46 protein-coding genes and 8 pseudogenes are annotated in these 47,120 nt (G+C 58.4%); 32 read left to right on the top strand and 22 right to left on the bottom strand.

The features are described from left to right. Positions 1 to 212 (top strand): hypothetical protein (locus A6U86_RS35775; protein WP_206744089.1); only part of this gene is annotated, 212 nt, incomplete at its 5' end. A gap of 164 nt (positions 213 to 376) precedes the next feature. On the opposite strand, the gene A6U86_RS21450 is transcribed toward A6U86_RS35775, so the two are convergent. After that, a complete protein-coding gene (locus tag A6U86_RS21450; RefSeq protein ID WP_068395037.1) occupies positions 377 to 1,429 on the bottom strand; it encodes a fatty acid desaturase in 1,053 nt (350 codons plus the stop codon). After that, on the bottom strand, positions 1,426 to 1,626 hold the full coding sequence (locus A6U86_RS35480) for a DUF4167 domain-containing protein (RefSeq protein WP_158008772.1): 201 nt from the start codon (positions 1,624 to 1,626) through the stop codon (positions 1,426 to 1,428). The genes A6U86_RS21450 and A6U86_RS35480 overlap by 4 nt, the downstream gene beginning before the upstream one ends. Positions 1,627 to 2,427: 801 nt before the next feature. Between A6U86_RS35480 and A6U86_RS21460 the strand changes: the two genes are divergently transcribed. The 3 genes from A6U86_RS21460 to A6U86_RS21475 all read left to right on the top strand — a co-directional run bounded on the left by A6U86_RS21460 (position 2,428) and on the right by A6U86_RS21475 (position 5,650). Beyond that, positions 2,428 to 2,859, top strand: coding sequence for a hypothetical protein (locus tag A6U86_RS21460; RefSeq protein WP_068395040.1), 432 nt, complete (start codon positions 2,428 to 2,430; stop codon positions 2,857 to 2,859). A gap of 147 nt (positions 2,860 to 3,006) precedes the next feature. After that, positions 3,007 to 3,612, top strand: a complete 606-nt coding sequence (locus A6U86_RS35270; RefSeq protein ID WP_141683780.1) for a hypothetical protein — start codon at positions 3,007 to 3,009, stop codon at positions 3,610 to 3,612. Positions 3,613 to 4,672: 1,060 nt separating this feature from the next. Next, complete coding sequence (locus A6U86_RS21475) at positions 4,673 to 5,650, top strand: 3'-5' exonuclease (protein ID WP_068395046.1); 978 nt, start codon at positions 4,673 to 4,675, stop codon at positions 5,648 to 5,650. Between the two features lie 314 nt (positions 5,651 to 5,964). Here the strand turns inward: A6U86_RS21475 and A6U86_RS21480 are convergent, their stop codons facing one another. Further along, complete coding sequence (locus A6U86_RS21480; protein WP_068395047.1) at positions 5,965 to 6,165, bottom strand: hypothetical protein; 201 nt, start codon at positions 6,163 to 6,165, stop codon at positions 5,965 to 5,967. Between the two features lie 1,347 nt (positions 6,166 to 7,512). On the opposite strand from A6U86_RS21480, the gene A6U86_RS21495 reads away from it, so the two are divergent. Beyond that, the gene (locus A6U86_RS21495; RefSeq protein ID WP_068395119.1) at positions 7,513 to 7,818 is read left to right on the top strand and encodes a putative quinol monooxygenase; all 306 of its coding nucleotides are present in this window, start codon (positions 7,513 to 7,515) and stop codon (positions 7,816 to 7,818) included. Between the two features lie 42 nt (positions 7,819 to 7,860). Here A6U86_RS21495 and A6U86_RS21500 read toward each other — a convergent pair whose 3' ends face one another. Together A6U86_RS21500 and A6U86_RS21505 are read right to left on the bottom strand one after the other, a co-directional pair. Then, positions 7,861 to 8,133 carry a hypothetical protein gene (locus A6U86_RS21500; RefSeq protein WP_068395051.1) on the bottom strand — a complete coding sequence of 91 codons (273 nt, stop codon included), beginning with the start codon at positions 8,131 to 8,133 and terminating at the stop codon, positions 7,861 to 7,863. Beyond that, positions 8,130 to 8,270, bottom strand: a pseudogene (locus A6U86_RS21505) (Ku protein); the annotation flags it as partial. The pseudogene A6U86_RS21505 and the gene A6U86_RS21500, both read right to left, overlap by 4 nt. A gap of 51 nt (positions 8,271 to 8,321) precedes the next feature. On the opposite strand from A6U86_RS21505, the pseudogene A6U86_RS21510 reads away from it, so the two are divergent. Next, positions 8,322 to 9,036, top strand: a pseudogene (locus A6U86_RS21510) (IS6 family transposase). Between the two features lie 40 nt (positions 9,037 to 9,076). Next, positions 9,077 to 9,331: pseudogene (locus A6U86_RS34835) on the top strand (transposase); the annotation flags it as partial. A gap of 66 nt (positions 9,332 to 9,397) precedes the next feature. Here A6U86_RS34835 and A6U86_RS21520 read toward each other — a convergent pair. After that, entirely contained in the window at positions 9,398 to 10,741 is a 1,344-nt protein-coding gene (locus A6U86_RS21520) for a PLP-dependent aminotransferase family protein (RefSeq protein WP_068395056.1), read from the bottom strand. A 185-nt stretch (positions 10,742 to 10,926) separates the two neighbouring features. Here A6U86_RS21520 and A6U86_RS21525 point away from each other — a divergent pair, with 185 nt between their 5' ends. The 3 genes from A6U86_RS21525 to A6U86_RS21530 all read left to right on the top strand — a co-directional run bounded on the left by A6U86_RS21525 (position 10,927) and on the right by A6U86_RS21530 (position 13,302). Beyond that, on the top strand, positions 10,927 to 12,216 hold the full coding sequence (locus A6U86_RS21525; protein ID WP_068395121.1) for an epoxide hydrolase family protein: 1,290 nt from the start codon (positions 10,927 to 10,929) through the stop codon (positions 12,214 to 12,216). 97 nt (positions 12,217 to 12,313) lie between these two features. Then, positions 12,314 to 12,526, top strand: a complete 213-nt coding sequence (locus A6U86_RS34840) for a DUF1127 domain-containing protein (RefSeq protein ID WP_244510048.1) — start codon at positions 12,314 to 12,316, stop codon at positions 12,524 to 12,526. Beyond that, positions 12,523 to 13,302, top strand: coding sequence for a sulfite exporter TauE/SafE family protein (locus A6U86_RS21530; RefSeq protein WP_068395123.1), 780 nt, complete (start codon positions 12,523 to 12,525; stop codon positions 13,300 to 13,302). The genes A6U86_RS34840 and A6U86_RS21530 overlap by 4 nt, the downstream gene beginning before the upstream one ends. Before the next feature lie 84 nt (positions 13,303 to 13,386). On the opposite strand, the pseudogene dnaE2 reads toward A6U86_RS21530, so the two are convergent. Beyond that, a pseudogene (gene dnaE2, locus A6U86_RS21535) lies at positions 13,387 to 13,748 on the bottom strand (error-prone DNA polymerase); the annotation flags it as partial. A 27-nt stretch (positions 13,749 to 13,775) separates the two neighbouring features. Between dnaE2 and A6U86_RS21540 the strand changes: the two are divergent. Then, a complete protein-coding gene (locus A6U86_RS21540; protein WP_244510050.1) occupies positions 13,776 to 14,228 on the top strand; it encodes an amidase family protein in 453 nt (150 codons plus the stop codon). Between the two features lie 63 nt (positions 14,229 to 14,291). On the opposite strand, the gene A6U86_RS21545 is transcribed toward A6U86_RS21540, so the two are convergent. The 5 genes from A6U86_RS21545 to A6U86_RS21565 all read right to left on the bottom strand — a co-directional run bounded on the left by A6U86_RS21545 (position 14,292) and on the right by A6U86_RS21565 (position 16,251). After that, on the bottom strand, positions 14,292 to 14,567 hold the full coding sequence (locus tag A6U86_RS21545) for a hypothetical protein (RefSeq protein WP_068395059.1): 276 nt from the start codon (positions 14,565 to 14,567) through the stop codon (positions 14,292 to 14,294). Positions 14,568 to 14,576: 9 nt separating this feature from the next. Next, positions 14,577 to 14,876, bottom strand: coding sequence for a DUF982 domain-containing protein (locus A6U86_RS21550; protein ID WP_068395061.1), 300 nt, complete (start codon positions 14,874 to 14,876; stop codon positions 14,577 to 14,579). Between the two features lie 78 nt (positions 14,877 to 14,954). After that, complete coding sequence (locus A6U86_RS21555) at positions 14,955 to 15,428, bottom strand: Hsp20 family protein (RefSeq protein WP_068395063.1); 474 nt, start codon at positions 15,426 to 15,428, stop codon at positions 14,955 to 14,957. A gap of 166 nt (positions 15,429 to 15,594) precedes the next feature. Further along, positions 15,595 to 15,885 (bottom strand): hypothetical protein, encoded by a 291-nt coding sequence (locus tag A6U86_RS21560; protein WP_068395065.1) that lies wholly within the window; start codon positions 15,883 to 15,885, stop codon positions 15,595 to 15,597. A 93-nt stretch (positions 15,886 to 15,978) separates the two neighbouring features. Then, a complete protein-coding gene (locus A6U86_RS21565; protein ID WP_068395068.1) occupies positions 15,979 to 16,251 on the bottom strand; it encodes an usg protein in 273 nt (90 codons plus the stop codon). Positions 16,252 to 16,525: 274 nt separating this feature from the next. Here A6U86_RS21565 and groES point away from each other — a divergent pair, with 274 nt between their 5' ends. The 3 genes from groES to A6U86_RS21580 are packed head-to-tail and all read left to right on the top strand — an operon-like array spanning position 16,526 to position 18,772. Next, positions 16,526 to 16,840, top strand: a complete 315-nt coding sequence (gene groES, locus A6U86_RS21570) for a co-chaperone GroES (RefSeq protein ID WP_068395124.1) — start codon at positions 16,526 to 16,528, stop codon at positions 16,838 to 16,840. A gap of 52 nt (positions 16,841 to 16,892) precedes the next feature. Continuing rightward, complete coding sequence (groL, locus tag A6U86_RS21575; protein ID WP_068395070.1) at positions 16,893 to 18,521, top strand: chaperonin GroEL; 1,629 nt, start codon at positions 16,893 to 16,895, stop codon at positions 18,519 to 18,521. 53 nt (positions 18,522 to 18,574) lie between these two features. After that, on the top strand, positions 18,575 to 18,772 hold the full coding sequence (locus A6U86_RS21580) for a hypothetical protein (RefSeq protein WP_068395072.1): 198 nt from the start codon (positions 18,575 to 18,577) through the stop codon (positions 18,770 to 18,772). 279 nt (positions 18,773 to 19,051) lie between these two features. Here A6U86_RS21580 and A6U86_RS35280 read toward each other — a convergent pair. Continuing rightward, positions 19,052 to 19,171, bottom strand: a pseudogene (locus tag A6U86_RS35280) (IS3 family transposase); the annotation flags it as partial. Between the two features lie 38 nt (positions 19,172 to 19,209). Between A6U86_RS35280 and A6U86_RS21585 the strand changes: the two are divergent. Then, a complete protein-coding gene (locus A6U86_RS21585; protein WP_068395074.1) occupies positions 19,210 to 19,923 on the top strand; it encodes an IS6 family transposase in 714 nt (237 codons plus the stop codon). Between the two features lie 432 nt (positions 19,924 to 20,355). On the opposite strand, the pseudogene A6U86_RS36080 reads toward A6U86_RS21585, so the two are convergent. From A6U86_RS36080 to A6U86_RS21615, 5 genes and pseudogenes are all read right to left on the bottom strand, one after another. Continuing rightward, a pseudogene (locus tag A6U86_RS36080) lies at positions 20,356 to 20,985 on the bottom strand (methyltransferase). A gap of 106 nt (positions 20,986 to 21,091) precedes the next feature. Beyond that, complete coding sequence (locus A6U86_RS21600; protein WP_068395078.1) at positions 21,092 to 21,505, bottom strand: nuclear transport factor 2 family protein; 414 nt, start codon at positions 21,503 to 21,505, stop codon at positions 21,092 to 21,094. A gap of 33 nt (positions 21,506 to 21,538) precedes the next feature. Continuing rightward, positions 21,539 to 22,192: an NADPH-dependent F420 reductase gene (locus A6U86_RS21605; protein WP_083196934.1), complete on the bottom strand. Its 654-nt coding sequence runs from the start codon at positions 22,190 to 22,192 to the stop codon at positions 21,539 to 21,541. Beyond that, positions 22,170 to 22,922, bottom strand: a complete 753-nt coding sequence (locus A6U86_RS21610; RefSeq protein WP_068395082.1) for an SDR family NAD(P)-dependent oxidoreductase — start codon at positions 22,920 to 22,922, stop codon at positions 22,170 to 22,172. The genes A6U86_RS21605 and A6U86_RS21610 overlap by 23 nt, the downstream gene beginning before the upstream one ends. Before the next feature lie 50 nt (positions 22,923 to 22,972). Beyond that, on the bottom strand, positions 22,973 to 23,707 hold the full coding sequence (locus tag A6U86_RS21615; RefSeq protein ID WP_068395126.1) for an SDR family NAD(P)-dependent oxidoreductase: 735 nt from the start codon (positions 23,705 to 23,707) through the stop codon (positions 22,973 to 22,975). A 226-nt stretch (positions 23,708 to 23,933) separates the two neighbouring features. Between A6U86_RS21615 and A6U86_RS21620 the strand changes: the two genes are divergently transcribed. Then, positions 23,934 to 24,830, top strand: a complete 897-nt coding sequence (locus A6U86_RS21620) for a LysR family transcriptional regulator (protein ID WP_068395084.1) — start codon at positions 23,934 to 23,936, stop codon at positions 24,828 to 24,830. A gap of 373 nt (positions 24,831 to 25,203) precedes the next feature. Here A6U86_RS21620 and A6U86_RS21625 read toward each other — a convergent pair whose 3' ends face one another. Next, on the bottom strand, positions 25,204 to 25,749 hold the full coding sequence (locus A6U86_RS21625; RefSeq protein WP_234906488.1) for a DeoR/GlpR family DNA-binding transcription regulator: 546 nt from the start codon (positions 25,747 to 25,749) through the stop codon (positions 25,204 to 25,206). Between the two features lie 54 nt (positions 25,750 to 25,803). Further along, positions 25,804 to 25,974: pseudogene (locus A6U86_RS35910) on the bottom strand (DeoR family transcriptional regulator); the annotation flags it as partial. A gap of 261 nt (positions 25,975 to 26,235) precedes the next feature. Between A6U86_RS35910 and A6U86_RS21630 the strand changes: the two are divergent. From A6U86_RS21630 to A6U86_RS21700, 15 genes are all read left to right on the top strand, one after another. Then, positions 26,236 to 27,645 carry an NAD(P)/FAD-dependent oxidoreductase gene (locus A6U86_RS21630; RefSeq protein WP_083196935.1) on the top strand — a complete coding sequence of 470 codons (1,410 nt, stop codon included), beginning with the start codon at positions 26,236 to 26,238 and terminating at the stop codon, positions 27,643 to 27,645. Further along, the gene (locus A6U86_RS21635; RefSeq protein WP_068395093.1) at positions 27,642 to 28,859 is read left to right on the top strand and encodes an FAD/NAD(P)-binding oxidoreductase; all 1,218 of its coding nucleotides are present in this window, start codon (positions 27,642 to 27,644) and stop codon (positions 28,857 to 28,859) included. The genes A6U86_RS21630 and A6U86_RS21635 overlap by 4 nt, the downstream gene beginning before the upstream one ends. Beyond that, positions 28,860 to 30,254: an FGGY family carbohydrate kinase gene (locus A6U86_RS21640; RefSeq protein WP_068395095.1), complete on the top strand. Its 1,395-nt coding sequence runs from the start codon at positions 28,860 to 28,862 to the stop codon at positions 30,252 to 30,254. A gap of 210 nt (positions 30,255 to 30,464) precedes the next feature. Beyond that, on the top strand, positions 30,465 to 31,670 hold the full coding sequence (locus tag A6U86_RS21645; protein ID WP_158008773.1) for an ester cyclase: 1,206 nt from the start codon (positions 30,465 to 30,467) through the stop codon (positions 31,668 to 31,670). Between the two features lie 159 nt (positions 31,671 to 31,829). Next, on the top strand, positions 31,830 to 33,077 hold the full coding sequence (locus tag A6U86_RS21650; RefSeq protein WP_068395097.1) for an ABC transporter substrate-binding protein: 1,248 nt from the start codon (positions 31,830 to 31,832) through the stop codon (positions 33,075 to 33,077). Between the two features lie 111 nt (positions 33,078 to 33,188). Then, positions 33,189 to 34,217 (top strand): carbohydrate ABC transporter permease, encoded by a 1,029-nt coding sequence (locus A6U86_RS21655; RefSeq protein WP_068395133.1) that lies wholly within the window; start codon positions 33,189 to 33,191, stop codon positions 34,215 to 34,217. A gap of 10 nt (positions 34,218 to 34,227) precedes the next feature. Further along, positions 34,228 to 35,109, top strand: a complete 882-nt coding sequence (locus A6U86_RS21660) for a carbohydrate ABC transporter permease (RefSeq protein WP_068395099.1) — start codon at positions 34,228 to 34,230, stop codon at positions 35,107 to 35,109. A 5-nt stretch (positions 35,110 to 35,114) separates the two neighbouring features. After that, on the top strand, positions 35,115 to 36,179 hold the full coding sequence (locus tag A6U86_RS21665) for an ABC transporter ATP-binding protein (protein ID WP_068395101.1): 1,065 nt from the start codon (positions 35,115 to 35,117) through the stop codon (positions 36,177 to 36,179). A gap of 56 nt (positions 36,180 to 36,235) precedes the next feature. After that, the gene (gene hisD / locus A6U86_RS21670; protein ID WP_068395103.1) at positions 36,236 to 37,546 is read left to right on the top strand and encodes a histidinol dehydrogenase; all 1,311 of its coding nucleotides are present in this window, start codon (positions 36,236 to 36,238) and stop codon (positions 37,544 to 37,546) included. Further along, positions 37,546 to 38,310: an SDR family NAD(P)-dependent oxidoreductase gene (locus tag A6U86_RS21675; RefSeq protein ID WP_068395105.1), complete on the top strand. Its 765-nt coding sequence runs from the start codon at positions 37,546 to 37,548 to the stop codon at positions 38,308 to 38,310. The genes hisD (A6U86_RS21670) and A6U86_RS21675 overlap by 1 nt, the downstream gene beginning before the upstream one ends. Continuing rightward, the gene (locus A6U86_RS21680) at positions 38,310 to 39,338 is read left to right on the top strand and encodes a LacI family DNA-binding transcriptional regulator (protein ID WP_068395135.1); all 1,029 of its coding nucleotides are present in this window, start codon (positions 38,310 to 38,312) and stop codon (positions 39,336 to 39,338) included. Before A6U86_RS21675 ends, A6U86_RS21680 begins: the two co-directional genes overlap by 1 nt. A 71-nt stretch (positions 39,339 to 39,409) precedes the next feature. Beyond that, the gene (locus A6U86_RS21685) at positions 39,410 to 40,381 is read left to right on the top strand and encodes a cupin domain-containing protein (RefSeq protein WP_068395107.1); all 972 of its coding nucleotides are present in this window, start codon (positions 39,410 to 39,412) and stop codon (positions 40,379 to 40,381) included. A gap of 100 nt (positions 40,382 to 40,481) precedes the next feature. Further along, a complete protein-coding gene (locus A6U86_RS21690; RefSeq protein WP_068395109.1) occupies positions 40,482 to 41,177 on the top strand; it encodes an RraA family protein in 696 nt (231 codons plus the stop codon). Between the two features lie 12 nt (positions 41,178 to 41,189). Beyond that, positions 41,190 to 41,381 (top strand): hypothetical protein, encoded by a 192-nt coding sequence (locus tag A6U86_RS21695; RefSeq protein WP_068395111.1) that lies wholly within the window; start codon positions 41,190 to 41,192, stop codon positions 41,379 to 41,381. Then, positions 41,378 to 42,754, top strand: coding sequence for an amidase (locus A6U86_RS21700; RefSeq protein WP_083196937.1), 1,377 nt, complete (start codon positions 41,378 to 41,380; stop codon positions 42,752 to 42,754). The genes A6U86_RS21695 and A6U86_RS21700 overlap by 4 nt, the downstream gene beginning before the upstream one ends. 42 nt (positions 42,755 to 42,796) lie before the next feature. Here the strand turns inward: A6U86_RS21700 and hisD (A6U86_RS21705) are convergent, their stop codons facing one another. Then, entirely contained in the window at positions 42,797 to 44,092 is a 1,296-nt protein-coding gene (gene hisD, locus A6U86_RS21705) for a histidinol dehydrogenase (protein WP_068395113.1), read from the bottom strand. Positions 44,093 to 44,345: 253 nt separating this feature from the next. Between hisD (A6U86_RS21705) and A6U86_RS35915 the strand changes: the two genes are divergently transcribed. Further along, complete coding sequence (locus A6U86_RS35915) at positions 44,346 to 46,265, top strand: alpha/beta fold hydrolase (RefSeq protein WP_234906487.1); 1,920 nt, start codon at positions 44,346 to 44,348, stop codon at positions 46,263 to 46,265. A 369-nt stretch (positions 46,266 to 46,634) separates the two neighbouring features. Here the strand turns inward: A6U86_RS35915 and A6U86_RS21720 are convergent. Further along, positions 46,635 to 47,120, bottom strand: a pseudogene (locus A6U86_RS21720) (DDE-type integrase/transposase/recombinase); the annotation flags it as partial.

Genomic DNA, 47,120 nt, shown 5'->3' on the forward strand with positions numbered 1-47,120 from the left:
GCAGCGATCGAAGGCCGAATCCACTTCCGTGGCTTTATCGGGAGATTGCTGCAGCCGTTCGTCGGAATTTGAGCCAATTCGAGAAGCTGGCGCTGAAATATATCGGTCCCGAAATAGCCGGAGGGCCTGCGACGTTGCTCTTCAATTCTTGCCTGGCTATCGATTGGGGGCGCGGCTTACGTCACTGTTTCTCTCTAAAGGAATGGCTCTAATCTGTGCCATTCCTTATCGCTCAGGTCGCCTCTCGTAATTGGAACCACGCCGCTTGGCCCTCGCGTCGGCCATGGAAGTGTCTGCGACAACTTTCCGATCGCGATCATCATCCGCCAACTCGATAAATATGAAACCGGCATCAGCTTTCCATGACGATGTCCTCTCAAGAGAACGATCCGGGCGGTTGAGAACGGCGCGCCTCTGCCTCTTGCAACGATATCAACCGCTGCGTCGTCTCGTCCCACAGAATGAGTTTCACGCAGCCAAGGCTATCGCGCAGGCTGATGCGGCCGAGCTTCGCCAGTTCAGGGTAGTCACGCAGTACTTCAGGCAATCTGTAAAACGGCACGCGGCTGGAGAGATGATGGAGGTGGTGCATGCCGATATTGGCGGTGATCCAGCGCAACGGGCGCGGTAAATCATAATGCGAGGCGCCATGCATGGCCGCATAGGGGAAAGACCATTCTGGAGGCTTGGCCCAATGAGTATCCTCAAACTGATGCTGGACATAGAACAGCCACACGCCGCCCGAGCCGGCAAGCAGGACGATTGGCAGGTGAACAAGCAAGAACGGCGCGATACCAAAAATCCAAACCAGGGCAATTGCTATAGCCGCTGCGACTGCGTTGGTTGTCATGGTTGAAATCCAGGGCAGCGCACCAGCTCGCATCATGCCGAAAGGCAATCTCTGCTTGAATAAGAAAAGAAATGCGGGGCCGATACCGAACATCACCAAGGGATGCCTGTAGAGCCGGTAGCCGAGTTTTCCTCGACGCGTGAGCGCGCGATATTCGGCGACAGTGAGGGTCGTGATGTCACCGACACCCCTTTCATCGAGATTGCCGGCTGAAGCATGATGTTCGGCATGGGCGCGACGCCAGTAGTCATAGGGCGTCAATGTAAGAACGCCAATCACGCGGCCGGTCCAGTCATCCCATCGCCGCACTCCGAAGAATGAACCATGGCCGCAATCATGCTGCAGCATGAACAGGCGCAAAAGAAAGCCTGCTGCCGGAACGATGAGGATCAAGCCGAGCCAATAGCCATAATGCACGGCAGCCCAAGCTGCAGCCCAAAAGAATAAAAACGGGATCAATGTCACGGCCAGCTCGTAAAGGCTTCGACCTATGACGGGCTTGCGATAGTTCGAGAGAATCTTGAGCCAAGCTTTCTCAGTTTCACCGCCGGGGTGGTCGGCCAATAGTATCGCGTTCATAGTCGATGGGTGCCTTTCTCTTCGGCAGCGCAGCGGAAGAAATGTTCGGCGTGTTGATAGTCGTTTTCCGCACCGACGCGATCACCGGCGGCGATTTTCGAAGCCGCGGCCTGAAGGTGCCGTTTGTATCGATCCAGCATATGTTGTCTCGAGGCTGTTACACGTGCCGCGTTACGGGCCATGCCTTTTCTGCTCATAGGAATTTCCAATCCTTTGGGAGCGATCCCTGATTGCTTTGATAACTGGTGCCTAATCGATCTGCTCAAAGACGCTTCAGCGGAAGTGTGCCGTGTTGGGAGCGATTGCGTGCGTAGGGCGGAACAACGGCGTTGGAGCCGTGAATTTACGTTATTCTGGATATGTTTTATAGGATCCGCGCAGCGAGAATACTCGGCCGCGGCTATTCGAAATCGCTGACTGGAAGCTTCGAGCATGTCTCGGCGACGGGGACAGTTGCTCGCATCGTTGATGAGTAACGTACTCATCCGCCGTTAGTTCCTATGCCAACATTGTGGTGATATCGGGTCGAGAACGCAATTACGGCGGGGCTCTGAGACGCGGGCTTTAGAGCGCCGCCGCCGGAGCCTCTGATAGAAAGTCAACTGCGCACAACTACGATGTCGCTGTGAGCACTGACTTAGGATGCGTCTAGATAAGAATCCTCATTTCGGCCGGGATGCCAAGCGTATCTCGGCCGTTCCCAGCACTTATCGAATGATAGACACTCGCCCACCCGATTTGAGCTGGGTTATCGCTGATAAGATTTACTCTGGAAACGCAGCCACGGTGAAATCACTGTGCTGTCAATTCCGGCCCCGAGTAGTTCCGTTATGGTGCTAACGGACAGTCGTTCCGGTATGCTCGGACGGCGGTGACCTCCAGTCATTTTACCCGAAATCTCGGGCGTTTTCTGCCAAACTGCAGCGGAGACACAGCGCCGATGTTGACACCGGCTTTTGCACGGTTGAAAACAAAAGCATCTTTAGAGGGAGACGACGATGGCTGACGAGAATAACACAGGCGCGACGAGCGTGGTTTTGGCACCGGTAGCGGCAGAACCGCTGGCCGTTAAAAAGCAGCGCGCACCACGCCGTTCGAAAGCTGAAGTTGAAGCGGCTCGGTCGGCATCAGCCGCCGCTGTGAAGTCACCGAAGGTTCGTGCGCCCCGCGCCACCAAGGTTGAAGCTGCGCCCGTTGCCGTCGAAGAACCCGCCGCGAAGGTCGCCAAAAAGACCCGCGCCAAGGCCGCTATAAAGACCAAGGTAGCGAGCCCGGCCAAAGCGCCGGCGAAGGCGCCTGTCACGGTTATGGCTGCCGATGAAATGGCAGACCTCCTTCAGCTCGAGGAAGAAAACAAGCAGCTTCGCAAGGCTCTGGCTGAAAAGCTGCGCGCGGAAAATGCTGACCTACGCAAGCGTCTCGGGTCCTAATCGATCATAACAAACATTCGGACGGTTGCGCCATCGGCTTTCGCCGGTATGCTTCTGGACAGTTTGGAAAAGACCTGGCTCGTGTCGCGAGCCCGGCTTTGGAGTTGCGACCTTGTCGCGGCGCCTGTTGCTCGAGGTTGAAGCACGATGAAACCACCATGGAAGTTCCTTGCCCAGTTAGTGTCACGGCGACAATCGGCCGACAAGACCGACCAGACCCGCGAAGGCGATAACGATCGCAAGCCTGTCGAAATTGAATTGCAGCCACCATCCGAACCATCGCCGGTTTCGCAAACAGCAACCCTTGGTGGAGAACACGATCACGACAGCAGATCTCCAGATCCAGTGGAGATGACTGCGTCGAACCCGACAGAAGTCGAACCACCAGAGCCAGTATCGCCGATTGCTGAAGCAAAAGCGCCAAGTGTGGGGGCGCTTGACGAGCATCCACAGCTTGTCACCGGTATGGCAAGCCTCGCGCCGGAGGGCGAAGTTGTTGAACCGTCCACTAAGCCCCGGAGAACAGCCTCGAAGCCCACAACCAAGGCTCGCGTCAATCGGACTGCGTCGCATTCTGCGACCGCCGGCAAAGAGCCCGCTCTACAATCTCTTTCGGTGTCCACAAATCCGTTTTTTGACGAGGCGGCAAATCTAGACGACGACATCAAGCAACTGAAAGATCAGCTGGCTCAAAAGCTGCGACTGCAGAATGCCCAGCTCAGAAAAATGCTTGAGCGCTTCGACCGCTCGTAGGCCGTTGAGTGTTGTCGGAAATTAGGCCCTGTTGACAAAGTCCGCGGTGATAGTGCGATGAGATCGCTCCATGACGGAGGTTCGATCTCCACACTTGATCGAGAAATAAGACTTCGGCTGAGTGTGCAACACGCGTTGCTTGGGGGAGTATCATCGGTGCTAGCTTACGAAGGCGACACCGTTATCTCGTTGACTTATTCTTCGCTCCTGCGCCGTAGTGCCCAGACTGTGGCCTGCAACGCGTGCGGCTAAAAGCACGCACCCCAAAAGGAAGCTCTATCCTTCCCCGATGGATCATTAGCGTGTTCACTCGGCCGCAACGTCCATGGCGAACCTAGAGGACGGTGGCACGATCCTGGCAATGAATTCGAAGTCCGTCGGCATGCGATGCTCGTCAGATCCGAGGCAAGCGACCGTCCAATATTCGGGTTCCGCACCGAAAATGGTTGATAGCTGCACGACTTGGGCCTTTGCGCCGCGGTCGGCCTTTGGGGTAGCCCAATAAAAGCAATCGGGCTCCAGTTTCGTCAATGGGATCATCGTCTCACCTCGCTGGTCAGGTGATGGAACATAGGGGAAGGTTTGCTATCGGACAGCCCCTGGATCTCTTTGTGCACAGTTCTTGAACCGGGCCTCACTAGCGATCGAAGAGGAGAACCCGGCGATATCGGATCGTGCTCTCAGGAAAAAGCTCTGTGCTCTCGCAACCGCACGTCGAACGACAATTCGTACCCGACTGCAGTTTCCTTTTCTCGCAAGCGCAATGCGCGAGCCGGCAGAACCTGCCCATCCGGGCAGGTTCACTAAACCTATGGTAGGCTCTAGTCTCCCAAATACCGGCCCGGACGCCACCCACGGGCCGGACATTGCAGCGTCCGACGGCAGCCCTCAAAACAGTCGTCGGACGCGTGCTTTGCTCGATGAACTAGATCGAAGCTTGCTTTGTGATCCCTTGCTTTCTTCGCGAATAGCAGTGGGTATCGACAATCCATGGTGCTGGCCTTCTTTTCATGAGGGCAATCGAACATTAGAGTCTGGCCTTCTCAGCAATTGGAACGCGATGACCTCTCAGCTCGACATGTTCTCGGCGACCGCACAGCCTACCGGCGCAGCGAGTGCGAAGCCGGGGCGTTTGCGATCGGCTGGCTGTTTACCAGACGAGACCGAGATGGTGCGGCTCCTTGAGGCGACTGGACGCTATCAGATCCTGCGAAAGCTCGAGCCTCGTGCGATTACTACAACTCCCCGAGCAGGTTACCCGCTGAAAGGCATCATCCTCGATACGGAGACCACCGGGCTCGATGCCAAAAAGGACGAGGTAATCGAGATTGGGCTGATTGCATTTACCTTCAATGACGAAGGAGAGATTGGTGACGTCACCGGCCTCTACTGCGGTCTACAACAGCCGAACGTTCCGATCCCGCCAGAGATTGTCCGCTTGACCGGAATAACCGATGCAATGGTCCGAGACCAAATGATCGACATGTCCGCGGTGAGGGCTCTCGTGGAGCCTGCTGATCTCACAATCGCCCACAATGCCGCATTCGACCGACCGTTCTGTGAGGCGTTGTCGCCACTTTTTGCTCGCAAGGCCTGGGCCTGCTCGAATTCCGAGATCGATTGGAGTGCAAGGGGCTATGAGGGCAGCAAGCTTGGCTATCTTATCGGTCAAAGCGGATATTTTCATGATGGGCATCGTGCAGTCGATGACTGCTTTGCCTTGCTGGAGGTTTTGGGCGCCTCGGGTGGTGGAGCAGGTTCATCGCCCTTTGCCGAACTTTACCGCGCAAGCCAGCGTTCGCGCATGCGCATCTTCGCGGAGAACGCACCGTTTGACTTGAAAGACCATCTAAAGGCGAGGGGCTACCGCTGGTCAGACGGGACCGACGGCCGACCAAAATCATGGTGGATCGAGGTCGATGAACAAGAGATGAAGGAAGAGATTCGCTTTCTGCGGAGGGACATCTACCATTGGGAGGACGCCGATCCGCCGGTCCAGCGGTTGACGTCATTCGATCGCTTCAAAAGCCGGCGATAGGCGATGTTGCGGCCCTCGGTTCCCTCGCGGCGTTTCCAGCCAGACGCTCGGCTATTTCGGTACGCCCGGTTGGGGAAAGCCATGGCGCGCTTGAACAATCAGTTGCAGACGATCAATTCGGCGTCGCAGCGGAGGCGGCGCATTCGTTGAGCGAGCATATCGAGTTGAGTTTCGTCACGATTTGACCCGTTTTTCCGCCTGGCGCCGACCCACTGAGAGGAGGCAAGCCTATGAAGTGCTCCACTATTTTGAACCATTTCGGGTTATCACAAAATGGAAAAAGTGGTGAGTTGCACATGGAATTCAACAGGTAGTCATTGGAGCGGCCGTTTGAACCGCGCCATCACGATCACTGCGACGCCGAAAACGGCTACCAGGGCACCCCAATAAATCCAAGGTGACTGATCGATCATGAAACTCTCGGCAGGATACGGAAAATACCCGCTACCCTGACCGATCCAGATGAGGCCGATCAGAACGAGCAGCCCTCCTAAAAGATATGCGAGCTTCACCATGGCTCTTTCCTTGTTCAAGGCTGCGAATTGATGCTACCGGTCACTGTCTTCCCTATTCCCAGCTCTCCGCGCAAGGCCAAACAAGTTGGCCGCCTATGAGCATCGTGCCTAAGCCATATTTGCTGCTGTCAGACAGGCCCGCGTGAGAAGCTCAGGCTGCCGATCCAACCTCGTGGAATGATCTCCCGATATTCGCTCCTTGCAAAGGAGGCACGCGAATCTGAGTATTTATTAGGTGTCGGTGATGGACTACATAGGCGCCCTTCAATGCCAAAGGATCAAGATGCCTGAGCAATCGCGTTCGCTAGAGTCGACAAGGCACTGCATGTCGGACCGAAAGCCTAAGGGGACCATCATCTACGTCGTGGTTGCGGCCGTTGCCGTCATCATCGGGTCATTGTCCGGGCGCCACGAAAATCCTGTGCGGCCAGAGGTGCGGGTTGCTAAGTTGCTTGCGAAGTCGATTAATTGACCAGGCGACTGCAATGACTGCGCCTAAGCGCTGTCCTTCTCTTCATACTGACGAACTACATGAGAAGGGTGATCTGTCGCCTTCTTCTTGAAGGCATCGGCGGTTCACGCGGCCCTCGATCGTTCGGCGGCCATGAATGCCGACATTTGCTGTCAATCCGTGCTTTCTGAACGCGGCGAGCTTCGCGCCAATTCCATGGCGTCTCCGGAAAGCCATCGATGGCCGGCAATCGACGCTTGAAGCTCTGGAAGCGTGCGATTGCCCTCTCTGAAGAGGGTGACGATGGTGGCCGCTGCGAGTTCATATTCCGGCGTGTCTCGGCCAACGCCAATTGAACGCCGCCATTCTTCGAGGGCTTGGCTAATAATATCGAGCTCAACCGAACCGAATGTCGCGTGCACAAAGTCTCGCATCGTCTCTCCCAAAGTAGGAAGAGAGATAGGAGTCGCCGGGCCGAATTTCAAACGACTTATTATCGAGGCGTGGCGATAGAAGCGATGCTATATTTACAATACCGTCATGCTATGAAAGCAGCTCAGGACAGGGTTCTAAATGTTTTCACTAACCCTCCAATCTGTGGCAGCTTCGGTGCGAATGAAGTTCCATAATTGTGGATATCGCTTTCAAGCGCCTTAAGTAATTGTTATAATTGAAAAACGCGACGATAATTTACTGCCTTTCAGGAGGCCGTGAGTTCTATACCCTTCAAGAGCTTTGATCCGCGACCTTTATTTTCCAACCATTCCGAGGGGTTCGCCATCCTAGTTCAACCCGAGCTTTCCTATGGACTTCTTTATTTGCCCGATCTCGAAACATCCGGCGGCTAAATGTGGTATAGCAGCTTGCGGCACGATCAGGTGCCCATGGAGACGGTCATGACCAAATTCGCGCTCTACGTTCCGCTTGAAGCAAAACCCGGCAAGGAACAGGAGGTCGCCGATTTCCTCAGATCAGCAATACCTCTCGTCAACGCGGAGCCAGGCACGATCTCCTGGTATGCGATCCAGGAAGGTCTGAGTTCCTTTGCGATCTTTGATACTTTTGACGACGAGGATGGAAGAGATGCTCACTTAAATGGCCAAGTCGCTGCAGCCTTGATGGCCCGGGCAGAGGAAGGAGATCTGTTTGCCAAGCCGCCACAGATCCATAAGTTGGCTATCCTCGCCGACAAGCGGCCATGAGCGCCAGAACCTCAAAGTACTGACGAAAAAGAGCCGTAGCTCTTAGTCGAGGACCGTCGCCTCGGTCACCCAGACCTTGCCATGGATGCCTTCGCCCCGGCGGATCGCAACTGGGGCCAGGTCGCAATAATACTCGGCAAAACGAACGAGCCGTCGAAGCGACATTTCCGGCGGGGATGCCGTGGCCTTGATGGCTCCGCAGGTGACGATCACAAGCCAGACGGACGCGCCGTCGGTCACAGCCATCTGACCGTTCTCAAAGTACAGGAAGGGTGCCGGCTCGCAGAGCTGAATTTCGCCGTCGTTCGACATCATCCCGCCTTCCTGCTTTTGAGTTCGTCGGCGACGCTCTTCCGCAACGCGTCCATGATGTTGATGACGTTGGAGGCCGGGGCTTCCTTTGCCTTCGCGGTCTTCTTTTTCGGCTTCAGGGCCTTCTTCTTCTCTTCGATCGGTGGCGTCGGATTAACGTCTCTGTTGTGAACGGTTTGGTATTGGTGGCAATGACCGAAATCTCTGCTGCTCATTTCAGACGCCACCGTTTTCCCGCCGAGATCATCGCCTATGCGGTCTGGCTCTATTACCGGTTTCCACTCAGCTTTCGAGACGTCGAAGATCTGCTGGCCGAGCGCGGCATTGAGGTCTCGTTTCAGACCGTCTCGGAATGGGCTGCGAAGTTCGGCCTCAAATTCGCTCATCAGCTTCGTCGACGGTCCCGCGGTCAATTTGCTGATAAATGGCAGCTCGACGAAATGGTGGTGACGATCAAGGGGAAGATATTCTGGCTGTGGCGGGCAGTCGATGCAAACGGTTACGTCCCTCGACGCCCTGCTGCAAAGCCGGGGAAACAAGCGAGCCGCCCTCCGGCTGATGCGCACACTGCTCAAGGGTCAGGGTACCACCCCACGGGTTATGATCACCGACAAGCTGCGGTCCTACTCTGCCGCCAAGTCCGAATTGATGCCGGGCGTCGAGCATCGGTCACATAAGGGCATCAACAACCGCGCCGAGAATTCACATCTTCCCGTGCGACGACGGGAACGGCGCATGATGCGCTTCAAGTCAGCGCGGCAATGCCAGCGTATCGTTACAACTCACGGCCAGATCGCCAATCTCTTTCTTCTTCACCGCAAACACCTGACCGCAGCAGATCACCGCCAGCTTCGCTCCAACGCCAACGCAACATGGCGGCAGATCACTATGTTAATCAACGCGTAAAGGCTGACACGATGCCAGACGCGCACCCTGTCCCAGCTTAAGGCGACGTCCCCCGCAGGCACTGGATGAATGGATCGACGATGCCATCGACACCGAGCTCACGGCAATCATGCGTTTCGCCAGCGTTCTGCGCCGTGATATTGATGCCGTAAGAAATGCAATCGAACTCCCCTGGAGCAACGGTCAAGCCGAAGGTCAGATCAACCGCCTCAAGGTACTGAAGCGAGTAATGTACGGTCGCGCCGGCCCGGAACTGATGAGGGCGAGAATGATGCCCCTGAATCACAGAAATTGAGGAAGAACCCTATTAACTGCCAAATGACACCGGGGAAGGCGCTTTGCCACTGCAATTTCACTTTCGTCATTCTGTTGAATCAAAGTCGTCCTCTCCGACATTCAGCATCGCTGCCAACGTACGTAGGGCGCTGTCGAGCTGGTCCATTGAAGGTGCCGCCAGCGCAAGCCTGACGGCGTTCGGGGCATGGCCGGGCGTCACGGCGAAGGTGGTAGATGGTGTCAATGCAATGTCGCGCCTGGCGGCCGCAGCAACGAAACTTTGGGAGCGCCAGTGCGCTGGCAACATCAGCCACAGATGGTAGCATTTCCCATTGGTCTGGATTTCAAAACCGGAAAGGCGATCAGCCGCCAGTTTCTGACGCGCCCGCGCGTCAAGACGCTTCAGCCTCGTCAGCTCCTCGACCGTGCCATCGCTAATCAAGCGCTGCGCGGCGGCAAAGGCAAATCCCGACGCGGTCCATCCGCCCGAACGCACCGAGGTGATCACACTTTCGCGCAACCGCTGCGGCACGATGATGAAGCCCAGCGTCAGACCCGGAGCGACTTTCTTGGATAGGCTGTCGATGACAATACAGGTGTCCGGCGCGAGCGCGGCAAGGGGCGGCCCTTCGTCGAGGAAGCCATAGACATGGTCCTCGATGATTGGAAGACCCAGCTTCTCGACGGTGCGTAAGAGATCTGCGCGACGTGCCGAAGTCATCGTCACGCCCAACGGATTCTGGATCGCAGGCTGAATGTAAATGGCCGAGAGATGCGCTTCGCGATGGGCTTTTTCCACCGCGTCTGGCCGCACACCGCCTTCGTCCATCGCCAGCGGAACCAGCGCGATACCCAAGCGGGCCGCAATACCTTTGATGAAGGGATAGGTCAAAGCCTCCACACCACAGCGGCCGCCGGTCGGAACGATTGCAGCAAGTGCTGCGGCAATACTCTGTCGCCCGTTCCCGGTGAATACGAATTGGTCTGGTGCGGGAGACCATCCGCCTTGTGACATGTAAGTGGCCGCAATGCTTCGGATCGCCGGCGATCCGATGCTGATGGCCTGCCTCAATGCCGAGTCGAGCGCGGCCGCCTTCTCAAGTCCATCGAGGCTTTTGGCGATGAGCGCGGTCTGATCGGGAAGCATCGGGTAATTGAACTCAAGGTCGATCCGGATGCCACGCGGTTCACTTGTCGCTGCCACGCCGCGCCTGGCGTCACCGGAAATGAAGGTGCCTCTGCCGACTTCGCCGACGACGAGGCCGCGGCGCAACAGCTCGGTGTAGACGCGGCTTGCCGTCGAGACGGCGATGTTGCGTTGATAGGCGAAGCTGCGCTGCGGAGGCAGCCGTTCGCCCGGCTTGAGCCTGCCGTCGGCTATTTCCGCGGCGATAATGTCAGCCAGCTTCAGATATTCGGATTTCGACATTTATTGCTCCGAGTGCAATGTTTTTATTGCACCGAGTAACATATCGGAACATCCTATCTTCATCAAATACATTGTACCGGAAACGGCGACGGTTCCCACCCTGATATGCAGGAGGCTCGTTCGACGAGCGTCTTCACATGGCTAGGATCGATGTCGTCGTTCTCTCGTCCAACAGGCGAAAGAGCATGTCTGACATTGAGAGCAAGATCGGCCGTCGCGATTTCCTGGCCTCGTCGTTGCTTGGCGTAGTCGCCTTGACCAACCCGCTCGCCGCCTACGCGCAATCCAGCGCCCAGGCCGCCCCCATTGGGATCCGTCCATTCACTTTCCACGCCTCGAACGAGGCGCTGGCCGATCTCCAGGCACGCATTCGTGCAACGAGATGGCCGGAACGCGAAACGGTGCCAGACGCCTCGCAAGGCGTCAACCTCGCGACCATGCAGAAGCTCGCCGACTATTGGGCGCATCATCACGACTGGCGCAGGGCAGAAAAGGCGCTCAACGCCTGGCCGAATTTCATCGCTGAGATTGACGGGCTGGACATTCACTTCATCCATGTGAAATCAAAGCATCCAAACGCCCTTCCAATGATCATCACCCATGGCTGGCCGGGCTCAATCATCGAGCAGCTGAAGATCATCGACCCGCTTACCAACCCGACCGCGCATGGCGGCACGGCGGCCGATGCGTTCGATGTCGTCATCCCCTCGCTTCCGGGCTACGGTTTTTCGGGCAAGCCGGCGGCGATCGGATGGGATCCCCAGCGTATCGCGCGCGCATGGGTCGAGCTGATGCGGCGCCTCGGTTATACGAAATATGTCGCCCAGGGTGGCGACTGGGGCAATGCAGTCACCGAACAGATGGCACTTCTCAAGCCTTCGGGGTTGATCGGTGTCCACACCAACATGCCTGCCACCATCCCGGACGAGATCGCAAAGCTCCTGCCTGATGGTCCGGCACCGGCCGATCTTTCGGCCGACGAGCGCTATGCCTGGGACCAGCTTGTCTTCTTCTATAAACACGGACTCGGCTACGCCCAAGAAATGGCGAACCGGCCGCAGACGCTTTATGCGCTCGCGGATTCCCCGATCGGCCTGGCGGCCTGGATGCTTGACCATGACGATCGCAGCCGCGCCCTGATCACGCAGGTTTTCGACGGTGCCCACGAAGGGCTGACGCGTGAAGATATTCTCGACAATATCACCCTCTACTGGCTGACCAATACAGCCGTTTCGTCGGCGCGCCTCTACTGGGAAAGCAAGCTTGCCTTCTTTGCTCCCAAGGGTGTCGAGTTGCCGATGGGAGTGAGCGCATTTCCCGACGAGATCTATACCGCGCCGGAAAGCTGGACGCGCAAGGCCTATACCAATCTCATCCACTACAACCGCCTGCCCAAGGGTGGTCATTTCGCCACCTGGGAACAGCCGCAAATCCTTGCTGAAGAGTTGCGCGCGACCTTCCACACGTTGCGTTGAACACTTTCACATGCCGCTGCCAGCGGGACGCACGCCCCGCTGGCAGGCGCCGTGGTGACGATTTCGCAATGCCACACAGCAAAGTCGGAGAACGGACTTGTTTGCAATCCTCGTTCATGCAGAGGGGGCTAACGCCCCCACGGCTAGCCTTTGCACAAGGCTGAGACGCTATTTCATCCGCCGGGCCTCCATCAAGAGCCTTCGCGAACTCAACGATGATGCGCTGAGAGATATTGGCCTTGCGCCTTGCGACATCGAAGCGGCGGTTTGCGGCTGCATCGCCGCTCCCAGTCGGGCGAGGGTACGATGATGGCTGCCTCGGTTGTGCCGGAATTGACGGCAACAACGATCCTTGTCGCTTTTGCCGGTGTATTCCTGATCTGTTTCATGAAGGGAGCATTCGGCGGCGGATTCGCCATCGTCGGCATTCCTCTGCTGTCGATCGTCATGGATCCGGTCACGGCCGGCGGCCTTCTTGCGCCGTTGTTTGTCGCAATGGATCTCTATGCGCTCCGGTACTGGAAACGTTCGAGTTGGTCGAGGCCGGACCTGGTACTGCTGCTGCCGGGCCTCATATTCGGCATCGGGCTCGGATATCTATTGTTCCGCTTCCTTGACCACCGTGCCATCTCGATCGTGATGGCCGTGACCACCCTGATTTTTGTCGGTCTGTGGCTTGCTGGAGGCGCCACGGTGAGGACACGCCCGCGATCGACGCCGAAGGCCGTCGGCGCCGGCCTCGCCTCGGGGATCACTACCATGGTGGCGCACTCGGGCGGACCGCCGCTTGCTATGTATCTGCTGCCCCTCGGCCTCAGCAAGGAAATCTATGCGGGAACGACGAGCCTTTTTTTCACCGTCGGCAATGCGATCAAAGCCGTGCCGTGGCTGCTGCTGGCAAAACCGACCATGACTGTGTGGATATTGATGCTGGTCTGCCTGCTCGCCGTTCCAAGCGGCGTGTGGCTGGGCTGGCGGCTTCATGGGAAACTGGATCAGCGCCAGGTTTATAGCGCCTGCTATGGGCTGCTGGTTCTGACGGCGGCGAAACTATTATGGGACGGCGTTTCCGGATTTATGGTGTGAGCCTATTATTCGTCCAGGGCGAAAGTCGTGATTGTGATATTGAACGGATACGAACCTCAGACCTGAAGTTTCACCAACCGCAAATCAATGAAAATTCCGGACCTTCACCTTCAGCGTATCGATATGAAGATCCAGCGTGAATAGGTCCCGCGGGACGACCGGCTTTGGCCGATCCCGAGAATCCGGCTCAACGCGACCATGGGCAAATTCATCGCCTCGTCCGGACGGCCGTCTGAACTCAGTATCCCGGTCAGCTAGCCCGACAAAGTCCCCCGACAGATCGGACAGCTGCTTTGCGACGAGGTGCATGACCTCCCCTTCTCGCTGGATACGCCCATTGATCGCCATCATCGAAGATCCCAGCACCACGCGCCGGCGCTTCTCGAACAGCGAAGGCCATACTACGTGGCGGGACCGGTCTCGTCCTCGATGGTGATGAACATGACGTTTTCAACCATCTCCACGTAATGGAGATGAAGCCAGCCTTCCGCGAGGCGACCGCTGGTCGTCGAGAAGACGTTCTTTACAAGATGGCAGAAACAATGCTGTCCCTGCCCGACACTTTCATGGATGACTATATCGACGCCGAACAGGCCGCCGAGCGGCTGCGTGATGGCTATGCCGATTACTTCTCATGCTACGACGCGCTCATCACCCATATCTTGCCAATTCCAGCTCATAAGCATGGCGTCGAGGAATTTGTAATCGACAGCCAGACAGTCGACGCAACTTATCTCCAGGGCGCTACCGTGCCTCTCAATGTCACGGGTCTTCCAGGCACCTCAATGCGGTTTGGAACAAGCAAGGAAGGATTGCCGATCAAGGTCCAGATCGTCGGCAAGTGGCAGGCTGAATCGACAATCCTTCACATCGCATCCCTGCTTGAAAACGTCAGCTCGACACGAGCGATGCACCCAATCCTTTAAACCAAGCAAGGTCGTTCCTATGCGCGGCCTCCTCAAAAGGGGACGCCGTGCATTTTAGTGACGTCAATAGCTATATCGCCTGTCTATCTCAGTCAGCACCGACTGGATCTCGTCAATCGAGACCGGCTCTGGAGTTCCAGGCAACTGCCGAAGTGGTGGTTTCGAGTGAACCGCGTAGCGATCAGATGCCCAAGCAGCCAGTATCGCCCGCTTGTCATCAGTAGCCAGGGCCGGCGCGTTCAGGACGTCAATCGGCCGTCGAAGCTGATTGCCTTCGAGCAAGACGCTCGGCCCATGGGCGATTGCACTGTCGAGCATAGTCTGCAATATGTCTTTCATGGAAAGACCTCACTGCACGTGGGGATCGCGATCGCTCCGCAAGCGAGACGCCACCACCGCAGATGTATCAGGTGCAAGAAGTTCATGCATTTCTGCAAATGCTGCGAAGAGACCACGCGCCGTTTCCGCTTCGATCTCGCCACGAAGTGCCGCCTGGCAGGCTTTCAGGGCAAGCGAATGCGCCGCGTCTCTTAACAATACCGGCCATTCGACCAGGTGTCGGTAGGCATCTAGTACGCCGCGAACCTCCGCAGGGTAGCCCAAGCCGACGAGGATAGTGACAGGTTTTCTGAACATATCGGGTTTCATCGCTCTCTCCTTCCCAACCCGGAATGGTGACGGGCGCCATCGCCATGGCGCCCCTGACTGACTGGATGAACTTCAAGATCAAGCCGCCTTCTGCGCTTCGATCTGCGCCGGAGCCGTCGACGTCAGCGTAGGTGTGCTCTGGATCGAGATTTTCCTGGGCTTCAACGCTTCAGGGATCTCACGGATCAGCTCGATCGAGAGAAGACCGTTGCTCAACTCCGCTCCATTCACCCGCACGTGGTCGGCCAGCTCGAACCGGTGTTCGAACGGGCGTCCGGCAATGCCTCGATGCAGGTAGCCATCGGCTGGTGTCTCCTGCTTTTTACCGGTGACGGTCAGCAGATTGGACTGGAAGGTGATATCGAGATCGTCCTGTGCAAATCCAGCCACCGCAATCGAGATCCGGTAGGTGTCGTCATCGCTCTTGACGATGTCATAAGGCGGCCAGTCGTTGATCGACCGGGCGCGCTGGGCGTTTTCCAGAAGATTGAAGATCCGGTCGAAACCAACGCTCGAGCGGAACAAAGGCGCGTAGTCGTAAGATGTTGCCATAACCATATCCTCCTTGAAGCAACATGGGTACGGGAATGCCAAAAGCGGCACTCCCAGCGAAGCCAGCCCTGTATCAGCGACTAGCGGCAATCGATTTGGTTTTGGCGATTTTCCGTTTCAAGATCGGCTGCGCAATTTTTTTCGCTGACCGTAAGTTGCCCAATCGTCAATGCAATGAGCGACTGAGAACGCGATGCGGGTATGCCGCCTTGAACTGCGAGATCATCGCGCAGGCTTGCTGCAATACCCGTTCAGTCGTTTCGGGATTGTTGCGCGCCAGTTCGTCGGCATTTGTGCGCATCGCGTTCGCCATATTGGCCGACATCAACGCGAAAGGCCCTTCGCCATAGACAAGCGCATCTTGCGAAGCTGTCTCGAGCCATCGGGCAAAATCGGTGATAATCTCTTCCCTCTCCGGGATACTGACGCTTCTAATGATTTTGATGTTCTCTTCCATGTGGTCTCACTCCATACAGACGTGGAAAGCGATCGGGCTGATTAAGCCCCGGTCGCCGGGTGAGCTAGGAAGCGAAAAAGCCAGATTCAAGCCTCAGTGCAGCTTGAACTCGCCATCGACACGCCGCCATTCGTTGGGCCCGATCAGGCGCTGGTGACTGTAGCGAACCGAGTGCAGTGGCCCATCGAGGGAGGTTTGCCAGAAATCCAGGAATTTGCGCATTTCAGGGAAATCCGGGGCGAGATCGTAATCCTGCCAGACATACGTCTGGAGGACGGACTCGAAGTCGGGAATGCGGTAGAGAATGTGGGCGGTCATCAGTCCGTAGCCGTTGAGCTGTCGCTCGATATCAGAAGAAAATCGCATGCATCATCTCCGTTAGGTGACGCGGAAATGATGCAGAAATTGTCGATCGACTTCAACATCATATCGCAATAACATGCCATTTACCACGCTATTACAGTGTTTTAGCAGCAAACAGAAGCGAGTGCTAATTTTTCTGCACCGCCCTCTTGAAATCGTAAAATCTCAAAAATAAATTTTCCCCGCGAACGCTCGAGTGAGGTTCGCACCCGTCCGGATTGGTCACCCGGTCCGGTAGGGGATTTTGCGTCATCTTTTTTGTCCAATGGAGGAAAACATGTCGTTCCGACCGCTGCATGATCGCATTCTTGTCCGCCGGGTCGAATCCGAAGAAAAGACCAAGGGTGGGATCATCATCCCTGACACTGCCAAGGAAAAGCCGCAGGAAGGCGAAGTCGTCGCCGTCGGTTCTGGCGCGCGCAACGAAGCCGGTCTGATACAGGCGCTCGACGTCAAGGCCGGCGACCGAATTCTGTTCGGCAAATGGTCCGGCACCGAAATCAAGATCAACGGTGAAGACCTGCTGATCATGAAGGAAAGCGACGTCCTGGGCGTTATCGAAGCTCAGGCCGAGCAGAAGCGGGCCGCGTAGTCACGCACCACCGCCCATCAGTCAAAAAGCTGCCTATTGAAGGAGTGAACAAATGGCTGCGAAAGAAGTCAAATTCAACACCGATGCACGCGAACGCATGCTGCGTGGGGTCGATGTCCTTGCCAACGCCGTGAAGGTCACGCTCGGCCCGAAGGGTCGTAACGTTGTCATCGACAAGTCCTTCGGCGCTCCGCGCATCACCAAGGACGGCGTTTCGGTCGCCAAGGAAATCGAGCTCGAAGACAAGTTCGAGAACATGGGCGCTCAGATGCTGCGCGAAGTTGCTTCGAAGACCAACGACATCGCCGGCGACGGCACGACGACTGCAACCGTTCTCGCCCAGGCCATCGTTCGCGAAGGCGCCAAGGCTGTCGCTTCCGGCATGAACCCGATGGACCTGAAGCGCGGAATAGATCTGGCCGTCGACGCTGTCGTCAAGGAACTGAAAACCAACGCCCGCAAGATCACCAGCAATTCCGAAATCGCGCAGGTCGGTACGATTTCGGCGAACGGCGATCCCGAAATCGGCCGCTACCTTGCCGAGGCGATGGAAAAGGTCGGCAATGAGGGCGTCATCACGGTCGAAGAAGCCAAGACCGCCGAAACCGAGCTGGAGGTCGTCGAAGGCATGCAGTTCGATCGCGGCTACCTCAGCCCCTACTTCGTGACCAACCCGGAGAAGATGCGGGTGGAATTCGAGGATCCGTTCATTCTCATCCACGAGAAGAAACTCTCCAACCTGCAGTCGATGCTGCCTGTCCTCGAAGCCGTGGTGCAGTCCGGCAAGCCGCTGGTCATCATTGCCGAGGATGTGGAAGGCGAAGCTCTTGCTACGCTCGTGGTCAACAAGCTGCGCGGTGGCCTGAAGATTGCTGCCGTCAAGGCGCCGGGCTTCGGCGACCGCCGCAAGGCCATGCTGGAAGACATCGCCATCCTGACCGGCGGCACTGTCATCTCCGAGGACGTCGGCATCAAGCTGGAGAATGTCACGCTCAATATGCTTGGCCGCGCCAAGAAGGTAGCGATCGAAAAGGAAAACACGACGATCATCGATGGCGTCGGCTCCAAGGCCGAGATCGACGGCCGCGTCGCACAGATCCGCGGGCAGATTGAGGAGACCACCTCCGACTACGACCGCGAAAAGCTGCAGGAGCGGCTTGCCAAGCTCGCTGGCGGTGTCGCCGTCATTCGCGTCGGTGGCTCCACCGAGGTCGAGGTGAAGGAGAAGAAGGACCGCGTTGACGACGCCCTGCATGCGACCCGCGCGGCCGTTGAAGAGGGCATTTTGCCGGGCGGTGGTGTTGCGTTGTTGCGGGCTGTAAACGCACTCGACAGTCTTGCGACCGCCAATCAGGATCAGAAGGTCGGCATCGAGATTGTCCGCCGCGCCATTGAAGCGCCTGTTCGCCAGATCGCCGAGAACGCCGGCGCCGAAGGCTCGGTCATCGTCGGCAAGCTGCGTGAGAAGAGTGAGTTCTCCTACGGCTGGAACGCTCAAACCGGCGAATATGGTGATCTCTACGCCCAGGGCGTCATCGATCCTGCCAAAGTCGTACGTACCGCGCTCCAGGATGCCGCATCCGTGGCCGGTCTGCTGGTGACGACCGAGGCGATGATCGCCGAGAAGCCAAAGAAGGACGCCGCACCCGCTCTCCCCGCTGCCGCCGGCATGGACTTTTAATGTAAGATATGGCCCGCGCGTTCCCTCGTGGCGGGTCATATCGGAGCGGTAAAATGGTCGTATCGATTTCGAAGGAAGATGCACGCCTGTGTGCGAGTGTCGTCAAGGAGGTCGCGAGTTCAAAGGGCATCGTCAACGACCCGACCGCTATTGGGCGTTTAACGGCAGCCGTCGCCAGGCTTTTCAATAAAGGCCTGCGTGACCGCGACGAGTTGATGAAGGCGGCTCTGAACTTGGACGCAATCAAATAAGGTACCGGCAGGCTGATCCGGTCTTTGCCTGTCCGCACCGAACAGGAAGCTCCGCTTAAATGCGGGGCTTTTCTGTGTGCACCCCCGGCGGCGTCTAGGCTAGGCCAGCGTCGAATACGTCCTAGCGACGCGCTTCTTGTCCAACCGATGGGCGGACGTGAGGAGACGCTTTAATGCGAACTGCGCTCTGGCTTGGAACCAATATTTGAGCCGTGAATAGCCCCGAGTTTCGTACACACCCTCGGGTTAGATTTTCTGCTGCTTCTCGAACTCGACGGGCTATAGCATTCCGTTTCTGACGTCCTTGCGTTTCGGGTTGTAGAACATCTCGATGTAGTCGAACACATCCCGGCGAGCTTCATCGCGCGAACGGTAGACCCTGCCACGATGGCGTCGTCTTAACCGATCTGTGCTTATCGGCACGATAATGTGCCGACATGACCGAAGCCTCGCCCACCCGCCATAAACGCCATCGCTTTCCCGCCGAGATCATTGCCCATGCGGTATGGCTCTATTATCGGTTCCCGCTCAGCTTACGCGACGTCGAAGATTTGCTGGCCGAAGGTGGCATCAACGTCTCGTTCCAGACTGTCTCGGAATGGGCGGCGAAATTCGGCTTGAAATTTGCTGATCAGCTCCGACGGCGCTCACGAGGCCATTTTTCCGACAAATGGCACCGAGATGAGAGGGTGGTGACGATCAAAGGAAAGAAATACTGGCTGTGGCCCGCCGTCGATGCGAACGGTTACGTCCTTGACGCCTTGCTGCAAAGCCGCAAAAACAAGCGCGCTGCCCTTCGTCTGATGCGCAAGCTGCTCAAGGGCCAGGGTATTGCCCCGCGCGTGATGGTGACCGACAAGCTTCGGTCCTATTCGGCCGCAAAGGCCGAGCTGATGCCGGGCGTCGAGCATCGCTCGCATAAGGCATTGAACAATCGAGCTGATAATTCGCATCTGCCACTACGGCAGCGAGAGCGACGAATGATGCGCTTCAAGTCCGCGGGACAATGTCAGCGTTTCGTTACAACTCACGGCCAGATCGCCAATCTTTTTCTTCTTCACCGGAAATACCTGACCGCCGCCGACCATCGCCAGCTTCGCGCTCACGCCATCTCGAACTGGCGGGAAATCGCCTTGTCGATTGACGCGTAAAATTCGGGCCGGAGAGACTATCGCATCCCAAACTCGGTTAAGGCGACGCCCCGCTACGGCGCCTTCACCCACGCTGCTCGCCGATAGCAATTGACACAAACTTGCGCCGTCAACAAAGTGGCGTGCTCGTTGCGCTCACATTCCATTGGGGTCAAGCCAGTGTATGTTATTGAAAAATTTGAAGCTCAGGACTTTTGTAACAACGGGGTCGTTGGCTCACATCCCTTCAAGACCCAAACCATTTGCCGTCGGTTGATGAGCTCATTCAGGAGATTAGCTTCTAATGTGTTCAACGACCGCTTTGCGCCCTCAAGCTTGACCTTTGCAGGCTCTCCAGCGAGCTCCGAAAGCTGACATTGCTGCAGACTGGCGCAGTTGAGTAGCATCCTGGGATCCTTCGGAAGTCGACTTCAGGTTGGCGTTCGGCCTCTGTCAGGGCTTCACGAACCGATATGCAAAGCGATCGGTCTTACCTTTGATCGAGGGATCGAACACCTTGATTGAGTGCTGATCGTCCTTGTTCGCGAGAAGGGTGCTTTCCCCGTCCAGTGCAAAGCCGGCAGCCTCCACCTCCTCGCGCACGGTGGCAGGGTCGATGCGATGCAGTGACTGGGCATCTCCTGTGCCGGCTCCTGCGGCGGCGTGATCCACGATGACGTAGAACCCACCGGGCTTCAGCCGCTCGTAGACGACACGATTGAAGTCGGCCGCCGTCGCGCCTCTGGCCTGCATCAGCGCGGTGTGGAGATCGTGGTAGAACAGGTGCAGCCACAGGACATCCGCTGGCTGCGTGACCTCCGGCATTGCCACGAGGTCCGCTCAGACGGCTTCGACGTTTTCCCGGCTTGGCTCTTGTGCGAGCGTTCGTATGACGCCAACCGGATCGTTCTTGAAGTGCGCGACTTCGGCCGGCACGAAGCTGGTGACTCGGCCTTCGCGTCCGACGATGTCGGAGAACAGGCGCGTCCAGTCCCCGTCGCCTGGATAAACGTCGACGACCTTGGCACCCGCATCAATGTGGGCGAACCGGATCAATTCGGATAGTTTGGATTGGTCGTACATTGGGATCTTCTTTACGGTTGCGCGTTCGACGAGCGCGCGTCTCGCGAGATGGCGATCCGCGGCTCATTCACCTGCGGCGAAAGCCGATGGTTGCAGACGGCCTGCGCTATGTAGGCCCTTGCTCGTCCATCTGTGAGGCCCGCGCAAGGGCTTGGGTGTCGACATATTCTCGGATACTGGTCAGTCGGTCATCCCGAACCGTTATGGCGAAGATCCAGTCGTCCACGAACGTCTTGTTCGTGGCTTTGATTTTCCCCGTAGCGACGCCGACGACGAGGACCCGGTCTCCTTGCGCCACGAACTCCTGGGGTTCCGTGGAGGTTTCTATTGACCTGGATGCCGTCTCCAGCAAAGCCGCCAGCCCCGCGTGCCCGCGGTGGGTGCCGGCCAGCGGCCAGTCCTTGCCCGGAATAATCCACTCGATGTCCTCAGTGACCAGCGCCACCAGAGCCTCCCTGTCGCCGCGGCCGATGGCGGTGAAGAAGTCCTTCACGGTCTGGATGTTCCTCTCAATGCTTATGGGAATGTCTCCATTTCTCGGCTGTGGTGTCCGTTAGTCGAACTGGACCAGGTCCTTGAAAATCAGATGCCCCCAGCTCTTTCCGCGCGCCTGGACCAGCAGCCCACCTTCCGACAGCCCGCCTAGTTTGATTGGGGCGAAACCGAGATTTTCTGCGAGTGTACCAATTTGCGCTGCGGCTTCGTCATCGTCGCTCGCCAGGAACACGACTCGCCTGCCACCATGCAGGGCGGGATCTTGGGCAAGAACGGCAGCGCCCAAGTGGTTGAAACCCTTGACCAGCCTTGCACGACGGAAGGCTCGCGCGACGAATTTGGAAGACGGTTGTCCTCCCAGCTCCTCCGGAGGAACGCCGTAGGCGTTGGTCACATCGACGACCGTCTTCCCCTGCCAGGTGGGAAGCGCCTTTGCGACATCCGGATGTGCCTCGAACCGGACAGCCAAGAAGATGACGTCCGCCTTGACGGCTTCCGCCAGCGTTTTGGCAATGACCTTGGGCCCGATCGCGGCCGCAGCAGCAGCAAAGCTTTCCGGGTCACGCGTGGTCGCAACGGTCACCTCGATGCCGTTGCGGGCGAAGGCTTTGGCCAGAGCTCGGCCGATGTTGCCGAAGCCGATGATTGCGTAGCTCATAGTGCTTCTCCGATCCTGTGTTGGCGCCGGGTCAGACCTGCGCCCAACCACCATCGACGGCGAGATCTATACCGGTGATGTAGGAGCTTTCATCGGAGGCGAGGAATGTGAGCGCAGCCGCGATTTCCTCTGGTTTGCCCCTGCGACCCATTGGGATCTGTGACGCAAACTGGGTGACCGCCTCCTCGGCTTGCTCAGCGGTAAGGCCGGTCGTTGTCGCCAAGGCGGGAGTCTCGATCGCGCCGGGGCTCATCGTATTGACGCGGATATTGCGGTCCTTCAGCTCCTGGGTCCAGGACCGCGAGAAGCTGCGAACAGCTGCCTTGCTTGCTGCGTAGGCGCTGAACGCTGGCAGCCCCATCACATTCGAGACCGAAGAGTTCAGGATAATCGATCCGCCGTCCTTGAAGAGAGGAAGGGCCTTCTGCACCGTAAAGAACAGACCCTTCACATTCACATCGAAGGTTTGGTCAAAATGGCCCTCAGTCGCTGTCGCGAGCGGCGCGACCGTACCTGCGCCTGCGTTTGCGAAGAGAATGTCGATGTGACCGTGTTTTTCTTTCACGATGGTGTAGAGGCGATCCAGATCTTCCAAGCGCGAGACGTCGCCCACGACTGTTGTCACGTTTTTCCCAATAAGGGCCGCGGCCTCTTGCAAGGCTTTCTCGCGTCGCCCGATGATCACGACCTGCGCACCTTCTTCCACGAAGCGCTTGGCGGTGGCCAAGCCGATCCCGCTGCTTCCGCCCGTGATGACTGCGATTTTACCTTCGAGTGCTTTCATAATCTTTTGTCCTTCTTTGTGTATGAGTTAGGCGCAGAACCGCGCCGGGTTCAGAGTTGAGCCAGGCCGCCGTCGACGGCGACTTCGCTGGCGGTCATGAAGCTGCTGTCGTCAGACGCGAGGAAGGCGGCCACGGCGCCAATCTCAACGGGATCGGCCATGCGCTGGAGCGGGGTCATTGCGCCGTAGGCCTTCTGGCCCTCCTCGCCCAGCGCTTCCTTCGCAAGTTCGGTCGCCGTCGCCCCGGGCGACAGCACGTTGACACGGATACCGGTACCCTTCAGATCCTCTGCCCAGGTGCGTGCGAGATTGCGCACGGCTGCCTTGCTGGCGCTGTAGGCAGTGAATGCCGGAGCGCCCGTGGTGCCGGCGCTCGATCCAGTCAGGATGATCGATCCGCCGGCGCCCATCAGCGGCAATGCCTTCTGGACCGTGAAGATCGTGCCCTTCACGTTGGTGTCGAAAGTGTCGTCGATGTGCTTGGCGGTGATCTGGCCGAGAGGAAGCGGGCTTCCGGCCCCGGCATTGGCGAAGACGATATCGAGGCTTCCGCGCTCGACTTTCACCGCTGCGTAGAGCCGATCCAGATCGGCCTCATCCGAGACCGAGCCCTTCACCGCACGGGCGTTGGGTCCAAGCTCGGCCACAGCCGCATCGAGTGCTTGCTGCCGACGGCCGTAGATGAAGACGAAGGCACCCTCCTCGATGAAGCGCCTTGCAGCGGCGAGGCCGATACCGGTGGCGCCGCCCGTGATCACAGCGGTCTTTCCATTCAGTCTGTTCATGTCATGCATTCCTTGTGTCGCGTCTCGGGTCATCGCTTTGCAGAGACATCCTCCGGCAGCCTCGATATGGGTTCGCCGGCGCCAGGCGGTCAGTGCCCAATCGCGCGCATCCGTGGTGCGAAAACGATCCACTTACGTGATCGAACGCGGCGACGATCACGCGCATTTCGGCCCAGTGTGTTAGGATGGGCTTCGGAAGCCGCCTCACGCGGCGCGGGAATGAGCCATGATCGACTGGGATGACGTTCGCTACTTTCTTGCCGCTGCGCGTGGCGGCTCAGTGCGGGCCGCCGCCAAGAGCTTGGGAGTCAACCACTCGACGGTGCTGCGACGCATTGCTCAGCTCGAGGAGCACCTCGGGGCGCAGATGTTCGAAAAGCTGCCTTCGGGCTACCGCCTGACGGCCGCGGGCGAGGAGGTTCTGGAGTTCGCGAACCAGATGGAAGCCTCGTCGCACCAACTGGAGACGCGCGTCCTCGGGCGTGATCAAAGCGTACGCGGGCTTCTGCGGGTGACGTTGCCCCCGTTCCTTGCGACACACCTGCTCATGCCGGATATCGCCGATTTTGTCCGTCTGCATCCGGACATCGAGATGGAGATCGTATCGACCGGCGAGGTCGCGAATCTGACCAACCGGGACGCGGATGTGGCAATCCGGATGGTCTCCGATCGCAAGACCCTGCCGCTCAATCTTCACGGCCTGAAAGGTCCGGATCTACTGGCGGGTGTTTATATGTCCCGCGATAGACTGGCCGCGTGGCGTGCGGGTGCGCTGGATCCAGTCCGGCCCATCGTCATCAGCGGGCAGGCTCTTCCGGACTGGGTCGACGAAGGGGAGGTTCGCGCTACAGGGGTTCCGTTCAGGACGCCGGACGCCGACGCGCAGATCGATGCGACAAGGCAAGGGATCGGCATGACCAGGCTGCCTTGTTTCGTCGGAGATGCCGATCGGCTGTTGACGAGAGTTCCGGGCATCGATCTGACATCACCTGCGACGATCTGGCTTCTGACGCAGGGTGAGACACGCAAGACGAAGCGCGTGCGGCTGTTCACAGAGTTCATATCCCACCGGCTCGCTGCATACGCTCCGCGCCTCGCCGGGCAGCCCATTTCGCGCGGCTGACCTCCCGTGCTAAACGCCGCAAATGGGCCAGGGAAATTGCAGTTGGAGATTTGCGTTCCCAAGGGGGCAGGCTGCAGAGTGGCCGCTAGCGGACGGTCCGCGGCCCCAAACCGGTCAATCCATACGGACGATAAGGATGTCCGTTGCTGAGGGATTTCAGGCGGATGTCTTTTTTTAACAACAGGGTCGGCGGTTCGACTTGGTTCAAGAGCAAGTCACTTTTGGCTTTATGTAAAAACGCGCTGGAGCAAGCGCAGGCCGGACCAGCGCTAATAGCTTCGAGGGGATTATCCATTGCCGCTCAGCTAACGATCGGCTCCAAATCCTGAATTGATTGTACCAAAGATAGACGGGCCGTTTCAATTTACCAAAATTAGAAGCCGATGATCTCGACACCTTCGGCGCGAATTGCCGTTTCCAGAGTGCGGGAAGGGGATCGATCGGTGACGAGACGATCGATCGTCCTCCAGGGCGCCACTTCAAAAACGCCTTGCCTGCCGAATTTTGAGGAATCGGCGAGTACCGTAACCATTTCAGTACGGTCGATCATGGTTTGTGCGATCTCGGTTTCCTGTGCATCGAAGTCCATGACGCAGGTTTCGTCGACGGCGCCGACCGTCAGAAAAGCGTGACGTGCGCGGAATCGCTTGATCTGTTCGACGGCCAGATGCCCCAGAGATTGGCCAGCATCGGTCCCATAAGCGCCGCCGATGAGGAAGATTTTGTGATTGGGATTGGCAGCCGCGGTTGCTGCGATGCGGTGAGAATTGGTGATGACGGTCAGTGAAGGCAGGTCGGCCAGAGCCTCGGCCAGCAACAGTGTCGTGGTACCCGTGTCGATGAAAAGTGTATCGCCCGGCGACAGCAGGCTTGCCGCTGTATAGGCGATTTTCCGTTTTAGCGCGGCGTTGTCTGCCATTCGAAGTGCAAAAGGCCCTTCAACCTGCGGCTCGCTGGTCTGCTGTGACCGGATGCGAGCTCCACCGTGGAATTTCCGCAGACGCCCAATGGCATCGAGGTTGGATAGATCACGCCTTATTGTTTCGCGTGATACGCCTAACCGGGCGGCGAGGTCGTCGACGGTTATTTCCCCGGCCCTATGAACCTGCCTGACAATCTCGTCCTGTCGTTCCGATGGTCTCACCGACGTGCCCTTGTTTCCAAATCAACGCATAGGCGCAAAGCTTGGGAAAGTAACCCCTTTTGGGCTAGGTATGTGAGGATTTCCACCGCTTCTATCCCGAGTTTTGACTATTCGGTCAATACTGGTCAAGGCTTTCGAGTTCGCGAGCCGCCCGGAGTGTCCAGTAACGGATAATGCCAGGCTGGATGCAGTCTTTACAATCGGGTATTCATTTTATACCGTTCGGTCATTGTATGACTATACGGTAATCTGGAGGTGGGATTGTTTGATATCGAAGCTCAAGCGGCCGATGAGGTCCATGACGTCGCTATCATCGGCGGAGGCATCGTGGGATGCGCCGTTGCGCGCCGCTTCGCGCTCGCAGGCGCCAGGGTCATCCTCATTGAAAAGGGCCCGGATATCCTGTCAGGGGCGTCAAAGGCGAACAGTGCGATCCTGCACACGGGTTTCGATGCGCCACCCTCCAGTCTCGAACTGCAGCTCATCCAGGCGGGCCGGCAGGAATATCTGGAGATATGCGGCAGCTTAAATCTATCACTCGTGAAAACTGGGGCGCTGGTTTGCGCCTGGAATCGGGCTGAGGCATCGAAGCTCGAAGCCATTGAACGGCAGGGCCGAGCCAACGGGATTGAGCAACTGAGATTGCTGGATGCAGCCGAGGCCCGCAGGAGAATGCCGGGCCTGGCAGAGCATCTGCTGATGGCGCTGGAAGTCGAAGGTGAGCATGTGATCGACCCTTGGTCGGCACCTCTGGCCTATCTGAGTCAGGCGGTTGCGATGGGTGCCAGCTTCCTGCGTAGCGCCGAGCTTTTGAGCGGGACGTTCGATGATCATTGGATTCTCAAGACCTCGGTAGGGGCGGTGAGGGCTCAATGCGTTATCAACGCGGCCGGCCTCTACGGCGATATCGTCGATGAACGACTGGGGCTGGGGGCGGAGTTCCGCATCAAGCCGCGCAAGGGCCAGTTTGTCGTACTCGACAAAGCGGCATTCCTCCATGTGCCGCGTATCATCCTGCCCGTGCCAACCGAGATCACGAAAGGTGTCGTCGTCTGCCCGACCGTCTTCGGCAACGTCATTGTCGGGCCGACAGCCGAGGAGCAGGATGACCGAGTGCGGGCAACCGTTGAAACTTCGACGCTCGAAGCTCTGCTGCGACGCGCGGGCGAGATCGTTCCGGTACTCGCGCATATGCCGGTGACGGCTGTCTATGCCGGGTTGCGGCCAGCAACGGAGGAGAAGGGCTACCGGGTCTTCGTTCGCCCCGAGCGCCGAGCGATCACGCTCGGTGGCATACGATCGACCGGATTGAGCGCCGCCCTCGGCCTTGCCCAGCACGCCCTGGCCCTGCACGCATCCTTTTCCCGGAATTTTGCGCAGCCGACCGCCGTGCCCTCCGTCAAGGTCCCCAATCTTGCCGAGACAAGGGAGCGCGATTGGCAGCGGTCGGACCATGGCGAGATAGTTTGTCATTGCGAACTCGTGACGAGGCGCGAAATCGAGGCTGCACTGCAGAGCGCGGTACCACCTGGAGACTTCGGCGGCCTGCGCCGGCGTACGCGTGCCGGCATGGGCCGATGCCAGGGCTTTTATTGCAATGCGCGCCTTGCCGAGATGACCCGTGGCAAACTCTTCACAGCACTGGCCGTCGAGGCCGAGGGTAAACAATGAGCGAAGTAGATGTCATCGTCGTCGGCGGAGGGCCGGCCGGCGTCGCGGCAGCGGTCGAACTACGTCGGCGAGGCGTCAGCAAGGTTGTTCTTCTTGATCGTGAGGAGCGTCTTGGCGGTGCCACTCGTCATTGCAGCCACTCGCCCTTTGGCATGCTCGAGTTTGGCGGCGTCTATCTTGGCGCCGCTTATGGCCGCAAGCTCGAACGGGAAGCGGCGCGACACGGCGTCGATGTCCGCACCGGTCATTCCGTGGTTGAGCTTGGCGGTGACGGTTCTGTGATGATTTCTTCGTCAAACGGAGTCGAAATCCTGGCGCCCCGTCGTATCCTCCTCACCACCGGCGCACGCGAAAAGCCGCGTTCAGCGCGTCTGATCAGCGGCGACCGGCCAATTGGCGTGTTGACCACAGGTACGTTACAATCCTACGTCGCCTTTCATGGCCTGATGCCCTTTCGTCGGCCGTTGATCGTCGGCTCGGAGCTGGTGTCGCTATCGGCGGTGCTGACCTGCCTGAGCCATGGGGCCAGACCGGTTGCGATGATCGAGGCGCGGCCGCACCCTCTTGCAAAGCCACCGTTGACCTGGTTTCCGAGCCTGATGGGCGTTCCTTTTCACACGGATGCGGTGATCGTCGATATCATCGGCCGCGAGCGGGTTGAGGCCGTGACGATCCGACGCAACGGACAGCCGGAAACGCTTATCTGCGACGGTGTGCTTCTGACTGGCCAGTTCACACCAGAATCTGCGTTGCTGTTGCAATCGGCGATGGGTATTGACGCTGGCAGCGCCGGCGCGCGGATCGATCAGTACGGCCGCTGCGTCGATCCCAGTTATTTCGCCGCCGGCAATGTCCTTCGGGCGGTCGAGACCGGTGGTTGGGCCTTCCGCGAAGGCAGGGCGGTCGGTGCGGCAATGGCAGCAGACCTTGGAAAATCCGAGCCTCTCGGTGAAATCGTTCCTGTCACTTTCGATGAGCCGATCAAGCTCGTTGTGCCCAATATGCTGCGGCGGGGCGGCGGGGCCGTAGCGTTCCGGCATTTCCAGCTGCGTTTCCTGCGTCTTGCACGGGGCCGCTTGTCTCTTCAGATCGATGGCCGCAAGGTTTGGAGCCAGCAGGGGCGATGGATGCCGGAACGCCGAATTCTCGTACCCATTCCGGCCGCCGCGCCGGAGGCGGCAGGTGTGCATTTTGACTTCGAGGAGGAACTCTAGATGCGTGTTGCTGCCATCGACCAAGGAACGACCTCGACCCGCTGTCTGGTGGTAACGGATGGCGGGGCCTGGCATATGGCCGGTGCACTGCGCCACGGCGCTCGCCATCCTGCCGCCGGCTGGGTCGAGCACGACGCAGAAGAGCTTCTGCGCAATGTCCGGACGCTTGTTAAGGCTGCAGGCGCCGTCGATGCCATCGCGATCGCCAACCAGGGGGAAAGCTGTCTGGCCTGGGATGCCGCGACAGGCGAAGCGCTTTCGCCGGTCATTGTCTGGCAGGACGCACGCACGGCGGATGCGCTGGCCAAACGAGAGGGCGCGGCTGAGAAACGCTCGCGGGAAATTTGCGGCCTGCCGCTCGATCCTTATTTTTCGGCAAGCAAGCTTGCATGGCTCGTGGAGAACATTCCGGCCGTCTCACACGCGCTTTCCGTCGGCCGGCTGCGGCTCGGCACGACGGACGCATTCTTCCTCGATCGCCTCTGTGGCGCGCACAAGACCGATCTTGCGACAGCGTCAAGAACAGGGTTGCTTGATCTGGAGCGTGGGGAATGGAGTGCCGAACTATGCGATCTGCATGGTGTTCCCATGTCCTGCCTTCCTGAAATCTCAACGGTTGATGGTGGCTTCGGCATGATCGATGGCGTGCCGGTCAAAGTCTCAATCGTTGATCAGCAGGCAGCACTCTACGGCCATGGTTGCCGCAGGCCCGGCGATTGCAAGATCACTTTTGGAACCGGGGCTTTCCTCCTGGCGGTGGCCGGCGAGACGCGACCGCGGCCCTCCGATCTGTTGCCAACCATCGGTTGGCACCGGGCCGGTAATGGGCCGGTCTTCGCAATCGAGGGTGGGGTTTATGATGCAGGCTCGGCAATTGAATGGGCCCGAATTATCGGTCTCTTTTCCGAAATGGAGGAGCTTGGCAGCTTCGAAGGCCCCTCAGCACTCAGCCGGGGGATTGTTTTCGTGCCAGCGCTTTCCGGGCTTGCAGCGCCGTATTGGGATAGGGCGGCAGCGCCGCTCTTCATCGGCATGGATCACGCGACTGACCGGCGCGACATGGTGCGTGCGGTGCTCGAAGGCATCGCCATGCTGACGGTAGGCCTTATCGATGCCGCCTCGCGCGTTGTCGAACTTGGTCCGTGCATTTCCATTGATGGCGGCCTTTCCCAAAGCCCTTACTTCGCCCAGTTCCTGGCGTCAGCCAGCAACCGGTCGATTAGCGTGCCTGCCATGCACGAGCTGACGGCGTTAGGGCTTGCCGAATTGGCTGGCGTTGATGTCGGCGCATCGCGCCAGACGGCAGAGATCTTTTCTCCGCACGGCTCGGTTACCGCCCAAGATCATGAGCGGTTTGCCGAAGCGCTGAAGCGTGCGCGGGGCTGGCGATCTTAGGCATCGCATGGACTTGCCTCGGGAATAGAATTGTAGCCATTTGCCGGTGAGTTCGTTGGCTGATGCCGATTTTGGCGGCTCGAAACCCGAACTTTGCCAATCGAAACGTAGTCGTTGAAGTATAATTTAAAATGACCGAACAGTCATTCTTGTTGACCGATCGTTCATTTCATGCTTGATAATGCATACGAATGCAAAAGAGGAAAATTGATGCACGAGCAGTCTGGGAAGGTCGTCAGCAAGCAGGTTGCAGCCAATGAGGAGGTCACCATTGCCAAAGGGGGCGCCGGGGTGAAGCAGGGCAGGTCTAGGTTCCGGCCGCTGTCGCCGGAACATATGCCGCGAGACTATTCAATCTCGCTCGACAGCTATCGCCGCGGTGGTACGGACGCGTTCATAGGGCGTTCGCCCGACCATCTGGTCAAGCAGCGACTGACGGGCTTCGAGCCGCAATATGTCAATATTATCGACTACATCATCCGCATCACGCACCAGATCTGGGAAGAGAAGGATATCGGCTATATCTACGACACCTATAGCCATGACTGCCTGGTGTGGGATGATCTCGCATTGCAGGTTGGCCGAGACAAGATCGTTGCAGACACCACCTCGCTGAACAATGCATTTCCGGATATCCGCATTGTCGCCGAGGACGTTGTCTGGGCGGGTGACGATGCGATAGGCTTCCATACGTCGCATCGCTCCCAGATCATCGGAACCAATACCGGCTTCAGCCGCTACGGTGCGCCGACGGGCCGGCGGGTCCAGTTCCTTTGCATGGCCAACTGCGTCGCCCGCGATAACGAAATCTTCTACGAGCACGTCGTCTACGACACCGCGGAAGTGGTCAAGCAACTGGGCTATGACGTGGTCGAGACAGCGAAGCGCTCGATCGCAGCAGGCACAACAGCTGGCCTGCCGCGCGATTTTATGGGCGGCGAGCCGAAGCGGACTGTTGGTCAGGGCAAACCAGATAAGGTAGCAATTCCTGCCGAGATCCGGGACAATCCCGAGGAGTTCGTGAGGGCCGCGCTGCAAACCATGTGGAACCGGCGCAATCTCGGCGCACTGGATCAGGTCTATCATCCGGGCATCGTGTCGCAGCAGACTGGCGGCCGTATCTTCCGTGGAACGGGCCAGCTGCGCTCCTTCATGCTGTCGCAGCTCGCAATGTTTCCCGACGTTCTCTATTCGGTCGACGATCTCTACTGGATGGGTAATGCTCAAGAGGGTTTCGTGGTCGCCTTCCGCTGGTCGATGACAGGCACGCATCGCGGGCTCGGCCGCTACGGCGAGCCGACGGGCCGCGAGGTCAATATCTGGGGTATCACCCACTGGCTCATCGAGGGCAATCGTGTCACCAAGGAGTGGACGACCTTCAACGAGTTCGGCGTACTTATCCAGGTTCTTCGCTAGACAGATATCAATTGGAGAGAATTTTTGCATACGCCTGCAAAACAACTTGCATACGTATGCAATATGCTTATGGTGATCGGAAATAACGCCGTGAAAAGGCGATGGGAACAAAACGTGGCGTCCCAAGGATGGGGTGCCGCCAATAAAGAAAGTGGGAACATGAAAAAATCTGCATTCTTCGCATCGACCGCTGCTCTCGTAGTTGCAAGCCTTATGGCGGCTCTGCCCGCTCGTGCGGACTGTGGTATCGACAAAGGCTCAGTGCGTATCCTTTCGAACGATTTCGAGGCCCTGCGCCTCGTCGTATCCGAAGCTGAGAAATGCGCCTCCGCCACGGTGAAAATTACCAAGAACCAGACAACCGAGCACAAGAATTTGCAGGTGCCGGCGCTGAAGATCAATCCAGCCGAATATACCGTCGCCCTCATTGCCAACAACTCGATCGTTCCGTTGCTGAACGAGGGCCTGGTACGGCCGCTCGATGATCTCGTCGCCAAGTATGGGCAGGATCTGCAGCCGACCCAGCTCATCAAACTTGATGGCAAGACCATGGCGATCGCCTTCATGGGCAATTCGCAGCATCTGTTTTTCCGCAAGGACATTCTGGAAAAAGCTGGTCTCCAGCAGCCGAAGTCCTATGAGGACATTCTGGCCGCCGCCAAGGTGATCAGGGAGAAGGGGCTGATGCAATACCCGCTGGCCGCCTCCGACAAGGCAGGTTGGGATCTCGCAGCCGAATTCGTCAACATGTATCTCGGTTATGGCGGTGAACTTTTCGCTGCGGGCTCCGCAGCGCCCGCCATCAACAACGAGAAGGGTCTCGCCACGCTGAAGATGATGAAGGCGATGACCGACTATATGAACCCCGACTATATGACCTACAACGCCGATGAGATCATAAAGGTGTATGTTGCCGGCAAGGTCGCGATCATCAACGGCTGGGGCTCACTTGCCAGCAGTGTGATCGACCCGGCAAAGACGCCGGCCGAGATCGCAAACAATACCGTTCTTGCCGCCGCGCCAACCGTCGGCGGCGGCGCAACACCGGCGGCAGCCTTGTGGTGGGATGGTTTTGCCATCGCCAAGAACATCTCCGATGAAGATGCCGCGGCGTCCTTCCGTGCCATGGTCTACGGCATCCGCCCGGAGGTCGGCCAACAGCATCCGGATCTCGCAACATGGTTGACCAAGGGCTACAAGCCCGGCCCCGTTGCGGTCGGCGTGCTCAATACCGCCAACGGCGGTGCCAAGCCCTATCCGATGCTGCCCTATATGGGCCTTTTGCATTCTGCTTTAGGCTCGGAGCTCGCTGGATTTATGCAGGGACGCGAAAGCGCCGAGGATGCTCTGAATGACGTCGAAGCGTCCTATAGCGCTGCTGCCAGGGAAGGTGGCTTTCTGAAGTGAACCTCGCCGGGAGCATCGATGTCTTCGATGCTCCCACGCGATGATTGGCCACATGTTCCACTTTCGGGCGGGACGAACGAAACAAACAACACCGAGCAGGGAAAAGGGCGCATGCCTCACAGGGCTTTCTTTGCCTTCATCATGCCATCGCTGTTGGCGATGCTGGTTTTCATTGCGCTACCGATCATCTCGGTCGCAGTCCAGTCATTCTACGTCCAGCACGAGCGGGTGGTGACGGAAGTCGAGACATGCACGCCCTTCGGCGGCTGCACGAAGGAGGCGCGTGTTGACGCGGACGCGACAGCAAAACTGCGCCACGACGAGCCACTCGGTCATTTCAACGGGTTCGGTACCTATATCGATCGCAATCATCTAGCTTTTGCTGAAGTCGGCGCGATCCTTTCCGACAATCTCGGTGTGACGGATGCAGTTTCGCGCATCTACAATCTGCCCTTCTATAAGGCGCTGTCATTCACCTTGACCTATACGTTCGTGGTTACGCCGCTGGCCATGCTGCTCGGTTTCTTGATTGCCCTCAGTGTGAATTCCATCCCGCCATTCTACAAAGGCCCGGTCATCTTCCTTTCACTTCTGCCGATGATTATCACGCCACTGGTGGGAGCACTGATCGTCTACTGGATGGCATCGTCACAGGGTATCCTTGGTGCCACTCTGCAGTCGATCTTCCATGATCCGACCCTGTCGCTGAAATCTTCGGCGGCACTGACCTGGGTCATGCTCTTGGTCTACGGCATCTGGAACAATGCACCCTTTTCCTTTGTCGTCTTCTATGCCGGACTGCAGACCGTGCCGCATGACACGATCGAGTCCGCGATGATCGACGGTGCGAGCCGTTGGGAGCGCATCCGCTTCGTCGTCATCCCACATCTGATGCCTCTCGCGACCTTCGTTGCGCTGGTGCAGTTGATGGACAATTTCCGCGTCTTCGAACCCATCGTCGGCTTCAGCGCGGAGTCCAATGCCACCTCGCTTTCGTGGTCGGTCTTCAACGACCTGCATGGCCAGGTCGACCAGCTCTTCGGCTCTGCAGCGGCAACGTCGATGCTGACGATTGTGGGGGTTGTTATCCTTCTGTCGCCGGTGCTTGTCCGCACCTGGCGCGAATTCAACCATCGATGAGGGCGCCGCGATGATCGAGACAAGACACAAAAAGCCCCTTCCACTGGCGATCCTTTCCACCGGCTTTGTATTGCTATGGGTGTTTATGGCCGCCTTTCCCTTCATCTGGACGGTGTGGGGCTCCTTCAAGGTCGAGCAGGACTTTTTCTCGCGGGACAGTTGGTGGTTTGCCATCGAGGGCACGCGGACCATCGCCCAGACAGGTTCGGCCTTTACCGGTGACGGGTATTATGGCGCCTGGGTTCTGCGTGACTTCTTTTCCTCCGTCGTCAATACGGCAATCGTGACGGTATCGGTGGTTATCGTGTCGCTGACCTTCGGAACGCTCGGTGGCTATGCGCTGGCGCGCTCCGGCTATCGTTATACCTTCTGGCTGCTGATGCTTGCCCTGGTGTTCCGCGCCATGCCGCCCATCACTCTGGTATCCGGCTATCTCCTGCCGTTCTTCCAGCTGAATATCTGGGGCTATACGCCGACCGCCGTCATCGTTCTGGTCGCGATCAATCAGCCCTTCACGCTTTGGATGCTGCATTCCTTCTTCCTGTCGATCCCCAAGGATCTCGACGAAAGCGCGATGGTCGACGGCTGCTCACGGTTCCAGGCCTTCCGCATGGTGGTCATCCCCGTCATGTGGCCGGGGGTGATCACGACGGGTCTGTTCTCGTTCCTGCTCGCTTACAACGACTTTGCCGTGACCTCGATGCTTCTGTCGCAGCCAAATCAGACGATGGTCCCGAAGATCGCCGGCTTCCTTGGAACGGTCCAGCAGGAGGGCAATGTCATGTATGCCGTCGCCGCCGTTGTTTCCGCGACCGCACCGCTCTTCGTGCTGGTCATGTTCTTCCAACGTCAGATCGTCAGCGGCCTCACCGCCGGCGCAGTCAAGGGATAATAATAATGGCTGAAATCCGCCTGAAGAACATTTCGAAGCGTTGGCACAATTTCGTCGGGGTCGACAACTTCAATCTCGACATTGCGGACCAGGAGTTTCTGGTGCTGCTCGGGCCGTCCGGCTGCGGCAAGACGACGACGATGCGCATGATCGCGGGCCTTGAGGACACCAGCGAGGGTGAGATCTGGCTCGGCGATCGCATGGTCAACAAGCTGGAGCCGAAGGATCGCGACATCTCGATGGTGTTTCAGAGCTACGGTCTCTACCCGAACATGACGGTCTACGAAAACATCCGCTTTCCGCTACGCGTGCGCAAGGTTCCCAAAGAGCTACACCACGAGAAAGTCATGCAGGCGGCGCGTATGGTCGAACTCGTGGATTTCCTGGAGCGCCGTCCCGCGGCTCTTTCGGGCGGTCAGCGTCAGCGCGTAGCGCTGGGACGCGCGATCGTTCGCCAGCCGTCGGTCTTCCTGATGGATGAGCCGCTGTCCAACCTCGACGCCAAGCTGCGTGTTTCGACCCGCGCCCAGATCAAGAACCTGCAGCATACGCTCAAGGTGACGACGATCTATGTCACGCATGACCAGATCGAGGCGATGACACTGGCAGATCGTGTCGTTGTGATGAACAAGGGCATCATCCAACAGGTCGGTACGCCGACGGAGATCTATGACAACCCCGCTAACACCTTTGTTGCCTCGTTCATCGGTTCGCCGGCGATGAACCTTGTTCCCGGTATTATCGAGAACGGCATCTTTTGCGGACCGAATATCACCATCGGCGGTCTGCAGCCAAATGTGAAAGGACCGGTGACGCTCGGGTTTCGGGCAGAGGATGCCTCGCTCGTTTCCGAAGGTGGTGAACTGGGCGCCGAAGTCTATTCGATGGAGCTTCTTGGTGAGGCGACCATGGCAAGCTTCAGGATTGGCGACCAGCTCGTTTCCATCAAATCCGGCAAGGAATATCGCGCCGAGATCGGCGACGTCGTTCATGCCGCGATTCCGGCTTCGATCTGTCACCTGTTCGATGCCGAGACTGGCGAGCGGATCACGCGGACACCCGGCAACTAAGATTCACGATCGGCATGCGACGTCACGTATCGGCAGATATCAAGGGAAGAAACATCATGACAGTCACTTATCTCAAGCGCGGCAAACCCGAAGCGCAGCGGTCCGAGGACGATGCAAAGGTCCGTGCGATTGTGGAAGCGACGCTCAAGGATATCGAAGCCAGAGGTGACCTGGCTGTTCGCGAGCTTTCGGAGAAGTTCGACAAGTTTTCCCCACCATCGTTCAAGCTGAGTCAATCGGAAATCGAGGCGGCAATGTCTAAGGTCTCGGCCCGCGATATGGCCGACATCGATTTCGCGCAAATGCAGATCCGCCGGTTTGCCGAAGCTCAGCGCGCTTCGATGACCGATATCGAAGTGGAGACGATCCCGGGTGTCATCCTCGGCCACCGCAATATTCCGGTGCAGTCGGTGGGTTGCTACGTGCCCGGCGGCAAGTTTCCGATGGTGGCCTCGGCCCACATGTCGGTGCTGACGGCATCTGTCGCCGGCGTTCCGCGGATTGTCGCGTCTGCCCCGCCACAGAAGGGCGAACCACATCCGGCAATTGTCGCAGCAATGCACAAGGCTGGCGCCCATGAAATCTACGTATTGGGCGGCATGCAGGCCGTTGGCGCGATGGCGCTCGGCACCGAGACAATCAAACCGGTCGACATGCTCGTCGGCCCAGGCAATGCCTTCGTCGCCGAAGCCAAGCGCCAACTTTACGGCAGGGTCGGCATCGATCTGTTTGCCGGCCCTACCGAGACGATGGTGATCGCCGATGAAACCGTGGATGCAGAGATGTGTGCCACGGATCTGATAGGCCAGGCCGAACATGGCTACAATTCTCCGGCCGTCCTGGTTACGAATTCGGAGAGGCTGGCAAGACAAACGCTGGCCGAGATCGACCGCCTGCTTGCGATCATCCCGACCACGGAGACTGCAACCGCCTCCTGGTGCGATTATGGCGAGATCATTCTCTGCGACACCTATGAGGAGATGCTGGATGTCGCCAACGACATCGCCTCCGAGCATGTTCAGGTCATGACGGATCGTGACGACTGGTTCCTGGAAAATATGCATTCCTACGGCGCACTGTTTCTCGGGCCGCGCACCAATGTTGCCAACGGTGACAAAGTCATCGGCACCAATCACACCCTGCCGACCAGGAAGGCCGGCCGCTACACCGGAGGCCTTTGGGTCGGCAAGTTCCTGAAGACACATTCCTACCAGAGGGTGCTGACGGACGAGGCAGCTGCGGAGATTGGTGCTTATTGCTCTCGCCTGTGCCTTCTGGAAGGCTTTATCGGCCATGCCGAGCAGGCGAATGTTCGGGTACGCCGCTATGGCGGACGGAACATCCCCTATGGCGGAGCGGCCGTCTGATGGACCTTCCTCGCACGCCCTCCTTCCGTCTCGACGGCAAACGCGCGCTGGTCGCGGGTGCGTCCTCCGGCATCGGTTTCGGCTGCGCGGTTGCCTTGGCGGAGGCGGGTGCACATGTGGTGTTGTCGGCGCGTTCCGCAGGAAAGCTTTCCGAGGCGACCGAAGCACTCCGGGCTGAGGGGTTCTCGGCGGAAGCCATGGTGCTCGATATTGCCGATGTCGAAGCGACGGAGGCCGCGATCGCCGCTCAAGGGCCATTTCAGGTGTTGGTCAACAGCGCCGGTATAGCCCGGCATAGTCCCGCCCTCGACACCACCCCTGCTGATTTCGACGCTGTCTTCTCTCTCAATGTGCGCGGTGCCTATTTCCTGACCCGCGCCGTTGCAAGAGGGCTGATAGACGCCGGCCAAGCTGGTTCGCTGATCAATCTCTCCTCTCAGATGGCCCATGTCGGGGGCATCGACCGGGCCGTCTATAGTGCCACGAAGCACGCCGTTGAAGGTTTTACCAAATCGATGGCGATAGAGTGGGGGCCGAAGGGCATCCGTGTGAACACGATCTGCCCCACCTTCATCCGCACGCCGCTGACCGAGCAGACCTTCTCCCAGCCCGAAAGGGTTCAGTGGATAACGGAGAAAATCAAGCTTGGGCGGGTCGGTCGCGTGGAAGACATTATGGCTGCCGTCACCTATCTTGCCGGCGGTGCCTCGGCAATGGTGACGGGAACCGCGTTGATGGTCGACGGGGGATGGACGGCGGACTGATGGCAAACGACAAGATCACTTCGAACGATGTTGCACGTCTGGCAGGCGTAAGCCAATCTGCGGTCTCGCGCTATTTTACGCCGGGAACTTCGGTCTCCAAGAAGACTGCGGACAAGATCAGGGAGGCGGCCGAGCAGCTCGGCTACCGGCCAAACGTGCTCGCCCGTTCACTGATCACCGGACGCAGCCGCATCATTGGTCTTGTCGTTGCCTACCTGGAAAATTACTTCTACCCGGAAGTCGTGGAGCGCCTGTCGAAGGCACTTCAGGATCAAGGCTATCACGTGCTCGTCTTCATCTCCTCGATTGCGTCCGAAAATGTCGACCAGATCACCCAGGAGATCCTCGATTATCAGGTGGACGGTATCGTGCTGGCATCGGCCAATATGTCGTCCGAGCTAGCGGCGCGCTGCCATGCTTCCGGTGTGCCGATCGTGTTGTTCAACCGTTTGCAGGACGATATCAGGCTTTCCGCCGTGACTTCGGATAACCGCGCCGGCGGCCGCCAGCTGGCTGATCTGCTTGTGTCTCTTGGTCATAAGCGGTGCAGTTATATAGCCGGTTTTGAGGGAGCCTCGACGCAGCGCGACCGCGAGCAGGGGTTTCGCGAGGGACTGGAAGCAGCAGGTCTCGCGCTTTTTTCGCGCGGGGTCGGCAATTTCCGTTACGAGGAAGCACAGGCTGCAGCACGAAGCATGTTTGCCGGATCGGAAATTCCCGACGCCATCTTCGTCTGCAACGATCACATGGCGTTTGCTGTCATGGACGTGCTGCGCTTCGAACTTGGGCTTCGGATACCCGACGACGTCTCGGTCGTTGGTTTCGACGATGTGCCCCCGGCACGTTGGCCGGCCTATAATCTGACGACTATCCGCCAGAATGTCGATGACATGGTTGCCGAGACGGTGGCCACGCTCATGCAAAGCATCAGGGAGGGTGACGGTGCCGCGCGGCGCGTCGTCCTTGATGGCGCCCTGATCATACGAGGCTCTACCCGCCAAACAACTCCGACAGCAGAGACACGCTAGCCACAGCGTCCCGGAGGGGACGGTGAAACCATGGCCGCAACCCATTTTGCATACGTATGAAAGGCTGAAAAATGCAGATCTCCCAGACGGAAATGGAAAGACGGATTGTTCGCTACGGCGAATTGAAGCCGTGCCGCACTGCCTTCATCGATGCCCACACCCCGGGCTCGAACAGCAAGGAAAACTTCACGATTATCGGCGGCGGCGTCTCCGAAAGCGCCGACCAGCACGTCCACATCAAGGACACGCCAGGCTTCAACATCGGGGCAGCCGGCCAGCCGCCGAAATGCCGCAACTCGCTGCATTCGCACCGCACGGCCGAGGTTTTCTTCGTGCTCAAGGGCCAGTGGCGCTTCTTCTGGGGCCGTTGGGGCAATGCCGGCGAAGTCGTGCTCGAAGAAGGAGACATCATCAATATCCCCACGGGTATCTTCCGCGGCTTCGAGAACATCGGCACGGACTATGGGATGATCATGGCCATTCTCGGCGGTGACGACGCTGGCGGTGGTGTCATCTGGGCGCCGCAGGTGATCGAGGATGCCAAGGACCATGGCCTTGTGCTCGGCGAGAATGGCAAGCTCTACGATAGCAAGAAGGGCCAAACATTACCCAGCGGCATCAAGCCGATGCGTGTGCTGACGGAAGAAGAGCTGAAAGCCTTCCCGGAGACCCCGGTGACAGAGGTCGTTCGTGATTATGTCGCCCGCTACTGGGACCTGATGGCGCTCGCGCAAAAGGCGCCCGCCAAGGTGATCGGCGAGAATGCGCTCTTGCGCGACAAGCCCGGCTTCGAGGTCGAGCTGCTCACCCGCGGGTCCATCCCGGAAACAGCCTATGTCAATGAGCGTCATGAAGTTTTGATGGTCATGCGTGGCCATTGGAAGCTTGCCTGGGAGGGCGGAGAATCCGTGCTGGCGCCGGGTGATACCTGCGCCGTTCCGCCAGGCCTCAAGCATAGCCTCGTGCCCTCGATGACCGGAGAGGCCAGTCTCTACCGTGTTGTCGCCACAGGCGAAAAGGCCGGCCTGACCTGGCGCGGTTGAAGCATCTGGCGCGGCGGCAAACACCGCTGCGCTTTCAATCATTCAACAGGCTTCAGTCCGGTACAACCGGCCGGAGCCTGACGCATCGGAGGAGAATACCTTGGACGACGCTCTTCTCACCCTGCTGCGCAAGGTCGATACGCCCACCGTCTGCAATGCGATCGAGGTGGCGCAGGGCAAGCGCGGCTTCAACGCCTTTACCCGCGGGACGGTAGTCTGCTCGGCTCCGACGGCACCCTCGATCGTCGGCTATGCCCGTACCGCCAAGATCGCGGCCGCGGTTCCGTCCACTGAAGATCCTGCCGTCATCAAGACGCGCCGCCGTGACTATTATCGGCATATGGCGGGTGGTGATTTGCCATCGGTCGCCGCGATCGAGGATGTCGATTTTCCGCATTGCGTCGGCGCTTTCTGGGGTGAAATCAATGCCACCGTGCATCAAGGGCTCGGCCTTTCCGGCGTGCTGACCAATGGCGTGATGCGTGACCTCGGCGATGTCCCGGCTGATTTCCCGATGATTGCCGGTTCGATCGGGCCGAGCCACGCCTTTGTGCGCGTGGAGGCAATCGATGTTCCGGTCACGATTTTCGGCATGACTGTTGCGCCGGGCGACCTCGTGCATGCGGATCGCCACGGGGCCGTCGTGGTGCCACCGGAGATCATTCCGGTGCTTGCTGCATCAATCGGGAAGCTGCAGGCCACGGAACGTTTGATCCTTGATCCCGCTCGACAGCAAGGCTTCGATCTCGCAAAGTTCGAAGAGGCTTGGGCCTGCTTCGAGGCTGCCCGCACCTGACTGGAGCACGCCATGGCACATCCTAAAACAGCACGGCCGACGCTTGCGGTTGTCCGGACACGGGCGCGGGAGCACGCCATCGAGATCGCAGCCGAACGGGAAGCTTCCATCCTGGCCGGTGCACAGCATCTTCATGATGCGGCACAGCGCCTCGATCGGATCGCCGCCGAAGAAAAAAAGTTGCCGGGGCCGAGCCGCCGATGATGGCAAACGCAACCGACCTGATGATCACAGAAGCTGCGGCGCGGCTGCGTAAAGGCACGTTATCCTCCGTCGCCTTGACGCAGGCGCATCTCGATCGCATTGCCGCGCGCGATGGCGTCTATCATGCTTTTCTGCACGTCGACGCCGAGGGTGCACTTGTCCAGGCGACGCAGGCGGATGAGGCCCTTAGGCGGGGTGAGGATTGGGGGCCGTTCCATGGTATCCCCATCGCAATCAAGGATCTGTTCGATACAGCCGGCATGCCAACCACCTATGGCTCGGATGTCCATGCCGGCCATATCCCGGCCGAAGACGCGGATGTCGTGCGTCGACTGAAGGCTGCCGGCGCTGTCCTGATCGGCAAGTTAGAGACCTATGAATTTGCCATGGTCGGTCCGGTTTTCGACCGTTCCTTTCCTCCCGCCGCCAATCCTTGGGATGTGAGCCGCTGCACCGGTGGCTCGTCATCGGGTTCGGCCGCGGCGGTGGCCGGCGGCCTGGTGCGCACGACGATCGGTTCGGATACCGGCGGCTCCGTGCGAAGTCCCGCCTCCTATTGCGGCGTCGTCGGATTGAAGCCGACCTATGGGCGCATCTCGACAAAAGGGGTCTTTCCGTTGTCGCCGAGCCTGGATCATGTCGGTATCATCAGTGCTTCTGTTGCTGAAGCGGCCCTGACCTTCGACGCCATCGCTGATCCCGACGACGGGATGGGAATGGCAGCGGCCTCAAGGCTCGGCCAGTCTCTGGCCGGTTTGCGCATCGGTTACGCCCGCGGCTGGTTCGCCGATGACCCAGAAACCTTGCCGGCGCTTTTCGAAGCCGTCGACACGGCAGCCTCCATGCTCTCACTACTGGGGGCGAGGATCGAGGAGGTGGTATTGCCGGCCGCGGTGGATTTCGAGGATGCCGGCGCGGTTATCATCCATGCCGAGGCTTTCGAGATGCACCGCCGGCAGTTGGCCGTATCGGGTGACCGCTATAGCCGCAAGGTCTTCCAGAACATCGCGTCCGGCCTTTGCCTGACGGCCGACGATCTTGCCCGTGCTCATCGAGCTGCGTCGCGGCTGCGGGCGCGGCTTGATCGCACCGTGTTCTCGCAGTTCGATGCAATACTGACCGCGACCACGTTGACGGCGGCAATCTCTTTTGCTGACTTTGCCGGCGAGGCGGCACGGTGGACGCCGATGCGCACCATCGCCTTCAACGTGACGGGCCATCCGGCCCTGTCGGTTCCCTGTGGCTTCTACAATGGCTTGCCGCTCGGTCTGCAACTCGTCTGCAGGGCAGGGGATGAGGCTACCCTTTGCCAAATCGGCCATGCCTATGAGCAGGCCACCGATTTCGCTGCTATCCAACCACCGCGGCCCTAAAAGGCTAAAAGCGGCCGCCCGCGAGGCGAGCGGCCGAGGATCTCAAGATGAAGCTTTCTGCAGTCTGTCGAGCCGAAGCTGCGCGGCACGGCGATGACCTTCGAGGCTCTCGCTGGCGCTCTGGCGTGCGGCAGGCGGGGCCACGGCTGCAACGCCGCGTTCGTCCAGCCACTGATGGGTGGCGATCTTGACGTAGGCACCCACCCAGAGACCGCCGGTGTACCGTCCGGCGCCCATCGTCGGCAGGGTGTGATTGGTGCCGCAGCACTTGTCGGAATAAACGACGCTCGCAAGTTCGCCGATGAAGAGCGAACCGTAATTGCGAAGCTTCTTCCCCATTGCCTGCGCATCTACGGTGTGGATCTGCAGATGTTCAGCCGCAACGTGGTCCGAATAGGCGATCATCGCGGCCTCGTCATCGCAGACGGTGATCTCGCCATAATCGCGCCAGGCCTGCCCGGCAACGGCCGCCGTCGAGAGGTCCTGCAACTGGCGTTCGACCTCCTTCAGGGTCGCCTCGGCGAGCGCACGGTCGGTGGTAATCAGTCCGACGCGGGTGCGCACGTCATGCTCCGCCTGGGCGAGCAGGTCGGTGGCGATCATGACGGCATCGCCGCTTTTGTCGGCGACGACGAAAATCTCGGAGGGCCCCGCCAACTGGTCGATGCCGACGGGGCCGAAGACCTGGCGCTTGGCCTCGTTGACGAAGGCGTTGCCGGGGCCGACAATCTTATCCACCGCCGGCACCGTCTCGGTGCCGTAAGCCATCGCCGCTATCGCCTGGGCGCCGCCGATACGGAAGATGCGGTCTGCACCCGAAAGATGGCAGCCGGCGATCATTGCCTTGTGTGCATTCGGTGGCAGGCAGGCAATGACCTCGTCGCAACCCGCGACCTTGGCTGGCACGATGGTCATGATCGGTGCGGAGAGCAGGGGATAGCGCCCCCCGGGCACATAGCAGCCGACCCGTTCGATCGGAATTACCCGATGACCGAGATGCAGCCCAGGGCGCAACTCTATTTCCAGCGGAAGGATAGTGGATAGTTGCGCTTCGGCGAACTTGCGAACATTGGCGATGGCGAATTCCGTATCGGCACGTGTTTGCGGATCGAGTTCAGCCAAGGCCTCCTCTCTTTCCTGCGGCGTCACTTCGAAAGCGGCAAGCTCAGCCTTGTCGAACTTGCTCGAATATTCCCGGACGGCCGCATCACCGCGCTTGCGCACATCGGCGATAATCTGTGCAACCAGTTCTTCCACGGATGCGCTGTCGCCAATCGAGTCGCGTTCGGGTGCCTTCACGTAACTGACGCCCTTCATCGGCGTGTCCTTGATGGTCATGGCATGTCTCTCCACTGAGCCTGATTTCCTCCTCGACCGCACGCTTCGGGCACAATTCCCCGTCGTCGAAACCGCAAGGTTTCTCCGCGAAAACGTGCTTGAGGCGTTCGAATAATCGAGCACAAATGCTATTGCATACGTATTCAAAATCTGCCAGTCTTTTTTCGACACGGCGTCACAATCTCTTTTTTCCACTCTTTCGGGCGGGCAAGGGCCTATGATGGCGATGTGCAAGATCCCTTGGAATACCTGGATGACAGCTTTCCCGATGACGAACGACCTGCGACCGCCACTCCTGCTTTTGCCGGGCACCGCCTGCGACGATCGGGTCTTTGCACCGGTTATCGAAAGGCTTGGCGACTACCCGATCGTCATTGGCGACATGGGCGGCGCGCAGACCATGCCGGATCTCGCCGATGCGATCCTCGCTGCCGCACCGCCATTGTTCCTGCTGGCCGGCTTTTCGCTGGGCGGTATCTGCGCGCTCGAAATGATCGCCCGACAGCCGCAGCGCATCGCCGGGCTTATTTTGATGGATACCACGCCGCGGCCGGACCCGCCGACAAATGCATCTGTCCGTCGCAAAACAGTCGCGAATGCCCGCGAAAACGGCATGGACGGCTATATACTTGATGCATGGCCGAGGCTGGTGGCGCCGGTCAATGCCGATAATATGGGTCTGCGCGGAACCATCCTTTCCATGGCCCGTAATTGCGGGCCGGACCGATTATCCGAGCAGACAGAAGTCGCTATCCATCGGCAGGACAGCCGGCCGCGGCTTTCTGTCATTACGCAACCAACTCTGGTCCTGGCCGGCGTGCATGAGCAGGTATGCCCGCTCGACGCGCAGGATGAGATCGCCAGCGGCATTCCAGGTGCTGAGCTCCATCTCATCCAAGATGCCGGCCATTTTGCACCGCTTGAAAATCCCGAGGCTGTTGCGCTCCATATCGGACGCTGGCTTGCAGCCATTTCGGGCACCTTATCGCAACCTCTACAAAATCGAATGGAAGGAAATGTCGTGAGCGAGGATAAAAGCAAGGGAGCGAAGTCTGCGGTGCAGCACGAGGAGCCGACCGAGCAGGTGCTCCAGGTCGAGCGCCGGGACTATACCGAACTTGCACCCGTCGACCGACCTCGTGGGCAATCACTGGATGGATTCGACGCCATCTACACAGACATCGTCGATTACATCGTGCGCTGCACGCATCGGATCTGGGATGAGCGTGATATCGGCCTAATCTACTCACACTACACCCATAATTGCGTTCTCTACGGTACGCTCGGCACGATCTATAACCGTGAAGACGTGGTGCGCGATACGATTCAGCGGCTCGTATCATTACCCGAGCGACGGGGCATGGCGACCCAAGTGCTCTGGCGCGGTAATGATGTTGAAGGGTTCTATACGTCCCACCTCGTGACGGGCTCAGGGCGACATACGCAATACGGGCATTATGGGCAGCCCACCGGTCGAACATTTGTGTCGCGAACGATCGCCGATTGCATGATCCACCGCAACAAGATCTACCGCGAATGGGTTGTGGCCGACACAATGGCAATCATCAAGCAACTCGGCCTCGACCCGAATGCCTTTGCCGAAAAGCTTGCGAAGTCTTCATTCGATAAGGGACTCCTGTCGCTCGATATCGGAGAGAACCGCCGCTTGCTGGGTCAGTATCCACCCGAAGCCGAGGCAGACATTTCTATCGCCCATAATGATATCGAGGCCCAGACGCTGCAATGGCTGCATGAAGTGTTCAACAAGCGGATGTTCGGAAAAATCAAGGACATCTATGCTCCAAACTGCCAGTATCATGGCCCGTTGATGAAAGAGCTCTATGGCATTGCTGCAGTGACCCACCAGCATCTCGGGCTAATTGGATCAATTCCGGATGCGGCCTATATGGTGCAACATATCTGCTCGAATGTTTGCGAGGAAGGCGGCGTCAAAGTAGCTGTCCGGTGGCTAATGGAAGGTCACCATTTGGGCTATGGCATTCTCCAGGAACTAGGCGAACCCACTGGCGCACGCGTGCAAGTGATGGGTATGACTCACTATCATTACAAGGACGGCAGGATCGTGGACGAGTGGAATGTATATGATGAGCTTTCATTGTTGGTGCAGGTAAAGCTGGTCGCATTAGCTAGTGTTTCCAACACACTCAGTTAGTCATCGTACGCTACCTGTTGAATTCACTACGATTTTACCTGAATTTTTGTTTGGTGCTGATGCTACTAAGTGGAGATAAAGCTATGAAGTGCTTTACCACTTTTGACCTTTCGCGTGTTATCACCAAATGGCAAAGGGTTTAATTTCCATTTGGAGCTCAACAATAAGGGCGACGATGCGTGAAAAATACGCAACTCGATGTGTATTTTTCAGTTGAATCATTGTCTGCTTCTAGCAATTTTCCATGACCAGAGAATGAAACCCTCTCTGATCATGCCGCGAGTTAAAGGGCTCTCTTGCAAGAATTCCGACTGGCTGTGAAGAGCCCTTGCTACGCGTCCGTCACGCGGATTTGGCGTCGAGATTCTGCTAGAGCATTGCCATCACCTCGGTGAGCGCGGAGGGCCTAATGTCGAAAGCGCGTTCAACGATGCGGGCCTCTCCGCGAATGTCACCAATCAGATTGAAAGTTGGTGCCTGCCCCTTGCGTAAGGCCCGCATGACCTCGAACCCCTTGATCGTCGCATATGCCGTCTTTAACGTCTTGAAACCTCTTACTGGCTTGATCAGCTGTCTGAGCTTGCCATAATCAGCTTCAACAACGTTGTTCAGATATTTGACCTGCCGGTGCACGAGCTCTTTTGGACATTTGCCATCGGCCTTCAGTTCCGAGATCGCAATGCCACAGGTGGGCGCCTTGTCGGTGTTGATGACAGTTGGCTTTTCCCAGTCCTTCAGGCCATTCAAAGCTTTGCGTGTTGATTTCCGGTAGGAACTGACCCGGTATTTCCACCGAGATTTGACCCGCCTTTTATGTATGTTTCGGTTCTGTTGGTGTGGTCAAGTTCTTGTTCT

The organism is Rhizobium sp. AC27/96 (assembly GCF_001692325.1).
GTDB lineage: Bacteria > Pseudomonadota > Alphaproteobacteria > Rhizobiales > Rhizobiaceae > Rhizobium.

Bases quoted from the DNA above. Each gene is read 5' to 3' on its own strand.
- A6U86_RS21450 (WP_068395037.1), bottom strand. From the start codon at position 1,429: ATGAACGCGATACTATTGGCCGACCACCCCGGCGGTGAAACTGAGAAA.
- A6U86_RS35480 (WP_158008772.1), bottom strand. From the start codon at position 1,626: ATGAGCAGAAAAGGCATGGCCCGTAACGCGGCACGTGTAACAGCCTCG.
- A6U86_RS21460 (WP_068395040.1), top strand. From the start codon at position 2,428: ATGGCTGACGAGAATAACACAGGCGCGACGAGCGTGGTTTTGGCACCG.
- A6U86_RS35270 (WP_141683780.1), top strand. From the start codon at position 3,007: ATGAAACCACCATGGAAGTTCCTTGCCCAGTTAGTGTCACGGCGACAA.
- A6U86_RS21475 (WP_068395046.1), top strand. From the start codon at position 4,673: ATGACCTCTCAGCTCGACATGTTCTCGGCGACCGCACAGCCTACCGGC.
- A6U86_RS21480 (WP_068395047.1), bottom strand. From the start codon at position 6,165: ATGGTGAAGCTCGCATATCTTTTAGGAGGGCTGCTCGTTCTGATCGGC.
- A6U86_RS21495 (WP_068395119.1), top strand. From the start codon at position 7,513: ATGACCAAATTCGCGCTCTACGTTCCGCTTGAAGCAAAACCCGGCAAG.
- A6U86_RS21500 (WP_068395051.1), bottom strand. From the start codon at position 8,133: ATGATGTCGAACGACGGCGAAATTCAGCTCTGCGAGCCGGCACCCTTC.
- A6U86_RS21520 (WP_068395056.1), bottom strand. From the start codon at position 10,741: ATGTCGAAATCCGAATATCTGAAGCTGGCTGACATTATCGCCGCGGAA.
- A6U86_RS21525 (WP_068395121.1), top strand. From the start codon at position 10,927: ATGTCTGACATTGAGAGCAAGATCGGCCGTCGCGATTTCCTGGCCTCG.
- A6U86_RS21530 (WP_068395123.1), top strand. From the start codon at position 12,523: ATGATGGCTGCCTCGGTTGTGCCGGAATTGACGGCAACAACGATCCTT.
- A6U86_RS21540 (WP_244510050.1), top strand. From the start codon at position 13,776: ATGAAGCCAGCCTTCCGCGAGGCGACCGCTGGTCGTCGAGAAGACGTT.
- A6U86_RS21545 (WP_068395059.1), bottom strand. From the start codon at position 14,567: ATGAAAGACATATTGCAGACTATGCTCGACAGTGCAATCGCCCATGGG.
- A6U86_RS21550 (WP_068395061.1), bottom strand. From the start codon at position 14,876: ATGAAACCCGATATGTTCAGAAAACCTGTCACTATCCTCGTCGGCTTG.
- A6U86_RS21555 (WP_068395063.1), bottom strand. From the start codon at position 15,428: ATGGCAACATCTTACGACTACGCGCCTTTGTTCCGCTCGAGCGTTGGT.
- A6U86_RS21560 (WP_068395065.1), bottom strand. From the start codon at position 15,885: ATGGAAGAGAACATCAAAATCATTAGAAGCGTCAGTATCCCGGAGAGG.
- A6U86_RS21565 (WP_068395068.1), bottom strand. From the start codon at position 16,251: ATGCGATTTTCTTCTGATATCGAGCGACAGCTCAACGGCTACGGACTG.
- groES (WP_068395124.1), top strand. From the start codon at position 16,526: ATGTCGTTCCGACCGCTGCATGATCGCATTCTTGTCCGCCGGGTCGAA.
- groL (WP_068395070.1), top strand. From the start codon at position 16,893: ATGGCTGCGAAAGAAGTCAAATTCAACACCGATGCACGCGAACGCATG.
- A6U86_RS21580 (WP_068395072.1), top strand. From the start codon at position 18,575: ATGGTCGTATCGATTTCGAAGGAAGATGCACGCCTGTGTGCGAGTGTC.
- A6U86_RS21585 (WP_068395074.1), top strand. From the start codon at position 19,210: ATGACCGAAGCCTCGCCCACCCGCCATAAACGCCATCGCTTTCCCGCC.
- A6U86_RS21605 (WP_083196934.1), bottom strand. From the start codon at position 22,192: ATGGTGGTTGGGCGCAGGTCTGACCCGGCGCCAACACAGGATCGGAGA.
- A6U86_RS21610 (WP_068395082.1), bottom strand. From the start codon at position 22,922: ATGAAAGCACTCGAAGGTAAAATCGCAGTCATCACGGGCGGAAGCAGC.
- A6U86_RS21615 (WP_068395126.1), bottom strand. From the start codon at position 23,707: ATGAACAGACTGAATGGAAAGACCGCTGTGATCACGGGCGGCGCCACC.
- A6U86_RS21620 (WP_068395084.1), top strand. From the start codon at position 23,934: ATGATCGACTGGGATGACGTTCGCTACTTTCTTGCCGCTGCGCGTGGC.
- A6U86_RS21625 (WP_234906488.1), bottom strand. From the start codon at position 25,749: ATGGCAGACAACGCCGCGCTAAAACGGAAAATCGCCTATACAGCGGCA.
- A6U86_RS21635 (WP_068395093.1), top strand. From the start codon at position 27,642: ATGAGCGAAGTAGATGTCATCGTCGTCGGCGGAGGGCCGGCCGGCGTC.
- A6U86_RS21640 (WP_068395095.1), top strand. From the start codon at position 28,860: ATGCGTGTTGCTGCCATCGACCAAGGAACGACCTCGACCCGCTGTCTG.
- A6U86_RS21645 (WP_158008773.1), top strand. From the start codon at position 30,465: ATGCACGAGCAGTCTGGGAAGGTCGTCAGCAAGCAGGTTGCAGCCAAT.
- A6U86_RS21650 (WP_068395097.1), top strand. From the start codon at position 31,830: ATGAAAAAATCTGCATTCTTCGCATCGACCGCTGCTCTCGTAGTTGCA.
- A6U86_RS21655 (WP_068395133.1), top strand. From the start codon at position 33,189: ATGCCTCACAGGGCTTTCTTTGCCTTCATCATGCCATCGCTGTTGGCG.
- A6U86_RS21660 (WP_068395099.1), top strand. From the start codon at position 34,228: ATGATCGAGACAAGACACAAAAAGCCCCTTCCACTGGCGATCCTTTCC.
- A6U86_RS21665 (WP_068395101.1), top strand. From the start codon at position 35,115: ATGGCTGAAATCCGCCTGAAGAACATTTCGAAGCGTTGGCACAATTTC.
- hisD (WP_068395103.1), top strand. From the start codon at position 36,236: ATGACAGTCACTTATCTCAAGCGCGGCAAACCCGAAGCGCAGCGGTCC.
- A6U86_RS21675 (WP_068395105.1), top strand. From the start codon at position 37,546: ATGGACCTTCCTCGCACGCCCTCCTTCCGTCTCGACGGCAAACGCGCG.
- A6U86_RS21680 (WP_068395135.1), top strand. From the start codon at position 38,310: ATGGCAAACGACAAGATCACTTCGAACGATGTTGCACGTCTGGCAGGC.
- A6U86_RS21685 (WP_068395107.1), top strand. From the start codon at position 39,410: ATGCAGATCTCCCAGACGGAAATGGAAAGACGGATTGTTCGCTACGGC.
- A6U86_RS21695 (WP_068395111.1), top strand. From the start codon at position 41,190: ATGGCACATCCTAAAACAGCACGGCCGACGCTTGCGGTTGTCCGGACA.
- A6U86_RS21700 (WP_083196937.1), top strand. From the start codon at position 41,378: ATGATGGCAAACGCAACCGACCTGATGATCACAGAAGCTGCGGCGCGG.
- hisD (WP_068395113.1), bottom strand. From the start codon at position 44,092: ATGACCATCAAGGACACGCCGATGAAGGGCGTCAGTTACGTGAAGGCA.
- A6U86_RS35915 (WP_234906487.1), top strand. From the start codon at position 44,346: ATGACAGCTTTCCCGATGACGAACGACCTGCGACCGCCACTCCTGCTT.